Origin of the sequence: Nocardia sp. FBN12, from assembly GCF_050320175.1 — a bacterium.
In the GTDB taxonomy this organism is placed as follows: Bacteria; Actinomycetota; Actinomycetes; order Mycobacteriales; family Mycobacteriaceae; genus Nocardia.
In genome coordinates this window covers 112472-169940 of sequence record NZ_CP190048.1, presented here as the reverse complement: position 1 = coordinate 169940, position 57469 = coordinate 112472, and the positions used below count along the sequence as shown (strand labels likewise).

General features: G+C 64.9%; 54 protein-coding genes, 1 tRNA gene and 1 pseudogene (2 of these 56 cut by a window edge). 25 read left to right on the top strand and 31 right to left on the bottom strand.

What is annotated here, in order from left to right; all coding sequences use genetic code 11:
• From ACQHI0_RS00850 to ACQHI0_RS00820, 7 genes are all read left to right on the top strand, one after another.
• Positions 1 to 310: the 3' portion of a DUF6915 family protein gene (locus ACQHI0_RS00850; protein WP_427906024.1), read on the top strand. The gene continues 89 nt to the left of window position 1, outside the view; only the last 310 of its 399 coding nucleotides appear in the window; its start codon lies off the left edge, out of view; it ends in the stop codon at positions 308 to 310.
• Positions 307 to 846, top strand: coding sequence for a hypothetical protein (locus tag ACQHI0_RS00845; RefSeq protein WP_427906023.1), 540 nt, complete (start codon positions 307 to 309; stop codon positions 844 to 846). The genes ACQHI0_RS00850 and ACQHI0_RS00845 overlap by 4 nt, the downstream gene beginning before the upstream one ends.
• A 2-nt stretch (positions 847 to 848) precedes the next feature.
• Positions 849 to 1298, top strand: a complete 450-nt coding sequence (locus tag ACQHI0_RS00840; RefSeq protein WP_427906022.1) for a hypothetical protein — start codon at positions 849 to 851, stop codon at positions 1296 to 1298.
• A gap of 16 nt (positions 1299 to 1314) precedes the next feature.
• Positions 1315 to 2523 (top strand): RtcB family protein, encoded by a 1209-nt coding sequence (locus tag ACQHI0_RS00835; RefSeq protein WP_427906021.1) that lies wholly within the window; start codon positions 1315 to 1317, stop codon positions 2521 to 2523.
• 5 nt (positions 2524 to 2528) lie between these two features.
• Positions 2529 to 3224 carry a nucleotidyltransferase domain-containing protein gene (locus tag ACQHI0_RS00830; protein WP_427906020.1) on the top strand — a complete coding sequence of 232 codons (696 nt, stop codon included), beginning with the start codon at positions 2529 to 2531 and terminating at the stop codon, positions 3222 to 3224.
• Positions 3221 to 3811, top strand: a complete 591-nt coding sequence (locus tag ACQHI0_RS00825) for a metallophosphoesterase (RefSeq protein ID WP_427906019.1) — start codon at positions 3221 to 3223, stop codon at positions 3809 to 3811. Before ACQHI0_RS00830 ends, ACQHI0_RS00825 begins: the two co-directional genes overlap by 4 nt.
• 75 nt (positions 3812 to 3886) lie before the next feature.
• A complete protein-coding gene (locus tag ACQHI0_RS00820) occupies positions 3887 to 4393 on the top strand; it encodes a hypothetical protein (protein WP_427906018.1) in 507 nt (168 codons plus the stop codon).
• 127 nt (positions 4394 to 4520) lie between these two features.
• Here ACQHI0_RS00820 and ACQHI0_RS00815 read toward each other — a convergent pair whose 3' ends face one another.
• Together ACQHI0_RS00815 and ACQHI0_RS00810 are read right to left on the bottom strand one after the other, a co-directional pair.
• Positions 4521 to 4721, bottom strand: coding sequence for a hypothetical protein (locus ACQHI0_RS00815; RefSeq protein ID WP_427906017.1), 201 nt, complete (start codon positions 4719 to 4721; stop codon positions 4521 to 4523).
• Positions 4722 to 4767: 46 nt separating this feature from the next.
• On the bottom strand, positions 4768 to 4956 hold the full coding sequence (locus tag ACQHI0_RS00810; RefSeq protein ID WP_427906016.1) for a hypothetical protein: 189 nt from the start codon (positions 4954 to 4956) through the stop codon (positions 4768 to 4770).
• A 213-nt stretch (positions 4957 to 5169) separates the two neighbouring features.
• On the opposite strand from ACQHI0_RS00810, the gene ACQHI0_RS00805 reads away from it, so the two are divergent.
• A complete protein-coding gene (locus tag ACQHI0_RS00805; RefSeq protein WP_427906015.1) occupies positions 5170 to 5364 on the top strand; it encodes a hypothetical protein in 195 nt (64 codons plus the stop codon).
• 93 nt (positions 5365 to 5457) lie between these two features.
• Here the strand turns inward: ACQHI0_RS00805 and ACQHI0_RS00800 are convergent, their stop codons facing one another.
• The 3 genes from ACQHI0_RS00800 to ACQHI0_RS00790 all read right to left on the bottom strand — a co-directional run bounded on the left by ACQHI0_RS00800 (position 5458) and on the right by ACQHI0_RS00790 (position 8036).
• On the bottom strand, positions 5458 to 5697 hold the full coding sequence (locus tag ACQHI0_RS00800) for a hypothetical protein (protein ID WP_427906014.1): 240 nt from the start codon (positions 5695 to 5697) through the stop codon (positions 5458 to 5460).
• Positions 5698 to 6020: 323 nt separating this feature from the next.
• Positions 6021 to 6626, bottom strand: coding sequence for a DUF2637 domain-containing protein (locus ACQHI0_RS00795; RefSeq protein WP_427906013.1), 606 nt, complete (start codon positions 6624 to 6626; stop codon positions 6021 to 6023).
• A gap of 75 nt (positions 6627 to 6701) precedes the next feature.
• Positions 6702 to 8036 (bottom strand): site-specific integrase, encoded by a 1335-nt coding sequence (locus ACQHI0_RS00790; RefSeq protein WP_427906012.1) that lies wholly within the window; start codon positions 8034 to 8036, stop codon positions 6702 to 6704.
• 489 nt (positions 8037 to 8525) lie between these two features.
• On the opposite strand from ACQHI0_RS00790, the gene ACQHI0_RS00785 reads away from it, so the two are divergent.
• Together ACQHI0_RS00785 and ACQHI0_RS00780 are read left to right on the top strand one after the other, a co-directional pair.
• Entirely contained in the window at positions 8526 to 11096 is a 2571-nt protein-coding gene (locus ACQHI0_RS00785) for a hypothetical protein (RefSeq protein WP_427906011.1), read from the top strand.
• Positions 11093 to 11974 (top strand): hypothetical protein, encoded by an 882-nt coding sequence (locus ACQHI0_RS00780; RefSeq protein ID WP_427906010.1) that lies wholly within the window; start codon positions 11093 to 11095, stop codon positions 11972 to 11974. The genes ACQHI0_RS00785 and ACQHI0_RS00780 overlap by 4 nt, the downstream gene beginning before the upstream one ends.
• 51 nt (positions 11975 to 12025) lie before the next feature.
• On the opposite strand, the gene ACQHI0_RS00775 is transcribed toward ACQHI0_RS00780, so the two are convergent.
• Both ACQHI0_RS00775 and ACQHI0_RS00770 read right to left on the bottom strand, forming a co-directional pair.
• The gene (locus tag ACQHI0_RS00775; RefSeq protein ID WP_427906009.1) at positions 12026 to 12679 is read right to left on the bottom strand and encodes an NADPH-dependent F420 reductase; all 654 of its coding nucleotides are present in this window, start codon (positions 12677 to 12679) and stop codon (positions 12026 to 12028) included.
• Between the two features lie 22 nt (positions 12680 to 12701).
• Positions 12702 to 13262, bottom strand: a complete 561-nt coding sequence (locus tag ACQHI0_RS00770) for a TetR/AcrR family transcriptional regulator (RefSeq protein WP_427906008.1) — start codon at positions 13260 to 13262, stop codon at positions 12702 to 12704.
• Positions 13263 to 13404: 142 nt separating this feature from the next.
• Here ACQHI0_RS00770 and ACQHI0_RS00765 point away from each other — a divergent pair, with 142 nt between their 5' ends.
• The 4 genes from ACQHI0_RS00765 (at position 13405) to ACQHI0_RS00750 (ending at position 17383) form a co-directional block, all read left to right on the top strand.
• Positions 13405 to 14151, top strand: a complete 747-nt coding sequence (locus ACQHI0_RS00765; RefSeq protein WP_427906007.1) for an SDR family oxidoreductase — start codon at positions 13405 to 13407, stop codon at positions 14149 to 14151.
• Between the two features lie 221 nt (positions 14152 to 14372).
• Positions 14373 to 15659, top strand: a complete 1287-nt coding sequence (locus ACQHI0_RS00760) for a GNAT family N-acetyltransferase (RefSeq protein WP_427906006.1) — start codon at positions 14373 to 14375, stop codon at positions 15657 to 15659.
• A 645-nt stretch (positions 15660 to 16304) separates the two neighbouring features.
• Positions 16305 to 16931, top strand: a complete 627-nt coding sequence (locus tag ACQHI0_RS00755) for a transglycosylase SLT domain-containing protein (RefSeq protein WP_427906005.1) — start codon at positions 16305 to 16307, stop codon at positions 16929 to 16931.
• A 107-nt stretch (positions 16932 to 17038) separates the two neighbouring features.
• Positions 17039 to 17383: a hypothetical protein gene (locus ACQHI0_RS00750; RefSeq protein ID WP_427906004.1), complete on the top strand. Its 345-nt coding sequence runs from the start codon at positions 17039 to 17041 to the stop codon at positions 17381 to 17383.
• A 4-nt stretch (positions 17384 to 17387) separates the two neighbouring features.
• Here the strand turns inward: ACQHI0_RS00750 and ACQHI0_RS00745 are convergent, their stop codons facing one another.
• Positions 17388 to 18008, bottom strand: coding sequence for a LysE/ArgO family amino acid transporter (locus ACQHI0_RS00745; protein ID WP_427906003.1), 621 nt, complete (start codon positions 18006 to 18008; stop codon positions 17388 to 17390).
• Positions 18009 to 18079: 71 nt separating this feature from the next.
• Here ACQHI0_RS00745 and ACQHI0_RS00740 point away from each other — a divergent pair, with 71 nt between their 5' ends.
• Positions 18080 to 18973, top strand: coding sequence for a LysR family transcriptional regulator ArgP (locus ACQHI0_RS00740; protein ID WP_427906002.1), 894 nt, complete (start codon positions 18080 to 18082; stop codon positions 18971 to 18973).
• Positions 18974 to 18976: 3 nt separating this feature from the next.
• Here ACQHI0_RS00740 and ACQHI0_RS00735 read toward each other — a convergent pair whose 3' ends face one another.
• From ACQHI0_RS00735 to ACQHI0_RS00725, 3 genes are read right to left on the bottom strand one after another with little or no spacing between them, the layout of a single operon-like run.
• Positions 18977 to 19102, bottom strand: coding sequence for a hypothetical protein (locus tag ACQHI0_RS00735; RefSeq protein WP_427906001.1), 126 nt, complete (start codon positions 19100 to 19102; stop codon positions 18977 to 18979).
• 17 nt (positions 19103 to 19119) lie between these two features.
• The gene (locus ACQHI0_RS00730; RefSeq protein WP_427906000.1) at positions 19120 to 19926 is read right to left on the bottom strand and encodes an alpha/beta fold hydrolase; all 807 of its coding nucleotides are present in this window, start codon (positions 19924 to 19926) and stop codon (positions 19120 to 19122) included.
• Between the two features lie 46 nt (positions 19927 to 19972).
• Positions 19973 to 20437 carry a MarR family winged helix-turn-helix transcriptional regulator gene (locus tag ACQHI0_RS00725; protein ID WP_427905999.1) on the bottom strand — a complete coding sequence of 155 codons (465 nt, stop codon included), beginning with the start codon at positions 20435 to 20437 and terminating at the stop codon, positions 19973 to 19975.
• Between the two features lie 66 nt (positions 20438 to 20503).
• On the opposite strand from ACQHI0_RS00725, the gene ACQHI0_RS00720 reads away from it, so the two are divergent.
• Positions 20504 to 21481 (top strand): pirin family protein, encoded by a 978-nt coding sequence (locus ACQHI0_RS00720; protein ID WP_427905998.1) that lies wholly within the window; start codon positions 20504 to 20506, stop codon positions 21479 to 21481.
• Positions 21482 to 21615: 134 nt separating this feature from the next.
• Positions 21616 to 21912 (top strand): excalibur calcium-binding domain-containing protein, encoded by a 297-nt coding sequence (locus ACQHI0_RS00715; RefSeq protein ID WP_266298247.1) that lies wholly within the window; start codon positions 21616 to 21618, stop codon positions 21910 to 21912.
• 66 nt (positions 21913 to 21978) lie between these two features.
• On the opposite strand, the gene ACQHI0_RS00710 is transcribed toward ACQHI0_RS00715, so the two are convergent.
• A complete protein-coding gene (locus ACQHI0_RS00710; RefSeq protein ID WP_427905997.1) occupies positions 21979 to 22212 on the bottom strand; it encodes a DUF3618 domain-containing protein in 234 nt (77 codons plus the stop codon).
• Between the two features lie 75 nt (positions 22213 to 22287).
• On the opposite strand from ACQHI0_RS00710, the gene bcp reads away from it, so the two are divergent.
• Positions 22288 to 22761, top strand: coding sequence for a thioredoxin-dependent thiol peroxidase (gene bcp / locus ACQHI0_RS00705; RefSeq protein ID WP_427905996.1), 474 nt, complete (start codon positions 22288 to 22290; stop codon positions 22759 to 22761).
• Here the strand turns inward: bcp and ACQHI0_RS00700 are convergent.
• On the bottom strand, positions 22758 to 23480 hold the full coding sequence (locus ACQHI0_RS00700) for a TetR/AcrR family transcriptional regulator (protein ID WP_427905995.1): 723 nt from the start codon (positions 23478 to 23480) through the stop codon (positions 22758 to 22760). The two genes, bcp and ACQHI0_RS00700, sit on opposite strands and share 4 nt — an antisense overlap.
• 110 nt (positions 23481 to 23590) lie before the next feature.
• Between ACQHI0_RS00700 and ACQHI0_RS00695 the strand changes: the two genes are divergently transcribed.
• Entirely contained in the window at positions 23591 to 24553 is a 963-nt protein-coding gene (locus tag ACQHI0_RS00695; RefSeq protein WP_427905994.1) for an ATP-binding cassette domain-containing protein, read from the top strand.
• Positions 24550 to 25317: an ABC transporter permease gene (locus ACQHI0_RS00690; protein ID WP_427905993.1), complete on the top strand. Its 768-nt coding sequence runs from the start codon at positions 24550 to 24552 to the stop codon at positions 25315 to 25317. The genes ACQHI0_RS00695 and ACQHI0_RS00690 overlap by 4 nt, the downstream gene beginning before the upstream one ends.
• A gap of 48 nt (positions 25318 to 25365) precedes the next feature.
• On the opposite strand, the gene ACQHI0_RS00685 is transcribed toward ACQHI0_RS00690, so the two are convergent.
• Positions 25366 to 26586 carry a hypothetical protein gene (locus ACQHI0_RS00685; protein WP_427905992.1) on the bottom strand — a complete coding sequence of 407 codons (1221 nt, stop codon included), beginning with the start codon at positions 26584 to 26586 and terminating at the stop codon, positions 25366 to 25368.
• Between the two features lie 320 nt (positions 26587 to 26906).
• Between ACQHI0_RS00685 and ACQHI0_RS00680 the strand changes: the two genes are divergently transcribed.
• On the top strand, positions 26907 to 27527 hold the full coding sequence (locus tag ACQHI0_RS00680) for a TetR family transcriptional regulator (protein WP_427909044.1): 621 nt from the start codon (positions 26907 to 26909) through the stop codon (positions 27525 to 27527).
• 14 nt (positions 27528 to 27541) lie between these two features.
• Here ACQHI0_RS00680 and ACQHI0_RS00675 read toward each other — a convergent pair whose 3' ends face one another.
• On the bottom strand, positions 27542 to 27970 hold the full coding sequence (locus ACQHI0_RS00675; RefSeq protein WP_427905991.1) for a holo-ACP synthase: 429 nt from the start codon (positions 27968 to 27970) through the stop codon (positions 27542 to 27544).
• An 11-nt stretch (positions 27971 to 27981) separates the two neighbouring features.
• The gene (locus ACQHI0_RS00670; protein ID WP_427905990.1) at positions 27982 to 37308 is read right to left on the bottom strand and encodes a fatty acid synthase subunit beta domain-containing protein; all 9327 of its coding nucleotides are present in this window, start codon (positions 37306 to 37308) and stop codon (positions 27982 to 27984) included.
• Positions 37309 to 37681: 373 nt separating this feature from the next.
• Between ACQHI0_RS00670 and ACQHI0_RS00665 the strand changes: the two genes are divergently transcribed.
• Positions 37682 to 37763 (top strand) — tRNA-Leu (locus ACQHI0_RS00665).
• A gap of 368 nt (positions 37764 to 38131) precedes the next feature.
• Entirely contained in the window at positions 38132 to 39322 is a 1191-nt protein-coding gene (locus ACQHI0_RS00660; RefSeq protein ID WP_427905989.1) for a Fic family protein, read from the top strand.
• 306 nt (positions 39323 to 39628) lie between these two features.
• On the opposite strand, the gene ACQHI0_RS00655 is transcribed toward ACQHI0_RS00660, so the two are convergent.
• Positions 39629 to 40564: an NAD-dependent epimerase/dehydratase family protein gene (locus tag ACQHI0_RS00655; protein WP_427905988.1), complete on the bottom strand. Its 936-nt coding sequence runs from the start codon at positions 40562 to 40564 to the stop codon at positions 39629 to 39631.
• A 44-nt stretch (positions 40565 to 40608) separates the two neighbouring features.
• On the opposite strand from ACQHI0_RS00655, the gene ACQHI0_RS00650 reads away from it, so the two are divergent.
• Positions 40609 to 41247 (top strand): ScbR family autoregulator-binding transcription factor, encoded by a 639-nt coding sequence (locus tag ACQHI0_RS00650; RefSeq protein WP_427905987.1) that lies wholly within the window; start codon positions 40609 to 40611, stop codon positions 41245 to 41247.
• A gap of 17 nt (positions 41248 to 41264) precedes the next feature.
• Here ACQHI0_RS00650 and ACQHI0_RS00645 read toward each other — a convergent pair whose 3' ends face one another.
• From ACQHI0_RS00645 to ACQHI0_RS00590, 12 genes and pseudogenes are all read right to left on the bottom strand, one after another.
• Positions 41265 to 42185: a ScbA/BarX family gamma-butyrolactone biosynthesis protein gene (locus ACQHI0_RS00645; protein WP_427905986.1), complete on the bottom strand. Its 921-nt coding sequence runs from the start codon at positions 42183 to 42185 to the stop codon at positions 41265 to 41267.
• A gap of 219 nt (positions 42186 to 42404) precedes the next feature.
• Positions 42405 to 43352: a methylenetetrahydrofolate reductase [NAD(P)H] gene (gene metF, locus ACQHI0_RS00640; RefSeq protein ID WP_427905985.1), complete on the bottom strand. Its 948-nt coding sequence runs from the start codon at positions 43350 to 43352 to the stop codon at positions 42405 to 42407.
• 235 nt (positions 43353 to 43587) lie between these two features.
• Entirely contained in the window at positions 43588 to 45060 is a 1473-nt protein-coding gene (gene ahcY / locus ACQHI0_RS00635) for an adenosylhomocysteinase (protein WP_427905984.1), read from the bottom strand.
• Between the two features lie 23 nt (positions 45061 to 45083).
• Positions 45084 to 48671: a methionine synthase gene (gene metH, locus ACQHI0_RS00630; RefSeq protein ID WP_427905983.1), complete on the bottom strand. Its 3588-nt coding sequence runs from the start codon at positions 48669 to 48671 to the stop codon at positions 45084 to 45086.
• Positions 48668 to 49642: a carbohydrate kinase family protein gene (locus ACQHI0_RS00625; protein WP_427905982.1), complete on the bottom strand. Its 975-nt coding sequence runs from the start codon at positions 49640 to 49642 to the stop codon at positions 48668 to 48670. The genes metH and ACQHI0_RS00625 overlap by 4 nt, the downstream gene beginning before the upstream one ends.
• Positions 49639 to 50856, bottom strand: a complete 1218-nt coding sequence (gene metK / locus ACQHI0_RS00620) for a methionine adenosyltransferase (protein WP_427905981.1) — start codon at positions 50854 to 50856, stop codon at positions 49639 to 49641. Before metK ends, ACQHI0_RS00625 begins: the two co-directional genes overlap by 4 nt.
• Positions 50853 to 51311, bottom strand: a complete 459-nt coding sequence (locus tag ACQHI0_RS00615; protein WP_427905980.1) for a DUF5360 family protein — start codon at positions 51309 to 51311, stop codon at positions 50853 to 50855. The genes metK and ACQHI0_RS00615 overlap by 4 nt, the downstream gene beginning before the upstream one ends.
• A complete protein-coding gene (locus ACQHI0_RS00610) occupies positions 51308 to 52504 on the bottom strand; it encodes an aminotransferase class I/II-fold pyridoxal phosphate-dependent enzyme (RefSeq protein ID WP_427905979.1) in 1197 nt (398 codons plus the stop codon). The genes ACQHI0_RS00615 and ACQHI0_RS00610 overlap by 4 nt, the downstream gene beginning before the upstream one ends.
• Positions 52505 to 52549: 45 nt before the next feature.
• On the bottom strand, positions 52550 to 53704 hold the full coding sequence (locus tag ACQHI0_RS00605; RefSeq protein ID WP_427905978.1) for an acyltransferase family protein: 1155 nt from the start codon (positions 53702 to 53704) through the stop codon (positions 52550 to 52552).
• Between the two features lie 43 nt (positions 53705 to 53747).
• Positions 53748 to 54614 carry a class I SAM-dependent methyltransferase gene (locus tag ACQHI0_RS00600; RefSeq protein WP_427905977.1) on the bottom strand — a complete coding sequence of 289 codons (867 nt, stop codon included), beginning with the start codon at positions 54612 to 54614 and terminating at the stop codon, positions 53748 to 53750.
• A 19-nt stretch (positions 54615 to 54633) separates the two neighbouring features.
• Positions 54634 to 54969, bottom strand: coding sequence for a DMT family transporter (locus ACQHI0_RS00595; protein ID WP_427905976.1), 336 nt, complete (start codon positions 54967 to 54969; stop codon positions 54634 to 54636).
• Positions 54970 to 55443: 474 nt separating this feature from the next.
• Positions 55444 to 55663 (bottom strand): annotated as a pseudogene (locus tag ACQHI0_RS00590) (MbtH family NRPS accessory protein).
• A 220-nt stretch (positions 55664 to 55883) separates the two neighbouring features.
• Here ACQHI0_RS00590 and ACQHI0_RS00585 point away from each other — a divergent pair.
• Positions 55884 to 56423, top strand: a complete 540-nt coding sequence (locus tag ACQHI0_RS00585) for a TSUP family transporter (protein ID WP_427905975.1) — start codon at positions 55884 to 55886, stop codon at positions 56421 to 56423.
• Positions 56424 to 56525: 102 nt separating this feature from the next.
• On the opposite strand, the gene ACQHI0_RS00580 is transcribed toward ACQHI0_RS00585, so the two are convergent.
• Positions 56526 to 57239: a GAP family protein gene (locus tag ACQHI0_RS00580; protein ID WP_427905974.1), complete on the bottom strand. Its 714-nt coding sequence runs from the start codon at positions 57237 to 57239 to the stop codon at positions 56526 to 56528.
• A 51-nt stretch (positions 57240 to 57290) separates the two neighbouring features.
• Positions 57291 to 57469, bottom strand: the 3' end of a protein-coding gene (locus ACQHI0_RS00575; protein WP_427905973.1) for a DUF1254 domain-containing protein. The gene runs 1204 nt beyond the window's last position; only the last 179 of its 1383 coding nucleotides appear in the window; its start codon lies off the right edge, out of view; the stop codon is at positions 57291 to 57293.

The following is a 57469-nucleotide window of genomic DNA, read 5'->3' as shown; positions in this document are numbered from 1 at the left end:
CGCCTTCAAATCCATCGTTGGCGACGTCACCCACCGCCAGTACCGGCACAACAGCCACGGGCCCTGGATGGCGCAAGAAGTGTTCGGCCGCACGATCACCAACTCCGCGAACAAGCCCATCCTCGTCCGCGACATCGCCGAGAACCACATCCTCGAAGACCTCGGCTGGCTCCCCTCACCGGCCGATTGGTCAGCGTGCCTGACCTGCAAAACCTGGATGGGCGGCAAACGCAACAAGTTCATCGGCCGTGAGGAGCTGCTCGCTTCCTCTCTGCCACATCCCAATCGAGCACACGGAACGGAATCATGACCGCTACACCAACCGAGCTGGCCGGCCGCCCGATCACCGGCGACGTCACCCACTACGCCGATGCTCCCGTCGAGCAGCATCCGATCGCCGCACTGATCGAACTGCTCGACTCGCTGCTTGCCCTGCCCGGCACCGAGGCTGTGAGATGGGAGCAGTTCACGCCCTACTTCAACGACGGTGATGCCTGCACATTCTCTGTCGCCGAACCGTCGCTTCGCGTGAGTCCGCCTACATCTGACGACGCGGACCCCAAGACCAGCACCGCGCCCGACAACTCTGACGAGGACGAGGACGAGGGAGACTTCATCGACCTGTGGTCCCTGCAGTACTACAACGACCCCAACCGCCACGACGAGGAAGGTTGGACTCCCCGCTACCCCGAGGCCACCGCTGAAATCGTCGACGCGCTCGAGAAATTCAGCAACGCCCTCCAGTCGGGCGCCTACGACACCGACCTTCACACCCACTTCGGCGACCCGGCCCAGGTGACCGCCACCGTCGAGGGCTTCAACGTCGAGCACTACGACCACGACTGAACATGACGACTGAGATCCCCTCGCGGACCGTGGGTGGCTTCACGGTCCGCGGGGACGATTGCCCCCGTTGGACTCTCGGCCCGCTCGTTCAGCTGCCGATCGAGGAACTGTTCATCTTCCTGCGCGCCGTCCTGGAATGCGAGCAGATCGAATCCGTGCATTGGCGCGCCTTCACGCTGGAAACCCCCGAGCCCGACGGCAGCTACCGCTATCACATCGAGGACCCCGACTTCCGACTTGTCGGCTACGACGATCCCCTCACCTTCGGTGAGCTGCAACAGATGTGGGGCGACGAACCCAACAACACCACCTGGCAGCTGGTGAAGCTGTTCGCCAACGAACTCGTCGACGGCGAATACGCCGTGGCCATGCTCTCGGACCTCGGCGTCAACGTCGAAGTCAGCGCCACACCCGACGCACTGCTCGTCGAGCCAACCGAACCCGACTACTGAAAAGGACTGCACCACAATGTTTCCCGTTGCACTGGCCGGAGCCAAAGCCCCCACCCTGATGTGGGCCCACGAGCACGAGATCGAGCCCCAGGCCGCCGCCCAGCTGCGCAACATCGCCGCGCTTCCCTGGGTCCACGGTGTGCGGGTCATGCCCGATGTCCACCTGGGCAAAGGTGCCACCGTCGGCTCGGTCATCGCCATGCCCGACGCAGTCTCCCCTGCCGCTGTTGGCGTCGACATCGGCTGCGGCATGGAAGCAGTTCGCACCGACCTGACCGCTGCCGACCTGCCCGACGACCTGCGCTCGCTGCGCAGCCGGATCGAGGCCGCGGTGCCGGTCGGATTCCATAGCCACGAAGATGCCGTCGATGTGAAGCGCCTGCCTCTCGGTGCCCGGCGTCTCGCCTCGCCGGTCCTCTGGCAGCGTTTCTGGTCCAAGTTCTCCGACCTGCATCCCGGTGTGCAGCAGCTCGAATCCCGAGCACGCAAGCAGATCGGTTCCCTCGGCTCGGGGAATCACTTCATCGAAGTTTGCCTCGACCAGGACGATGCCGTGTGGGTGCTGCTGCACTCCGGGTCACGCAACATCGGCAAGGAGCTGGCCGAACGGCACACCAAGATTGCCCGGGACCTGCCGCACAACCAGGACCTGCCCGACCGCGACCTGGCTGTATTCCTCGCTGGCACACCGGAGATGGTGGCCTACCGCCACGATCTGACATGGGCCCAGGAGTACGCCGCCCGTAACCGCGCGGTCATGCTCGCCCTGGTCTGCGAGTCCATCCGCGCCGAATTCGGTGACCGCCCTGTCGGTTTCGATGCTCCGGTGTCCTGTCATCACAATTACGTCTCCGAAGAGGAGATCGACGGTGTGCCGATGCTGGTGACCCGCAAGGGCGCCGTGCGCGCAGGTGCTGGAGACCTGGCGTTGATCCCCGGGTCTATGGGCACCCGCTCCTACGTCGTGCGCGGCAAGGGCAATCCTGCCTCGTTCCAGTCCGCCTCCCACGGTGCCGGCCGCCGAATGTCCCGCTCGGCCGCCAAGCGCCAGTTCACCGTGGAAGACCTGATCGCCCAGACCGAAGGTGTCGAGTCCCGCAAGGACGCTGGCGTCGTCGACGAGATCCCCGCTGCCTACAAGGACATCGACCAGGTCATTGCCGCCCAGACCGACCTGATCGAGGTGCAGCACACGCTGCGCCAGGTCCTGTGCGTGAAGGGCTGACCGCGGTGAAACTTCTTCTGGAAGGTGTCGTCGGGTCGCAGGCCTTCGGGCTTGCCGGGCCTGACTCAGATACCGACTATGCCGGAATCTACGTCGCGCCGACCGTCCTGTTCCACGGCCTGTATCCACCTACTCGCGCCGAGCTGACGGTGAAAGGCCGCAACGGGGACGATGCGACCTACCACGAGGTCGGCAAAGCAATGGGCCTGCTGTTGTCCTGCAATCCGTCCGCGATGGATCTGTTGTGGCTCGACAACCACCTCGTACGGACCCCGTTCGGTGACGAGTTGATCGGACTACGGACGAATTTTCTTGGGGCCGAACGGATCCGGAATGCCTACCTCGGATACGCGACCAGCCAATGGGGCAAGCTCGTTCGCCGCGGCCAGGCACCCGAGAGCACATCCGACCGCCGCCGCGAGAAGCATGCCCGCCACATCGCCAGACTGCTCGAGCAGGGCTACGAGCTGTACCGGGACGGTCGCCTCACCGTCCAGGTCCGCGACTCGGACAGGCTGATGGAGTTCGGCACATCGGTGCGCAACGACCCCGAGGCGATGTCGCTCAAATACCTACTGGGCATGTTCGTTGACCTGTTCGACACCACCACCCCGGCCGTGCCGACCGAGGCCGACCCAGCACCGATCGTGGATCTACTACACCGGATTCGCCGCGCCAACCTCGACGGAGTCGCCGCGTGAAGACCTTCTACACCTCCGACCTTCACATCGGGCACGCCTGGGCCGCCGAGACCCGCGGCTACCCCAGCACCGAAAGCCAGGACGCTGACCTGGCTCGTCGCTGGGATCGCGCTGTCGGACCGAAAGATCAGGTGTGGGTCCTCGGTGATATCAGCATCGGCGGAAAGAAGAATGAACTGGCCGCGCTGAACTGGCTTTCGGCGCGTAACGGGACCAAGCACCTGATCACCGGCAACCACGACGGCTGCCACCCGATGCGAAGCAGGGCAGCTAAGTGGCAGGCCGAATACCTTCTACATGCCTTCGACTCGGTACAGCAGACCGCGGTCCACAAGATCGCAGGCAGCCGGGTTTGGCTGTCCCACTTCCCATTCCGGCACGACCCGGAGGGCGACCACACCGAGGAGAACCGGTTCGAAGAATGGCGAGTGCCCGACATCGGCCAATGGCTGCTACACGGCCACACCCACTCGGACGCCCGAGTCCGAGGCCGACAGTTACATGTTGGGGTCGACGCCCACCACTTCACACCGGTGCCGCAGACATGGGTGGCGCAGATGGTTTCGGCAGCATATGACGCGCCGTGACGCGACACTCCGAGGTCGGAACACTTCTACGGTGAAGTCGCGACGAGACAATCCCTGAACGGCTAGGGTCGCCGTGTGTCCACCTCAGACATTGCCGCTGTGGTTGGAGTACTCGTCGCGGTAATTGGGGTCACCGTCGCGGTTGCCGCTCTTCTGTATTCCCGCCGTCAGGCCTTTGCTGCTGAGCAGGCGCTGAACACGAGGCGAATCGACAATCCGGTTTGGAAGATCTACCGGACAAGGTCCGCAGAAGGCCAGACCTCATACACCCTGGTCAACATCGCTCGGGGCATCAGGCATAACGTCAAGGTCCGCGGAGAACGGACCAATCAGCTGCTCGGCACTTTGAAAGCTGAACAGCAACACCAAGTGTCGGTCGACAATGGGACCGACCCCGCGTACGTGTGGATGCAGTGGCGTGAAATGAATGTGGATGTCGGTACTACACGCTGGTATCCCGTCCACGTGACGTGGGATGAACCGCTGCCGCCAGCACCCGGACCACCGCCGATCAACCATTATCGGGTGAGTGAATGGCGAAGTGGCCAGGAAGCGGAGCGGGAATGGTGGGAACAGCGGTAGCGCTGTAGTCTCGCTATGCACTCGCACTGGGCGAGGATGTGCTGCGCCTCCGGCCGTATACCCAAGCGCATGCTGGTTCGGCCCATCCCCTTCGGGCCGGACCAGCGCCCGGGTCGGCCGCGCAACGCTACCGGCGATTGGCGACGATGTGCGCCAGCCCTCCGAAGGCCGTCATGATCACCCCGATCAGCGCAACCAGCAGGAGCCGGTCAGCTGGCCGGTCGACCGGGGCGGCCACGAGGACAACGGCTGCGACCGTCAGTCCAGCTACGGCGGGGAGAGCTGTAGCGACCAGTCGAATCCGCGCGGTGATATCCCGGTCGCTCATAACGGCAGTGTAGGCCGAATCGGCGGTACCGGCCGGATCGAGTCAGCTACTCCGGCAGGAACTCTCGCGGGAAACGATCAGCCAGCTCGGGCGATCGGCTCAGCAGCAGGGCGATCGAGAACCGGGTGAGGTGTTCTGCACACAACGCCGTCGGGCCGTCCGCGGTCGTATCGCCGGGCTGGATGAGCGCAACGTCGCCAGGTTCATCGCACACGTCGCAGGTCATAGTGGTCATGCTGTACATCCTTCACTGCCGATTTATGGCACGTCGAGGTGCCCGTCGACGCTGTTGCGTCGCGGGGGTAGATTCGCACATGTGTTCGAGAAATGGCCGGTCGACTCCTCACCCGCACCGTGGCGTGTCGTAGACCCGCCGCAGCGGGTACGGGTCGCCGCCAGCGTTGCGATTCCGACGCGGCCCAGGCACATCGGAGTCGAAAAGGTGCCGATGAGGGTTCGTCTGGGAGGCCTACGCCTGGCGAACGACGTTCCGGGGTGGCTCTACGCCTGGGTCCAGCTCAACGACGGCCGGTGGATAGCCCTGGTGGTGTTCACGCTCGTGACAGGCAACGGTCACGGGCAACTCCAGATGCAGCAATGGTGCCCAGCGCACGCCCTTACACCAGCCGACGAGAGCCGCTGATTATCCTCTAGTGGTTTTCCGGTCGGATTCTTCCGATGTGATTCCTTGTGCGATTAGTTCGACGTCTGCGCAGGCACGGGGCCATTTCGGGCCCTACTTGCTTGCCGCCTGATCGGCGAGATGCTCGAGAAGCGAGGGCGGGATAGGCACAGTTCGTCGGCTGGCCTCGGCGACTTTTCGCTCAAGGTCGCCATAGGTCATGTCGCGGCGGATGCCAGCGATCGCCAGGTCCACCACTCGCTCAGCGTGTGGAGCGCTTGAGCGCTTCGCCGCGGCGCGGAGTTGCTGCGTCTGATCTGGCGACATCGCCGTGTGCTCGTCTGCGTGGTTCATCGACACCTGCCTTGTGCAGTCGGATGCGGTACACCACGAATGGTGCACGGCGTGAACAGTATTGCGCGTCAAGGCTCCGGCGGAGGCACTCCCGACGACTCCCCGGCTTCATTGTTTCGAGTTCGGACAATCGGGTCAGTGCGCGGGGGCGACACTGACCGGAGATGGGTGCGTGGCCGGTCGGAACGAATGGGAACGTAACCGGCCGGTCCACCCATGGGCACGCCGAGGCCCGCCGGTACGCGACGCACAGGCACTCGAGGTGTCTGCGGTTGCGCGACCTGCGTTCGCGGGGTGGTGCTGGGTTGACCGGCCGGGCGCAGTCAAGCGGTCGCGAGGACTGCCTCGATCACCTCCGGTGCAACGTTGTCGGCCGCCACGATTGGTAGGTCACGCTTCACGAGCGATGGGCGAACCGTGCTCTGTTCAACTTCGGGCACGACGGTCGTTGCCGCTGCGGCGGCCTCGAACGTGAGCAGCTCGGTGTGCAACGCCGCGTGGGCGGTCCGCTTGGAGTCGTTGACGAGCAGGACGGTCAGATGGGTGGACAGCAGCAGCCACAGCGGTGGGATCGCAGCGATGACCATGGCTACGACGGAGTCGAGGTTGGTCACGCTGCCAGCGCCGAGGTAGGCGTGTACGACGTTGCCGGTGGCCGAGGTGAGCATCGACAGGATCATCAGCACCCAGGCGTAGGCCGCGCTTTTGCCCGAGAGGCTAACGGTACCTGCGGTGGCTGCGAGGACAAGGCCTTCGAGGACGATGGGCAGGAGCCATGCCTGGTAGTCGGGTACGCCGTGCGATCCGGCGAGGTCTGTCAATGCGACCACCGACATCGCGAATGCGCCCAGGTTGACGACGACAGTGGAGGCTGTTGAGACGTGCACCCATCGCGTTTTGGACAGGGTGCTGTGGATAGAATTGAACATGCCGGGGAGTACCTTTCCCTGGTGTGAGAGCCCCCGCAGAAGCTTTGACGGTGTCTGCGGGGGTTTCTATTTCGGTTACGCGCTCAGCTTGAGCACGGTCGGGCCGGGTAGCCCGAGGTTCATCATTTCGTCGAGCTTGTTGAGTGCGGCTGAGGCGATCTCGTGGTCGACGTGGGTGTAAATGTCGGTGGTGCCGAGGGTGGCGTGGCCACAGATTTTCTGGATGGTTTGCGGGTGGACGCCTGCTTCGGTGAGCAGGGTGACGGTGGTGTGGCGGGTTTCGTGGACGACGAGGTCGCGCGGCAGGCCGGCGGCGATGACGGCGTCCTTGAACATCTGCCATCCATAGCGGGGTGGAATCGGACGGGCTTCTTCGTATCGAGGATCGAAGAACACGAGGTTGTGGCGGTTGCCTGGGACGCCGCGAGTCTTGCGGGCTTGAACAGTGAGGAACGCGGCGAGCTGAGGAGTCAGGGGCAGCTTGCGGATCGAAGCCGAGGACTTGGGGCGTGAGAGGAACAGGGAGTCGACGAGGTGATGGACTTTGTAGTCGGGCCGGAAATCGAAGTATCCGTCCGGGCACCGGAAGCCGCGGATCTTGCGGCAGGGCCAGCCGTTGTCGGGGTGTTCATCGCCGCAGCCGTGCAGCTTGTGGAAGCTCTGGAGCTGCCAGGTGACGTCGACTGTGCCGTTGGTGCCTTCGGCGTTGGTGGGGAGGTCGACGCGGTCCCAGGTCAGTCCGAGGCTTTCACCCATGCGTACGCCCGTAAACAGCAGCACTGCCAGGACGACGGTGAAGTCGCTCTGGCTGTCGTAGGCGGTCCGTAGCAGGTTCATCGCCTGGGTCGCTGTCATGGCGCGTCGGTTGGACGGCAGCGCCTTCGGCGGTGTCGCAATCTCGGCGACGGAACGGTCGACACGTTCACGCTTGAGGGCATCGCGCAGGCTCGCGTGCATGATGCGGTGTGCCAGCCGCGAGGTGGAGATGCCGTCGTAGCGACCCGAGCTGCCTTCACGGACGCGGATCACGATCGCGTCATACATGTTGTCGAGGTCGTCGACGGTGAGGCGGCGCAGCTGGATGTCGCCGATCAGCTCGATGATGTGGTGGTTGATGACGGACTTGTAGGACGAGACGGTCTTGGGTGCAGACCTGCGGGCGACGATGTCGGTGAGCCAGGTGCGCATCCACTCCTCGACCGATCCGCGTTCGCCGGTCGGCGAGAGGCCCGACAGTGCGCGGTTGTACATCACGCGCAGCTTGTCGAGGGCCTGGCTGTAGTCGGTGGATGTGGCTTCGAGCCGGGGTCCGCCGGTCGGGTTCTTCTGTCGTGCCCGGTACACCTTCTTGGTCTTGTCGAAGGTGCAACTCGGTGCACCGTTGGGGACGCGGCGGATCAGCTTGGTCACTGGTTCTCTCTGGGGATGAATGGGTTTTCCGGATTAATTACCCGGATGAATTACTGGGCAGTTATTGGCAACTACCCATTTCCTACTACCCATAAATACTACCCACATCTATTCGCACGCAACTGCGATCTACACCCTGCAACTACACCCATGACCTGGCGTTTTGCTGCGGCGAATTTCTCTGAAATGCCTGGATAGCGCTATTCCGCATGACTCTTAATCAGCGGGTTCGGGGTTCAAGTCCCTGATGGCGCACAACAGGAAGCCCTTGACCAGGTCCAACGGTCAGGGGCTTCCTTCGTTTCCCTGTCGAACCGGGCCGCCGCCAAGAAATAGCCACCGGGATCGAGATCCACTGCAGCCGTATCGTTGTGGCGCGGTCCAGCACGCATCCAGCTATATTGCCTCTGTGCACGCCGGATCGATTCACGAGTCGCTGCCATTCGCCGTGAATCCCGCACTGACAGCGACAATCACGGCCGGCCGCTGGTGACCACGCCGGAGGACGACGAACCACGCCGTGACGGCGAGCTGGCGATGCTGGCCGAATTCTGCCGCGGCGACCAGCCATACCTGTGGGTTCAGGGCGCACCGTGGGCGGGCAAGACTGCGTTGCTGTCGACGTTCGTGCTGAACCCGCCACCGGATCTCACCGTGATCGGGTTCTTCGTCACCAATCGGCTCTCAGCCCAGCGTGACCACACCGCCTTCACCACCGCGGTCCTCGACCAGCTCGCCATCTTGCTACCCGACCGCCGGGATCAGATTCTCACCGCGGCGGTCCACCGCGACGGCCTGCGCGCCGAACTGCTCACCGTCGCCGCCGACCGCGAAGCCGCCGCCGGACGACAGCTGGTGCTGGTGGTCGATGGCCTCGACGAGGACCGCGGACACCCGCCGATCATCAGCCTGCTGCCCACACAGGTCTGCGGCAACCTCCGCGTCATCATCTCGAGTCGGCGCGGAGCACGCCTGCCCATCACCCACGACCACCCACTGGCCGCCGCTTCGCGCTACCAGCTCCCCGACTCCGCGTTCGCCGCCGACATCCGCGAACTGGCCGTCACCGAACTCGAAAGCCTGCTGAACGGGCCCGCCCGCCACCGCGCGCTGCTCGCACTGATCACCGCGGCCAACGGTCTCACCATCGGCGAACTCGAAGAACTCACCGACCTGGCACCGTCCGAGATCCACCCGCTGCTCGACGACATGACCGGGTGGGGTTTCCGGGCCGTCACCGCCACGGACGGCGACAACCCTGCCGATCCGGTGTACACACTCGCCCACGAGACCCTGGTCGAGATCGCCCAACGACGCCTCGGTACCCAGCTGATGGCCGCGAGCCGCGACCGACTGCACGAGTGGGCGCAGAGCTACCGCGACGAACACTGGCCACCATCCACACCGGAATTTCTGCTGCGTCGCTATTTCACCATGCTGCAAACGACCGACGATGTGGCCCGAATGGTCATGTGCGGTACCGATCTCGCACGCCGACAGCGCCTGCTCGAGCTGTCCGGCGGTGACGCCGCAGCGTTCACCGAGATCCTCACGAGCCAGGATTCCGTCGCTGCTCAGCAGGACCCCGAGCTGATCGCGATGGTGCGTCTGGCCATCCACCGCACTCATCTCCGCGACCAGAACAGCACGACTGCGCCCGGATTTCCCGTCGTATGGGCACTTTTGGGGCAGGTCGACCGGGCCGAGGCCATCGCCCGTTCCCAAACCGACCAGCAGACGAAGAATCAAGACCCCCGGTCGCTGGCGTCGGTAGCCGAAGCGACCGCCGAATACGGTGACCTCGACCGCGCCGAAACCATCGCCGACTCCATCACCGACCCCGAGTATCGGGCGTCGGCGCTGGCAGTGGTGGCCGGGGTCATAGCAGCCGCCGGCGGCATCGATCGCGCGTCCACCCTGATCGCGCGCGCCGAGACCATCGCCGACTCCATTACCCAGCCAAGGGAGCAGGCGTACGCGCTGACGTCGGTAGCTGAGGCCGCGGTCAAGGCCGGTGACCTCGACCGAGCGGCCGCCTCGATTGTGCGCGCCGAAACCATCGCCCGTTCCATCACTGACCGCTATGCACACGCGTCGACTCTGGTGTCGGTGGCCGTCGCCACCGCGAAAGCCGGTGATCCCGAGCAGGCTGAGGCCGTCGCCAACGCCATCACCGACCCCGAGCGCCGGGCACGGGCGCTGGTGTTGCTGGTCGAAGCCGCGGTTGAGGCAGGTGACGCTGACCGCGCCCAAACCATCGCCGACTCCATCGACTACGACTATTGGCAAGCGAAGGGACTGGCGTCGGCGGCCGGAGCAGTAGCCAGGGCAGGTGACCTCCGCCGGGCGGCGACATTGATCACACGCGCCGAGACCATCGCCGATTCCCTGACCAAGCTCGAACTGCGGGCGTGGGTGCTGGTGTCGGTAGCGGAAACCGCAGCGAAAGCCGGCGATTTCGATCGCGCGGCCGCCCTGATCACGCGCGCCCACATGATCGCCCACTCGATCCCCGCCGACTCCTGGCTGATGCTCGGCCAGCAGGCGCGGGTGCTGGTGTCGGTGGCTGACGGTGCTGCCAGGGTCGGCGACTTCGCCCGCGCCGAGTCGATCGCCAACTCCATCGGCGTGGTCAGACACAAGGTATGGGCATTGGCGTCGGTGGCTGAAACCGCCACGAGGGCCGGCGATTTCGATCGCGCAGCCGCACTGATCACGCGCGCCGAAGCCATCGCCCGCTCGATCCCCGACCCGTCCCGGCAGGAACGCACCGTACATACCTTGACTTCGGTGGCCGCCGCCGCGATCGATGCTGGTGATCGCGATGGAGCACGCGCGCTGATCGCCCGCGCCGATGCCATGAGCCGCACGATCACCAGCCATGACGAAAAGAAACAGGCCTTGTCTTGGGTGGCCATCGCCATCGCGAAGACCGGCGAATTCGACCGAGCTACGGCCGTCGCCGAGTCCATCGCCGATCTCTACACGCAGGCGACGGCACTGAAGTCGGTGGGTGAAATCGTTGGAAGGCCGGTGAATTCGACCGAGCGGAAGCGTTGATCGCGCGCGCTGCGGACATCGCCCGCACCCTTACGCTGTCCGCACAGCAAAACCGCTACCAACGGGCGAGGAGTCTGGAGTCATCTGTCCGGGTAGCAGCTAGGACCCTCGACTTCGACCGCGCCCGAACCGCCGCCGAGACCGGCGACCTCGACGGCGCCGGAACTCTCGCCGACTCCCTGTCCGACACCGAGCAGCAGGCGCGCGTTCTGGTGTCGATGGCTGACGCGGTAGCTACGGCCGGCGATGTCGATCGAGCAGACGCGTTGATCGCACGTGCCGAAACGATCGCCCACGCCGTTCACACCAGCAGCGCCATTCGCAACAACCTCGAGCAAGCGAGAGCTGTGCGCGTCCTGGGGTTGGTGGCTGATGCCGTAGCCAGCATCGGTGATGTCGACCGCGCACGCGACTTCATCGGACGGGCCGAGGTTGTCGCCAACGCCATTACCGACGCCCACCAGCAAGCGAGCGCGCTGGTGTCGGTGGCGGAGTCCCTCGCCATGACCGGTGATGCCGATCGAGTCAGCGCGTTGATCGGGCGAGCCGAGGCCCTCGCCCACTCCATCAGCAACCGCTACACACAGGCGCGGATTCTGGTGTCGGTGGCGGAAGCCGCAGCCAAGATCGGCGACGTCGACCGAGCAGAATCCATCGCCGAATCCATCGATATCCTCGCCACCCCTGACGAGCATGCCCAAGCTCTCCTCGCGGCAACGGCGACTCAGGATTCGCGTCGCCGCACGCATGCGGTGGCACGGGCCTTGCGGATCACCGACTGGCACGTTCCGATCAGGCACCTGATCGAGATAGCACCCGAGGCCACCGCGGCTGTCGTCGCCGAGCTCGACGCCGTAACAAGACTTGATGCCTCGTAGATCAGGCCCTCCGCACCACTTGCCGTCGGCGGCTTCTTGCCGAATCAGCCTTCAGGCCAAGATATTTCGTCGCGCGGCGGCGAGATTGGCAATCAGTTCCGCACGCGTCTGGGACTCGTGCGCGACCCACGCGGGCTGGCCAGGACCGCTACGCCAGGATTCGCCGAGCGGGCTGTTGTCGACGGTGTCGAAGCCGAATTGGTCGTACAGCCGTGTCACGAGATCCACCGCCTCGGGAAAGTCACTCGACGCCGACAACGCCAGCCGCCCCGGAGTCCCCGCAGGTCGACCCGCTGTGGTGATGCGCGGCGCCTGGATATGCGTGAAAGCCTTGACCACCTTGGACGTCGGCAGGTGATCCTGGCGCAGCTCGTGCACCGTCTTCGCGCCTGATTCGACCGCCGGGAACCGGCCGTCGCGCCACGCCATGTAGTTGTTCGTGTCGAGGACGATCTTTCCCGCGAGCTGGTCGACGGGCATGTTGTTGACCAGCTCGAGCGGGACAGCCACCACGACGAAGTCACCGGCCGCCGCGGCCTCGGCCGCACCCGCGGCGCGCGCCGACGGACCGAGTTCGGCGATCAGGTCACGGAGGGTCTCGGGTCCGCGGGAGTTGGCGATGACGATGTCGTAGCCGTTCGCGATGGCCGCACGGGCGATCTGGCTCCCGACCTCGCCTGCGCCGATGATGCCGATAGTTGTCACGGTGCCTTCCCCGGAAATGGTGTCAGCGCGCGAAGGCGCGGTCGATCATCTGCAGCACCGCGCTCTTCGCACGCTGTAGCTCGTCGTCACCGATGCCTGACTTGTGCAGGAATTCGATTCCCTGCATGACAGCGATCAGTGCGCGGGCAGTCTGCTCCGCATCGATGTCGGCATCGATTTCACCCGCCTCCTCAGCCAGACCGAGCTGCCGAACGAACAGTTCGAGCGTGCCGTTATAGGCCTGGCAGGCCATCGCCCTGACCTGCTCGTCTTGTGAGCTCAGCGCCGCGGCGCTGTTGGCCATCAGGCAGCCTTGCGGTGGTAGCTCCAGGCGGCCGCCGTCCTCGAAGGTGACCGCCGAGGCGACTGCGTGCCATGGGCTCGGGTCGGCAGCAAGAGCGCCCTCGAGTCCAGCGGACTGACGGGCGCAGTAGTCCTCCAGAATCCGGACGAACAAGTCGTGCTTGTTGCCGAACGCCCCGTACAGGCTCTGCGTCCCGACCCCGGTCGCGTCCGTCAGGTCCTGGACCGACGTGGCGGCGTAGCCATCGCGCCAGAACCTCGATCGCGCGGCAGTGAGCACAGTCTGCTCGTCGAACTTCCTCGGCCTGGCCATCTCTCGACCGTAGCAGTTATGGAGGGAGCATTCAATAATTGACAAAGTCCAGACGCGTCTGCAATTTTTGAGGGAACACTCCATAACTCGAAAATCAAGGATGACGCACATGGCGACAGGACCACTCGAAGGCAAGACCGCGCTGGTGACAGGCGGATCCAGGGGCGTCGGCGCGGGCATCGTCGCCCGATTGGCCGCCGACGGGGCACGGGTGGCATTCACCTACGCGAACGCCAAGGAGAGCGCGCACGACGTAGTCACCGCCGTGGCCGCGACAGGGGGCGTCGCCCACGCGATCCGCGCGGACAGCCTGGCCGAAGAGGATGTCGTGTCCGCGGTCGCGCACACGGTCGACCGGTTCGGCGGGCTCGACATCCTGGTCAACAACGCCGGCGTCGGAAGCTTCACCGAGATCACCGAGCTGACGATGACTCAGATCGACGCGATGCTGGCAGTCAACGTGCGGTCGGCGATCGTCGCGATCCGGGAATCGCTGGCACACTTGGGCGAAGGCGGGCGGATCATCAACATCGGCAGCATCAACGCCGACCGCATGCCGTTCCCCGGCGGGTCGATCTACGCCATGACCAAGGGCGCACTGTCGAGCCTGACCCGCGGACTCGCCCGCGAGCTCGCCCCGCGCGGAATCACCATCAACAACGTGCAGCCGGGCCCGGTCGACACCGACGCCAACCCGGCCGATGGGCCTGCCGCGTCGGCCATGCTCGGCGTGATGGCGGTCGACCGATTCGGGACCACGGCGGAGGTCGGCGCTTTCGTTTCCTTCCTCGCCGGGCCCGAGGCGGCCTACATCACGGGCGCCAGCTTGAACATCGACGGCGGATTCGGCGGCTGACGGTGCGGTGTTAAGATCATGCGTCCGAGTTCGACGTGGTGCGAGAGATTGGGAGGTGAGTTGATGTTCGCGGTGAAGACCGCTGCCCTGTGCAGCGCCCGGACCATCCTCACGTCCCGGGCCCCGGTCTGACGGACTTCCCTCGCCGATAGCGGCGCGAGCCAATCGGCTCGCAGCCGGTTCGGCGTTCAAGCCGGGGCCCCTTTCCCAAGGGTCTCACTATGTATTCATCTTCTCCGTCCTCATCCGATCTATCCGCTCTCGGTTGGGACGACTCGTTCGCCGCGCTGTTCGTAGCGCACGCGATTGCTGGTCTCGTTCCGGCTCGCGTGGTGCGGGTCGACCGCGGCCGCTGTGACACATTGACCGCGTCGGGTCCCGTCCGCGCGGCCAGCGCGGCCGTGGTCTCCCTCGACCCCGCCCATACTGTGTGCACAGGCGACTGGGCAGCGCTGCGGCTGGAGCCGGAGCCGGAACTGGTGGCGCTGCTGCCACGGCGCAGCGCGATCACCCGGGCCTCGTCGGATCGAACCTCCCACCAGCAGGTCTTGGCTGCCAACGTCGACACCGTCGCCATCGCTGCCTCGCTCGCGGCACCGCTGAACGCGGGCCGGGTCGAGCGGCTACTCGCGCTGGCCTGGGACAGCGGTGCGAAACCGGTCGTCGTACTCACCAAGGCCGACGTCGTCGACGATCTCGACGCGGCCGTGGCCGCGCTCACCTCGCTGGCACCCGGCGTGGACATCGTCACCACCAGCGCCACGACAGGTACAGGTCTAGACCTTCTGTCGACGGTGGTGACCGGGACCACGGTCTTGCTCGGCCCGTCGGGTGCGGGAAAGTCCACGCTCGCCAACGCCCTGCTCGGTCGAGAGCATATGGATACCAACGAAGTTCGGGCCGGCGACGGCAAAGGCCGGCACACCACCGTGCATCGCGAGTTGCTGCCGCTGCCCGGCGGCGGGTGCTCATCGACCCGAAACGGAGAAAACTGTTTTGAGCACTCAGAACAACTGGACCACCCGCGCCGAGACCGACGGCGACATCGCGCGATCCGCAAGATCAACCTCGCCGCGTTCGACACCGCCGAGGAGGCCGACCTCGTCGACGCTCTGCGCGCCGATCCGGCGTGGATAGGCAGCTTGTCGATCCTCAGTGCCGGACTCGACGGCGAGCCCGTCGGTTACGCATTGCTGACCCGCTGTCACGTCGACGACACCCCGGCGCTCTGCCTGGGACCGTGCGCCGTGCTGCCCGAATACCACAGGACCGGGGCGGGCTCCGCTGCCATCCGTGCCGCGCTCGAGGCCGCTGAGCAGGCGGGCGAGCACTTCGTGATCGTTCTCGGACATCCGACCTACTACCCGCGGTTCGGGTTCACCCGCGCCTCGGAGTACGGCATCCGGCTCAGTATCGATGTCCCCGACGAGGCATTGATGGCACTGAGCCTCGGCTCCGAACAGCTGCCCAGCGGCACCGTCCGCTACGCAGCCCCCTTCGGCATCTAACCGAGCAGCTCCCCTCCGCCCTATCCCGAACAGACCGCATCCCGGCAGTTACCACAACCGCCGGGATGCGGTCGTTGCGCTGCGGGCCGCCCGCCGGACAACAGTCACGATCTCGTTATCGGATTGCCACGGACAAGCCAGCGCTCGAACGCTCAGCACCCGATTCAGACTCCCCCGAGCTGCGCAAACCCTCGTAAAACCCGATTCGGGCAAACTTTTTTTGTGACGGCGACCACGCAGTTCGGAGTTCTAAACCTCCTGCGTACATAACGATTCTGCAACCGCCCGGCAAGAAAACAAGATCGGCAGCGTTTGCCGTTCAAGTTCCGTTTACCTTGCGTTAACCAGTCGTGACCATTCTGTCATCAGGTCACAAACGGACCTGCGGTTTGGTTAGCCCGGAAGTATCCAACCTCCGATAGCACCGAACAGCGCGTGGTCTCCCCGCAGCCAGCTGTGGAGCACCGTGCGACGCCAGCGATGAACAGCCATCGAGCGTTCGTCCCCCGACAGTGTCGCACCTTCCCCATACAGACAGAAACAACGCATCGCCTGACCGGCGTGTACTCCCGTGCGCGCTGCGCGATCCATCGCGCCCTTTGCAGGGCCTGCGTCGCCAGACAGAGATGAAGGAACAGAAAAGACATGCTCAACAAAGACAAGCTCAGCACCGTTATCGGCCGTCGCTCGCGCCGTGAGGCGTTCACCGTGGCGGTCGCCGCGGTCGGCCTGGTCGCCGTAGCCGCGTCCTCCGCCGTCTCGTTCGCCGACGACAGCGTCCCCGAGCGTGCCGCCATGGTCGTCGAGCAGGCGGAGAACATCCCCGCTGCCGCCGCACCCGCCATCCAGGCCATCCCGGCACCGGCCCCCGCGCCGGAAGCCGTCCCCGCGCCTGCTCCCGAGGCCGTTCCCGCCCCGATGCCGGAACCCGCCCCCGCGCCGAAGGTCTACGAGAACAACCTCGACGGCTGGATCCGTGAGGCGCTCGACATCATGGCCGCCAAGGGCATCCCCGGCAGCTACGAGGGCATCCACCGCAACATCATGCGCGAGTCGACCGGCAACCCCCAGGCGATCAACCTCTGGGACTCCAACGCCGCGATGGGCATCCCCTCCAAGGGCCTGCTCCAGGTGATCGACCCCACCTTCGCGTCCTTCCACGTCGAGGGCACCCCCTTCGACGTCTGGAACCCGGTGTCCAACATCGTCGCGGCCTGCAACTACGCGGCCAACCGCTACGGCTCGATGGACAACGTCAACTCCGCCTACTGAGCGGACAAGGCGCGAAAGCGCCTCATAAGACCACCTGACGGGCGAACGCCCGCGCCCCGGTTATCGTGTCGACCGGAAGCGCGGGCGTTCGTCGTAGAATCGCCCTCGTGCCAGACAGCGCCGATCAGGCACCCGATCACGCGCATTCCGACGCGGCTACCGCCAGCCGCGTCGCCAAGGCCCGCCGCATGGCCGCCTACGCGTGGTCACGTGACATTCGCAGCGCCGAACTCCTGGCCCTGCCCGCCGCGACCCTGCGCAAGCTGGCCCGCGCCGCCGACACCAACCCACCGAGCACTGGCGAGACCTGGCAGGTGGTCGCCGACCTCCTCGACCAGAAGGACGCCTGGGCGGCCCGCAACCCCGAGCACTCCGGCGCGGTGCGCACGCACGCCGACGAGAAGCTGCTGTGGGTGAAACCGCCGGTCAAGCCATGGGCAGCGGAGTCCTAGCGGCTCAGGCGAGCAACAGCCCGACGGCCAGGACGAGCATGATCACCGCGATCAGCGAATCCAGGACCCGCCAGGCGATCGGGCGCGCGAAAAGCGGACCGAGCCGGCGCGCACCGTAGCCGAGGGCGACGAACCAGAGCACGCTGGCGAGCATGGCACCCGCGGCCAGGAACCAGCGGTCAGGCGACGCGTAGGTGCTGGCGAAGGACCCGAGCAGGACCAGCGTGTCGAGATACACGTGCGGATTGAGCCAGGTCAGCGCGAGACAGGTGAGAACGGACGCGCCGACGGCCACCGAGGCACCCGCCGCTTCGGCGATCAAAGCCGACGAACCGAGTGCGCGGCGAGCCGCCAGCAGCGCGTAGCCGATCAGAAACGCCGCCCCCGCGTACCGGGCAATGGTCAGCACCGCCGGAAACGACTCGACAACCCTCCCGAACCCGGCCACTCCCGCGCCGATCAGCACGATGTCGGACACCGCGCACACCGCGATCACCGGCAACACATGCTGCCCGCGCACGCCCTGGCGCAGCACGAAGGCGTTCTGGGCGCCGATGGCCACGATGAGCGAGAGGCCGAAGCCCAATCCGGAGAGGGCGGCCAGCGCCGCCGATGATGCCGTCACAGTATCGACGCTAAGAGATCGTCAATTTTCAGTCCAGCTAATGATTCTTCACAACCATTAGAGTTGCTTAGGTGGACCTCCAACTGGACCAACTGCGTGCTCTCAATGCTGTCCTCACCGAGGGCACCTTCGACGCGGCCGCACGCCGCCTCAACCTCACCCCGTCGGCGGTCAGCCAGCGAATCAAGGCGCTGGAGGAATCAGCCGGACGCGTGTTGGTGCAACGCTCGAAACCGGTGCGCCCCACCGAATCCGGGCTCGCCGTGCTGCGCCTGGCCCGGCAGGTGGAGTTGCTCGCGGGCGACACCGCGCGCGAACTCGGCGATGCCGACCGGCCCGCCGACCGGCCGATCCGCATCCCGATCGCCGTCAACGCCGACTCGCTCGAATCCTGGGTGATGCCCGCGCTCGCGAGCGTGCCCGTGGGCATCACCTTCGACCTGCATCGCGAGGACGAGGAACACACCACCCGGTTGCTGCGCGACGGCACGGTGACGGCCGCGATCACCGCGACCGCGACACCGGTCCAGGGCTGCACCGTGACCCCGCTCGGCGCGATGCGCTACCGCCCCACTGCGACACCACAATTCGTCCGCACCTGGTTTCCGGACGGCCCGACCCCGGCCGCCTACACCCACGCCCCCATCGTGCACTTCGATCGCAAGGACGATCTCCAATTCCGTCAGCTACGCCGCCGCGCTCGTCGCCAGGTCGACCCACCCGGTCACTACGTGCCGTCGTCGAGCGCGTTCGTCGACGCGGTACGACTCGGCCTCGGCTGGGGCATGCTGCCCGACCTGCATATCGAGAAAGACCGCACCGCAGGCACTTTGGTGAACATCGACGGGGACGCTCACATCGACGTCCCGCTGTACTGGCAGCAGTGGAAGCTGCACTCCCCCGCCCTCACCGCCGTCGCCACCGCGATCGCCGCGGCCGCGGCGTCAACTCTGATTACCCGCTGACGGTTATTCGGGGTCCGGGACCACGGACAGACCCCACATGTTGGCGCAGCTGGTACACACCCACGTCCCGTTCATCTCCTTGTAGATGTGCTTGTCATCGCAAGCGGGACAGTTCAGCCAGTCACCCATGAGCAGATCCTTGTGAATTAGCGAGCAGCGGAAAGGAATTCGATCAGTACGCGATTGACCTCATCGGGTCGCTCTAGATACCCGTAGTGCCCACACCGTTCGATCTCGGCATAGGTGGCCGTCGGGATCGCCTCGGCGACCTCCTGACAGAACCGCGGCGGCACCATCTGATCATCGGCGAACCCGACCACCAAACTGGGCACCGAGATCGCCCGGTAGGCCGCGCGCCGATCCTGCGACCGATCCATCCCCGCCTGCGCCCGCGTCCCGGGAGTTCCCTTCCCCGCGGTGAATTCGAAGATATCGAGCCACTCCTGCGCCTTGGCCGGATCGGCCAGGGTGTGCGGCGACAGATTCTGCATCGCCTTCACCGCGGCCGCGTACTCCGGCGGCAACTGAATCCCCTTGTCGTACAACGCCTGCTCGCCCTTGCTGAGGGTGCTCGTCACGGGATTCGGCCGCGCGGTGGCGGCGAACATCACGGCCTTGCGCAGCAGTTCCGGCCGAGCGAGCGCGAGTTCGGCGACGATCCGCGACCCCATCGAGGTACCGACCACATGCGCCGGCGCCCCGAGGTGCTCGATCAGCGCGGCGGTGTCCCCGACCAGCTGCGCCATGGTGATCCCGGCCGCCGACTCCGACGACGGCGCGATCCCCCGATTGTCGACGGTGGCAACGGCGAACCCCGCCTTGACCAGGGCGGGCACCTGATAGGTGCGCCAGACCCGACCAGGACTCCCGCTACCCATCACGAGCAGGACAAGTGGTCCCGAACCGGTGACGTCGTAGTTGAGCTGGATGCCGTTGAGAGCAGCGAGAGGCATAGCTCAACTTACCGCGACGGCAACCACGCACCGACCGCGACCATCGTCAACTCGGCGCAGCGCTACGGCTCTCGCTCGCCACGATCACCTTCTCCGCGAGCGAACGCAGCGCCGCGCTCTCCGCGTCTGTCATCCGGTCGACGAACAGCTCCCGCACCAATTCGACATGCTCGGGCGCGGCCTCGCGCAGCACCTGGCGGCCGGCGTCGGTCAGCGAGACGACGATTCCGCGGGCATCATCCTCGGCGGGCACTCGATCGACGAGTCCACGCGCCGCCATCCGGGCCAGTTGTTTGGACAATCTGGACTTGTCCCAGCAGACCTCGGCGGCCAGCTCCTTGGCCCGCAGACATCCGCCGGGCGCCGCCGACAGCGGGACCAACAGCTCGTAGTCGGGCATCGACAGTCCGTGTTCGCCCAGCCCGGCGGCCAGCACGGCGTCGAGTCGCTGACGCATGAGAATGTAGGACTGCCAGGTCTGCTGCTCTTCTTCGGACAACCATCGGGGCACGGGAATGATTCTAGGCCGTAGTTGGTTGACATGGAAACCAAACGAACAGCTTCCAGGAGGCACCCCATGCCAGCTATCACCGTCGACGACATCATGGTGCTGCCCCGGCTGCCGCGCCCCGATGTCACCGAGACCCAGCGCCCGGTGCGCCAGATCGTCATCGCCGCGCGCCAGCAGGAGGGCGCCGGATTCGAGGTGACCCGGCCGTTCCCCAGCGTCGACCTGCGCTCGGCCGACCCGTTCATCCTGCTCGACCAGATGGGCCCGGTGGCCTACGAGCCGTACGAGGCCAAGGGCGCACCGTGGCATCCTCACCGCGGTTTCGAGACCGTGACGTACATGCTCGACGGCACCATGGTCCACCACGATTCCCAAGGTGGTGGCGGCACCATCGGCGAGGGCGATACACAGTGGATGACCGCGGGCTCGGGCATGCTGCACGACGAACTGCCCGAGGAGAAGCTGGTGATCTCCGGCGGCACGTTCCACGGAATCCAGCTGTGGGTCAACCTGCCGCGCTCGAACAAGTTCGCCACCCCGCGCTACCAGGATCTGCGTGCGAGCGAACTGACGCTGGTCAGCTCACACGATGGTGGTGCGCTCGTGCGCCTCATCGCCGGTGAGTTCGCCGGCTTCGCCGGCCCCGGTTCCACCTACACCCCGATCGCCTACGCCCACGCCTCGCTCGTACCCGGCGCCCAGCTGGCGACACCGTGGCCCAAGGACTTCACCGCGATGGCCTATGTGCTGTCGGGCAGCGGCACGGTCGGCGTCGATCGCAGGCCGATCAGCGCCGGGCAGCTGGTGGTCTTCGGCAAAGGCGATGCCATCACGCTGACCGCCGATCGCACCCAGCACAGCTCCACCGGCGACCTCGAGGTCCTCTTGCTCGGCGGAACTCCGTTGCGCGAACCGGTGATTCAATACGGGCCGTTCGTGATGAACACTCGCGAGGAAATCATCGAGGCGATGGAGGATTTCAACGCGGGCCGAATGGGCACCATCCCGGCCGAACACCTGACCGGACGCAGGCTGGGTGAATAACCGACCGCGACTCGCGTCGAATCCTCGGGTCGCGTGCGGTTGACAATCGGTCGCCCCGTCACAAAGGTGGACGGGGCTACCGGCCACATCGTGGCCGTGACCACACCCGAACCGCAGCAGACATAGAGGAATTCATGAACGTTCGTCGGCTCACCGTCAGCCTTGCCGCCGTAGGGCTCGCCCTGATCGCCGCTCCCGTCGCCAGCGCCAACCCGTTCGCGGGCTCGGCGGGCACCGGATCGTCGAGCTTCGACTCCATTCTCGGCGCGACCGGCTCGGCCAACCTGGTCCAGTCCGGTTCCGCCGGTGGCGCGTTCCGCAGCTGCGACGACGCGATGGCCGCCGGCCGCGCGCCGCTGTTCCGCGGTGAGGCGGGCTACTCGCCGCACCTGGACCCCGACGGCGACGGCCTGGCCTGCCCCACGCAGTAACGACACAAAAAACACCCGATGTGACTCGTTGGCACATCGGGTGTTTTTATTGTCCAGCCAGCTGATTCAGCGGCGGAAGATCTTGATCAGGACCAGGCCGGCCACGAGGGCGCCCGCTCCGATCAGCGTGTATTTGACCTTCGGCTCGTTGAACTTGGCGACCACCATCGTCTTGGTGTCGTCCGCGATCCGTTGCGGATCCGCGCGCACCGCCAGTTCGTCGAGCGTGGTCGCCAACCGGGTACGCGCGATCTCGATCTCGCGTTCGATCCGGTCGGTGTCGTCCTTGGCCACCGTCACCTCCAGGTAAATGTCTGCTGCTCGTCACCGAGTCTATCCATGCGCCGTGTCGGACCGGTCGGTTACCGTGCGGTGGTGACCGACAACCAGCGCCTCTCCCCCGGAGACACCGCCCCCGAATTCACGCTGCCCGACGCCGACGGCAACGACGTGTCGCTCTCGGACTACCGCGGCCGCAAGGTGATCGTCTATTTCTACCCCGCCGCCAGCACGCCCGGCTGCACCAAGCAGGCCTGCGATTTCCGCGACAATCTGGCCGAGCTGGGCGGCGCCGGCCTCGACGTCGTCGGCATCTCGCCCGACAAGCCCGCCAAGCTGGCCAAGTTCCGCGACAACGAGGGCCTGACCTTCCCGCTGCTCTCGGACCCCGAGCGCGAGGTGCTCAAAGAATGGGGCGCCTTCGGCGAGAAGATGATGTACGGCAAGACCGTGACCGGTGTGATCCGCTCGACGTTCGTGGTCGACGAAAAGGGCAAGATCGAGGTCGCCCAGTACAACGTCCGGGCCACCGGGCACGTCGCCAAGCTGCGCCGCGATCTGTCGGTCTAGTCGCCGAACGTGGCGATGAAGACCTCGTAACCGTCCAGCAATCGAGCCAGGCCGAATTCGAAATCGGCTATCTCCCAGTCGATATCGTCATCGTCGAACGCGGCGCTGGAGAGGGCGGCCGACACCGAGGGAAAGCGCTGCGGGTCGAGCACCCTGGCCATCACCGAGGCGAAGTCGCCGCCCTCTTCCTCCTGGAGGTCCCGGAGGAAGCGCCGCTTACCGACCACGAACATCGACACGTTCAGCACCAGCTGCAGCTTGACCGGATCCGGCGCGCTCGCCTGCGCGAGCACCTGCAGCGCGGTTTCGAGCCAGGCCATATTGTTCGGCCCCATCGGCGGCCTGCTCAGCGGGATGTCCAACCACCACGAATGACGGCCCAGACGCTCGAACTCGGCGCGCGCCCACTGCTCGAGGCCCGTCCGCCACGGTGTCCCGGCGACGATCTCGGGGGGCGGGCCGACCACGCGATCCATCAGCAGGTCGACCAGCGTGTTCTTGCTGTCGACGTACCGGTACAGCGACATGGCCGTGAAGCCGAGCTGCTTGGCGACCCGGTTCATCGACAGCGCCGCGAAACCCTCCGCATCGGCCACTTCGGTCGCGGCGTCGAGGATCTGATCCAGGGTGAGCGCCCGTTTCGGCCCCCGGCCGCCGGGCTGTTCGCGGCCCCACATCAGCTCGACCGCTTTCGGTAGTGCCCTGTCGCCGGACGTCATCTGCCTCCTCTGCTCACGTCGACTGTAACCCGCGGGCTCTTGCGCTCAAGAACTGTTTAGCCTATAAACTGTGTTTATTACATAAACAGTTTCTCGATCGGAGCGAACTCATGACACCCGACCAACCGCCCGCCCTCTCGATCCGTCGATTGCACAAAGCCTTCGGTGCGCACGTCGTCCTGGACGACCTCGACTTGGACGTTCGCGCGGGGACCGTCTTCGCCCTGCTCGGGCCCAATGGCGCGGGCAAGACCACCCTGGTCCGCATCCTGGCCACCCTCTCCAAGCCCGATCGCGGCGACGTAGAACTCTTCGAACACGACCTGGCGAAAGCCCCCGATACGATCCGGCGGCTGATCGGCGTCACCGGCCAGAACTCCTCCGTCGACGGCGTCCTCACCGGCACCGAGAACCTGCGCCTCACCGGCAGGCTGCTGCACCTCGGCAAGGATGAGACCCGGCGACGCGGCGACGAACTCCTCGCCCGTTTCGACCTCGTCGACGCCGCTGACAAGCCGGTCGCCTCCTACTCGGGCGGCATGCGGCGCAGGCTCGACCTCGCGATGAGCCTGATGGGCAAGCCGCGCATGGTCTTCCTCGACGAGCCGACCACCGGCCTGGACCCACGGAGCAGGCGCGATCTGTGGTCCGCCATCAGGGAATTGGCGGCCGAGGGGACCACGATCCTGCTCACCACGCAGTACCTGGAGGAGGCCGATCAGCTCGCCGACCGGATCGCCGTGCTCGACGGCGGCCGGATCGTCGCCGACGGCACCCCGGCCGAACTCAAACGCCTGGTGCCGGGCGGACACATCCAGTTCCGCTTCACCGACCGTGGACTGCTGACCGCCGCGACACGTGCGCTCGACACGGCCGCGGGCGCCCATCCCGACCCCGACCAACTGACCTTGCAGGTGCCGTCCGACGGCAGCGCCATCGAGATCAAGCGGCTACTCGACCGTTTCGCCGAGCTCGATATCGCGATCGAGCAGTTGACCGTCCATACTCCTGACCTCGACGACGTGTTCTTCGCGTTGACCGGTCAGCCTGGCCGAACCGAGGTCGCGGCATGAACGCCACTCGTACCCTGCAGGATTCGGCCACGATGCTGGACCGCAATATCCGCCACACCCTGCGCAGTCCCGACAGCATGATCATGACGGTGGTGCTGCCGGTAATGATCCTGCTGATGTTCGTGTTCGTCTTCGGCGGCGCCATGGACGTGGGTCCCGGCGCCTACATCGACTACGTGGTACCCGGAATCATCCTGCTGTGTGCGAGTTTCGGCTCGTCCACGACAGCGATCGCGCTGTCCATCGACGTGGCCGAGGGCATCATCGACCGGTTCCGCACCATGGCCATCGCCCGGTCCGCGGTGCTCACCGGGCATGTCGCCGAGAGCGTGCTCCGCAACCTGATCACCTCGGCGATCGTGATCGGGGTGGCGGTAGTGCTCGGTTTCCGGCCGACCACCGATCCGCTGCGCTGGCTCGGCGTATTCGGCGTGCTCGCGATGTTCGTGTTCGCGCTGTCCTGGTTGGCCGCCGCGCTTGGCTTGGTCGCACGGAGTCCGGAGGCGGCCAACGGTTTCACGTTCGTGTTCATGTTCCTGCCGTATGTGAGTTCGGCGTTCGTGCCGACTTCGTCGATGCCGACGTGGCTGCACTGGTACGCCGAGAATCAGCCGGTGACCCCGGTGATCGAAACGTTGCGTGGGTTGCTGATGGGCACGCCGATCGGGAACAGCTGGATACTCGCGGTGCTGTGGTGTGCGGGCATCGGGCTCGTCGGCTACATCGCGGCGGGGACGCTGTTCCGGCGGCAGTCCAGCGTCTGAGAACGACGAAGGGGCAGCGCGTACGCTGCCCCTTCGTTGTTCAGCCGATCAGTCGGCGGACGCCGTGTGCGGGCCGTCCGGCACGGGCGCCTGCGCGGGCTGCATCCCGAGCGGAATACCGGTGCCGGGCAGGGTCGGCGCGGCGGCCGGAATCTGCGGAACCGCGGGCACAGCGGGTTCGAGCGGGAGCGGATCCTCCTGTGGTGCGTCGCCGTACAGCTGGGTCGGGTAGTCGAGGGGGAACTCACCCGGGTTCACCAGTTGCGGATTCGGCGACATCGTCTCGTACGGCGCGAGGGTCGACTCCTCGGCCGGGCTCACCTGCAACCCGCTGCCCGAGCCGACACCGCCACTCGAGCCGGTCTCGACCGAGGCGGCTTCATGTGTCTGGGGGGCTTGCGGAATCATCGGCGCCGACGCGACACCGGGCTCCGACGACACGGCGGTGTTGTCGACCGCGGGCGGGCCACTGTTCATCACCGCATACGAACCACCCGCGACGAGCCCGCCGGCGAGGACACTCGCCGCCGCGGCGACCATCGCGGTCCCCCGCTTGGACCGGGTGCCGACCGAGATCGGCACCACGACCGTGTCGCCGAGCGCGACCAGCGCGGCACCGGCGGCGGGCGCGAACGGCGCCAACCGGCAGGGCAGCACGGGCACCCCGAATCCGGCGACCGCGTCGCGCACGGCGGGCGCGTCCGCCGACGAACCGATCAGCACCACCGCACCGGGCTTCACCGACGCCGCCTCGAACTGGTCCCACGCCGCCGACACCCCCGCGCGCAAGGCATCAGGTGTCGGCGCGCCGGTTTGCGAGTAGGCGGCGAGAACGCGGTGGCGACCCGGGTCGATCAGCGTCATCGCCTGGTGGCCGGGCACTGCCTCGTAGACCAGCAGATTGTCGAATTCGTCGAGCCAGGTCATCGCACCGGCCACGAACAGGTGTGCCGACTTCGCCGAAACCAGCGAGGCGGTACCCCATTCGGTCTCCGCCAGGCGGGTGACGATCGCGCGTCGCTCATTCGCGTCGCGGTAACTCACTGCCACCCCGGCGATCTCGTGCTCGTCGTCGAGTTCGGCGGCTATCGCGTCCAGCGCGGAGTGCACCGCGGCCGCCATTTCGGCCTTTCCGTCGCCACCGGCACGGACGGTGCGCCGCAGCAGCATCCGATCCGTGAGGGTGACGCCCGAGTCCGCGAACGCCACCGCGTGCACGGCTCCCCGCTCGGTGCTGACGCCGAGGGTTACCACAGATCCTGCTGCCACAAGTCTTGCCCTTCCCCTGTGCGAAACGGTGCGGGACGGGACCGCACAGGGTCCGTCTCTTCGCGGTAGGTCTGGTGCGGCGTGAGCTGTCCAGCCGCGAATAAGCATGCAGATAGACGCACACTTATCTGATGATTCGTCACCGGTCAGGGCGTGGATGGGTCGGGATATGAGCCAGTTGTTGACACGCTGTCGACAGAGTCGTATCGCGGATGTGTGTATACCGCTAGCCTGGATGGGTGGAAGTACACGCGCAGGCCCGGTCACCGCAGAGCCGTCCGGACCCTGCGCTGGAGTTGCAGGACGACCCGCAGGAGTTGATGCCGCGCAAGCGGCCGACCCAGGAGCGCAGCAAGCGCAAATTCGACGCGCTGCTGGCCTCCTCGCGTGAACTGCTGACCGAGGTGGGATTCGAATCGTTCACCTGTGAAGAGGTCGCGCAACGCGCCGAGGTGCCGATCGGCACGCTGTACCAGTTCTTCGCCAACAAGTACGTGATCGTCTGCGAGCTCAATCGGCAAGACCTTGTTGCGGTTTCCCGTGAGCTGGCCGACTTCCACGGTGAAGTGCCCTCGCTGGACTGGTTGCGGCATATGAACCAGTTCGTCGACCACATGGCGAACCTGTGGACCACCGACCCGTCGCGGCGCGAGGTGTGGTTGGCGATGCAGTCGACCCCCTCCACCCGGGCGACGGGCGCGCTGCACGAGAAGGAATTCGCCGCGGTGGTCTCGCAGATGCTGCGGCCGCTGACACCGCGCACGCCGCGTGCCCGGCGCACGATGATGGCCGAGGTGCTGGTGCACGTCGTGTACTCGATGCTGAACTTCTCGGTGCAGGAAGATCAATCGAACACCGACGCCGTCGCCGAACTCAAGCGGCTGATGGTGGCGTACTTGCTTGTCGCGGAAAAAGAATCGCGAACCGCCGAAGAGCAGTAGCGGTTCGCGATTCCTCAGTTCCGGCCGTCGATCAGATCGGCCAGTTCACCCGGGTCTTCCAGCACCACCATCGCCGCGGCGGTGTCACCGTCGTGGGTCAGCGACAGGTGTACTCGCGCCCGGGGCAGGAATTCCGCGGCGAGGCCGTGCAATTTGATGCTTGGCCTGCCCCAGGCGTCATTGACCACTTCGATCAGTGGATACGGGTTGTCGCCGATCTGGGGACTGCGGGCGAAGCGAGACGATGCCCAGGCTTTGAGCACCGCCTCCTTCGCGGCCCAGCGTGCGGCGAAGCTGCGGGCCGGGTCGGTTTGCTTGCTCTGGCAGTAGCGACGTTCACCAGCGGTGAATGTCTCCCTGAGCATGGTCGACCCGGGCCGTTGCAGCTGTTCGGAGAACTCGGAGATGGTCACCAAGTCCAAGCCGATACCGAGAATCGTCACAAAGCGGCAGCCTACGACGCTTCGGTCGGCTGCGGGGCGATTTGCCCGGTGCCGCAACCCCATCCGCTCGCGCTGTAGACACCGTCGCTGTCGAGACGAGCCTGCGGCGAGAGCAGCATGTCGGCCTCGAGCTGACGGATCTGCTTGGCCGGCGTGCCATCGGCGCCCAGTCGACGATCGGCCGGCTTCTCGTACAGTGCCGACCCGCCGCACATGGCCTCGGCGAACCGCTGCCTGCCCGCGAGCTGACGCGTCTGCGCCCGCTCCTGGTACTCCGCCCGCGCGGCCGGTTCGATCGCGGCGAGGAACGCCTGCGGGTGAACCACCGCGAGCAGCCCGGATACGTGACCGAAGCCGAGCGAGGTCACCAGACCCGCCTTCAGGGCGAACTTCTCGCCGAAGCGCAGCGGCTCACGCGCCCACACCAAGTGCGGGTAGCCCGCCATCTTCTCGTCGACACAATCCAGGCTCCGGTTCGGCGGCACCACACCGTTTTCCAGCACCTGGCACAGGCCGATCAGCTGGAACGCCGCCGCGCCACCCTTGGCGTGGCCGGTGAGGCTCTTCTGCGATACCACGAACAGCGGTGCGCCCTCGGTGCGACCCAGCGCGCCCGCCAGCCGCTCGTGCAGCTCCGACTCGTTGGGATCGTTGGCCGCGGTGGAGGTGTCGTGCTTGGAGATCACCGCGATGTCGTCGGGGGTCACGCCGAGCTTGCGCAGCTCGGCCGCCAGTCGTGACTCACTGCCGCCTCGCCCCGCACCCAGCGCACCGAGACCCGGCGCCGGGATGGAGGTGTGCACGCCGTCGGCGAAGGACTGGGCGAAGGCGACGACGCCGAGCACCGGCAGCCCCATCTCCACGGCCACGTCACCGCGGGCCAGCAGCACGGTGCCGCCACCCTGCGATTCGACGAACCCGCCGCGGCGACGATCGTTGGCGCGGGAGAAGTAGCGGTCGCTGATTCCCTTGGCGCGCATGCTCGCCGAGTCAGCGGTGGCCGACATGTCACCGAAGCCGACGATGCCCTCGATACCCAGGTCGTCGAAGCCACCGGCGACCACGACCTCGGCCTTGCCGAGCCGGATCTTGTCGACGCCCTCCTCGACGGATACCGCCGCCGTGGCGCAGGCCGCGACCGGGTGCACCATGGCGCCGTAGCTGCCGACGTAGGACTGCACCACGTGCGCCAGGGCGACGTTGGGCAGTGCTTCCTGCAGGATGTCGTTCGGGCGCGGTTCGCCGAGCAGGTTGTCGACGTAGAGCGAGCGCATCGAGGACATGCCGCCCATGCCGGTGCCCTGGGTGTTGGCCACCAGACTCGGGTGCACCCAGCTCATCAGCTCGTCGGGGCTGAAGCCCGCGCCGACGAACGCGTCGACGGTGCAGACGATGTTCCACAGCGCGACCCGGTCGATCGAGGCGGCCATGTCGGCCGAGACGCCCCAGATGGTGGGATCCCAGCCGGTCGGGATCTGGCCGCCGACCACCCGGGAAAGCTTCGCCTTGCGCGGCACCCGGATCTCGGTGCCCGCCTTGCGAGTCACGGTCCAGTCGCCGGAGCCCTCGACCGGGGTGATCACCGTGTGCTCGGGATCGGCGGTGGCGAAGGCGCGTGCCTCGGCCTCGTTGGCGACGGTGAACGACAGATCCTGATCGAGGAACACCGAGGTGAGCAGCGGAGCCGCGTTGTCGAGCATGGCGCCGTCGTCTTCGTAGCGACGCACACCGCAGCGTTCGACGACGGTGTCGTGGTAGCGCTCCGCGACATCGGCTTCCGGCACGAAGTCGCCGGATTCGGTGTCGTACCAGCCGGGCTTGGGTTCGTTCTCCCAGCGGATCAGGCCGGTGGTCCAGGCCAGTTCGAGCACGCCGGCGGCCGACAGTTTGTCTTCGACCTCCATCTCGAAGCGGGTGCGCGAGGAGCCGTACGGGCCGAGCTCACCCGCACCGACGATGACGACCATGTCGCTCAGTTCCGCGGTCACCGGAGCCCAATCCGGCACGGGCAGTGCCGAACTCAGTGTGGGCGGGGCGGGCAGCGCGGCGATCGTCGCGGCGGTGGCGGCTTCTTCGATCTTCTCGGCAGCGGCCTCCTGCGCCTGCTTGGCGAGCGCGGGCAGGTCGAGCTTGGCGCGCGCCAGACCGCCGGTGAGGTCGATCTGCTGCGGGCCGGTGATCGTCACCTGACGGGCACGCGAGGTGCACCACTTGAGCAGTTCGTCGGCCATCTCGGCGGTCGACCAGGTGTGCACGCCCGCCTTCTCGACGGCCTCGACCATGGGGTCGTTGTGGCCCATCAGCCCGGTGCCGCGCACCCAGCCGATCAGCGCGTGCACCAGGGTGACGCGTTCGGCCCAGGACTTCTCGGCCTTCCACTTCAACACCACCGCGTCGAGGGCGGCCTTGGATTCGCCGTAGGCGCCGTCGCCGCCGAAGAGGCCGCGGTTGGGCGAACCGGGCAGCACCACATGCAGTTTCGCGTCCACGTCGTGGTCGGCGCCGAGGGCGGACAGGCCGCCGATCAGCCGTTCCACCGACCACAGCAGCACGCGCATTTCCATTTCGGCGCGGGCGCCCGCGTCGGCGAGGTCACCGGCGACGCGCGGAGCCGCGAAGGGCAGCAGCATCGTCGGGGTCATCGCGTCCTTGACCTTGATCTTGGCGCCGCCCGCGTTGTCGACCTGTTCGGTGCCGACCCACTCGATCAGCGCGTCGAGGTCCTGGTAGGAGGCCATATTGGCCGGGACCACCCACAGCGCCGCCCCGTGGCGGGCGTTGTCGCGGTAGAGCGAGCGGTAGAACCTCAGCCGCTCGTCGTTGAGGCCCGAGGTGGTGACCACCACGGTCGCGCCGCCGGAGAGGAGCTTGCCGGTGACCGCTGCCGCGATGGAGCCCTTACTGGCACCGGTGATCACGGCGAGGTCATCGGACCACAGGCCCGGCTCGGTGGTGTCGAGCGCGGTCTTCGCGATCTGCGCGTACACCCCGGCCAGCACCGAACGGGCCTCGTGCATGGCCCGCTGCCGCCACCAGTTCGCCTGGGCGGCAACAGCTTCACCGGCACCGGCGAAACCGTCGATCGACTGCTGCGCGGTGGTGGCGTCGTCGCCGAGCCACATCTTCGCGAGGTCTTCACGGGCGGTGGCCCACCGGTCGTCGATGAGTACGGCCTTGCGAGCATCGAACGCGGGTGCCACCAAACGTGGCCAGTCCGAACCCAATTCGGCCGAGACGAGGTCCGCGAGAGTGTCCGGAGTCGCCTCGGGTGCGCTGATCTTGTCGCTGAGGCCGAGCTGTTCGAGCACGACCCGGGCCGCGGTGGCGAGCACACCGTCGCGTCCGGTGATCTGCTCGGTGAACTCGCCGAGGGCCGCCGCGTCGACGGTGCCGCCTGCCGCGCCACCCGCCGAGGGCATCGAGACCGCGACGCCGCGCCGCGCCGCCACGGCCTGCACGGCCGCGTCGATGGCGGCGTCGACCGAGGCCGCGTCGCTGAGCGCACCGCCGACGAGACCACCGAGGTCGCCGCCGCGCACACTGGCACCTTCGCGGGTGCCGAGCGAGACCTCCGCGGTGACGTGGCTGGCCCAGCCGTCGCCGAGTTCCCAGACCTTCTTGACCCGGTCGCCGATGGCGGCGGGGCGCTTGCCCGAGGGGCCGAAGACCTTGCGCAGGTGGTCGCCGATGGCATCGGTGAGCACGGTGCCGAAGGGCTTGTACGTGCGAGCCAGACGTTCGACGGTGGCGGCGAGTGCGCCCATGTCGGCGTCGGCCGCACCGTCGATGGCACCGAGGGAGAGTTCGGCGCCGAGGTCGACGAGCAGTTGGTTGCGTCGCGAGGAGACGCCGTCGCAGAGGCCCTCGATGGTGTCGACCGGGCCGATCTGGTCCATGCGCAGCTTGGTCCACAGCGCGATGAGCACGCGGGTGGCGTCGGCGGCGCTGAAGGCGATGTCGTCGGGGCGCGGGCCGCCGGTCGCAACCGGAGCGGCGGCGGCGACGGGGGCTGCCGTCGGGGCGGCCTGGGTCTCGACCGGGGTCTCGTCGATGTCGTCGTCGACGGGGGCCGGATCGGTGTCGGTGGAGTAGACGACCGCCGCGTCACGTTCGACGTTGACGACCTCTACGGTCGCCCCGCCGAACGCGGGCAGCTTCAGCGTCTGCGAGGCCAGGTTCGCCACGGTCGGGGTGGCACCGAGGCCGATCTCGACGAACCGCTCGACGCCGAGGCCGCCGTGCGCGGTGTCGGTGAACAGCAGGTCCTGGGTCTCGATCCAGCGCACCGGGCTGGCGAACTGCCAGGCCAGCAGCTCGATCAGCACCACGCGGCACAGTTCGGCATCGCGCTGCGCCCAGCTGTCGAAGTCGGCCAGTACGGCCACCAGGGGCTCCGACGGCACGAGTTCGGCGATCTCGGTGAGGAATTCGCGATCCAGCGAGAAGGGACGCGGCACCAGATTCGGGATGTAGCGTCCGACCAGGACTTCCGGGTGCACCTCGGCGGGCAGCAGCTGCTCGAGCTTGTGCCGGAACTCCGGCACACCGTCGCGCAGCACCGAGGAGTGGAACGGTACGTCGATGCCGGGCACCAGGATGAAGGCACGCTTGCCACCGAATTCGGCACGGCGGCGGTCGATTTCGGTCTCGAGTGCCTCGAGCCCGGCGACCGTGCCCGCGATGGCGTACTGGGAGCCGCGCAGGTTCAGGTTCACCACCTCGAGGAATTCGCCGGTGGCCGCACCGATGCCGTTGACGAAGTCGATCACCTCGGCGTCGGGCAGCCCGATCTGCGACGGGCGGATGGCGGCCATCCGGTAGTCGCTGCGGCCCTGCGCATCACGCGGCACCAGCTCGTGCATGGCCGAGCCACGCTGGAACACCACCTCGAGCACGGCCTCCAGGGGCAGCACACCGGCGACGGCGGCGAGCGCGTTGTACTCACCGACCGAGTGACCGGCCAGCATCGCGCCTTCGACGAACGCGCCCGCTTCCCGCAGCTCGGCGACCTGGGCGACACCGAGGGTGGCCATGGCGACCTGGGTGAACTGGGTCAGGTGCAGCACACCGTCCGGGTGCCGGTGTTCGACACCGCGCGCCTTGAGGTAGGTCGGGTTGTCGCGCACCACCGCCAGGATCGAGAAACCGAGGGCTTCGCGGGTGTGCGCGTCGGCACGCTCCCACACCCGCTTGGCCGCCTTCGAGCGGGTCAGCGCGTCCAGACCCATCCCCTTGCGCTGGATGCCCTGGCCCGGGAAGGCGTACACGGTCTTCGGGGCGGCGGTGCGCCCGGTCGCGGTCATGACCAGGTCACCGTCGACGCGGCAGGAGACCTCGACGATCTCGGCGCCCGCGTCCACCGCGATCCGCTCCACCCGCACGTCCACGGTCGCGCCGGGGCGCACCATGCCGAGGAACCGGGTGGTCCATGCCGTGAGAGTGCGTGCGGGAACGGAACTTTCGGGATCCACCGCGACCACCGCGTGCTGAGCGGCGGCGGAGAGCCACATGCCGTGCACGATCGGGCTGCCGAGGCCGGCCAGCTTGGCGGCGGCGTCGGAGGTGTGGATCGGGTTGTGGTCGCCGGAGACCGCGGCGAAGGCGTGCATGGCGCGCGGGGCGGCCATCCGCACGTCACGACGACGGCGGCGCGGGGTGTCGGTGGCGGTGTCGGACACCGCACCGGCCGCGCGCGGCGGATCGGTGAGCTCGCCCGCGCCGTTGCGGCCGCGGATGGCGAAGCGTTCGACGAGGCGGGCGAGCGGGGTCGCGTCGAGGCCCTGATCGAGGATCAGGCCGACGTGCACGACCACCTCGACCACCCGGCCCATGTCGGTGTCGACTACGGCACCACCCTCGGCACGGACAACGAGAATGCTTGTCTCGGAGGGCAGTTCGCTCAGCAGGTCGATCTGGTGATCGAGGTGGACCAGGTCGAGCATGCCCTCGATGACGGAACCGCCGACCGGGGTGCGGGCCGCGCCGAGTACCGCGAACACCGCGGGCCAGCAGGCGCCGACGAGCACGTCGGGTGCGGTGCGACCGAGGGTGCTGAGGGTGTCGGGCAGGCCCGAGCCGGTAACGCCGGCATGGTCGGCGATCAGATCCGGCATCCACGCCAGATTGAGGTGTGCCACACCGGCTTTCACCTCGGGCAGCGACTTCCCGGCGGCCACGCCGAGCAGCGCCGACATGGCGGTTTCGGCGTCGGCCTCGGTGATCACCGGCGCGCCACCGGAGTACACACTCGCGGGCACGGTGATGCGGATCCGCACGGAGTCGCGGGCCAGCGGCACCGTCAGCTCCACGTAGCTGAATTCGCTTTCGGGACCAGTGGTTTCGGTCAGGGTGGCGCCGGTGCCGTGATGCACCGCACTCCCCTGCTCGAAGGTCCACTCCGAGATGTCACCGAGGCGGTGCACGGGGTTGACGGTGGTGCGACCGGCCCACTGCACGTCGGGGGCGGCGAGCACGGTGTCGATCGGTCCCGCCACCACGCCTGCCACGCGACGCGAGTCGACTGCCTCGGGGACGACACCGGCCCGGACCAGGCTGTACGCGGTGTCCTGTTCGAAGCGGTCGAGCAGTTCGCCGACCGGCTCGTCCACGCGGGTGATGCCGGCGACGGCGACGGTGCCGGGAATGACGCACACCTGATCGGCCGAGTAGCGCGGGTCATGGGCCTGCCACAGCGAATCCGAACGCCACCAGCGCCGCACGTCGGCGTCGACGACGGGAACGAAGTTCACCGGCTTGCCCGGTGTCTTGCACAGGGAGACGAAGAACGGCACGTCGGCCGGGTGCAGCACGGTGTCGGCGACACTCGGGTACTGCTTCTTCAGCGCGCAGAGTGCCTGCACCGGGTGTTCGAAGGCGTCGTCGTCGGCGAAGAGGGTTTCGATCTCGCCGCTGTCGGCCGGGTTGAGCCGGGATTCGGTGCGGCGCATCATCTCCGCGAAGCGGTCACGCCAGGTGATGTCGAGCCAGTCCGAGCGGGTGGCGTCGCGGATCGCGTCACCGATGTCGCTGCCGCAATCGAACGAGATCGGGACATCGCTCGAAACGGCCAGGGACACATAGCGTTCCAGCCACTGCTGGTAGGTCATCGTGGCGACATCGCCGAAGTAGGGTTTGGCGGTGGCGTCGAGCGCCGCGATGATCTCGGCGCGACGGCTCGCCACGGCGTCGGCATCGCCGGCGACCTCGTCGAGCAGGCGGCCGGTGCGCGAGGCGGCATTGTCGATCTCGTGGATGTCTGCGCCCAATTGGCTGCGCCCGGAGGCCATTCCACCGCTCGCGGTGCCCGCACCGACCCAGTCGGGGGTGCCGGGTGTGTCGACGAGCAGCTGCTTCACTTCGGGGGCGGTGGTGGCCTCCAGGGTCGCCATGGCCGCGGTGCCGACGAGCACGCCGTCCAGCGGCATCAGCGGGTAGCCGTGGACCGTGGACCAGGTGCCGGTGAGGTAGTCGGTGGCGCGCTCGGGGGTGCCGATGCCGCCACCGACGCAGATCACCACGTTGGCGTGGCCGCGCAGCTGGGCGTAGGTGGCCAGCAGCAGGTCGTCGAGGTCTTCCCAGGAGTGGTGCCCGCCTGCCTTGCCGCCTTCGATGTGCATGATCACCGGGTAGTCCGGGACGGCGTCGGCGATGCGCAGGACGGCCTTGATCTGGGCGACAGTGCCCGGCTTGAACGCGACGTGGCTGATGCCCGCCTCGGACAGCTCATCGATCAGCGCCGCGGCGTCATCGAGTTCGGGGATGCCCGCGGTGACGATCACGCCGTCGATCGGCGCACCCGCCGCCCGCGCCTTCTGCACCAGGCGCTTGCCGCCGAGCTGCAGCTTCCACAGGTAGGGATCGAGGAACAGCGAGTTGAACTGCACCGCGCGACCCGGCTGCAGCAGCTGACGCAGCTCGGTCATCCGGTCGGCGAAGATCTGCTCGGTGACCTGTCCGCCACCGGCCAGCTCGGCCCAGTGGCCCGCATTGGCCGCGGCCGCGACGATCTTCGCGTCGACAGTGGTCGGGGTCATGCCCGCGAGGAGGATCGGCGAGCGGCCGGTGAGCTTGGTGAACGCGGTCTCGACGACGATGCGGCCGTTGGGCAGACGCACCGGCTTCGGCGCGAACGCCGACCACGGCGTCGACGGCTCGGGTGCGGCGCCGGGGGTGACCAGGCTGCGCTGACCGGCGCGGGTGGCGGCGGCGATCACGCCGACACCGGTGCCCTTGAGCGAGCCGCCGGTCACCCGCGAGAGCAGGTCGCCGGGGCCGAGATCGAGGATCCACTGCGCGCCCGCGTCGACCACGGCGTCGACGGTGGCGACCCAGTCGATCGGGTCGACGAGCACCTGCTGAGTCAGGGCGGCGGCGAGGTCGGCGTCGAGCTCGCACTGGCGGGCCCAGCCCGCGACCAGGTCGACGGTCTCGGCCAGCGCCGGGTGGTGGAAGGCGACGTCGACGGTGATGTCCTCGAACACGGGCGCGAACACCGCGCCACCGCGGGCCTTGCTCTCACGCTCACGGGTCTGCTCGTCGTGCAGCTGCGCGCAACGCGTGCGCACTCGATCGATCTGCGCGGGCGCACCCGAGAGGACGACGCGCCTGCGTCCGTTGCGAATCGACACCACCGCGGCGATCGCGGGATCGACTCCCTCGGCGACCTCGGTGACGATCGCCCGCAACTGCTCCGGATCCACGTTCGACACCGCGACCATCGGCGAGCGCTCGCCCACCGGCATCAGTCCACGCCTGCGCGCCACGAGCCCCGCAGCGGCGCCGACGAGCTGGGCGATGGCAAGCAGCTCCGCGTCACGCGTGCCGCCCGCTTCGACCGCCGCCGCGGCGAACAGACCCTGCGAATGTCCGATGATCGCGACGGGCGCGTGCTCGGCCGGGTCGAGACCCTGCAGCCGCAGCGCCCTCGTCGCGGCGAGCTGCGCCAACAGCACGCCGGGCATGGAGACTGCCACCGAGCGCAGCACCGAGTCCGCGGGCGCCGACGACGGCTCCTCCGGCTCGTCGAGCTCGCTCTCGAGCACCCAGCCCATCGGGTCGAAGCCACCGGGGCGCACCACCAGCAGCTGGGTCGCGACCGGCTCGATCAGCACGGCCGCCTCATTGACCAGCGCGGTCAGCTCGGGCTCGAGCGCGCTGTCGCGCCCGATCTCCTCGAGCTCACGCAGCCACTGCGCACCCTGTCCGCCGAACGCCAACGCGTATCCCGCCCCGGTTCGCAGCTGCTCCAGCAGCGCCGCCCGGGCACCCCTCGCCGAGCCACGACCGTTGGTCTTCGTGGTCGCTTCCGTGCCGATTGCGGTGCTCTCGTTGATCGTCAAGACGCTCGACTTCCTTCTCCTGGCGTGTCGCCCACCGACGGCACGCACACGTTTCCGGCAGCCCCTCGGGCCTGTTGAGAGCCACAATCGCACAAAATCATGAGGAAAGCCTCACGTTTCCAGCCCAGCCGAGCCCTACTCCCGAGTATTTCCGTACGTACGTACCAAAACCTTCTGAAACATGACCCGCCCTCATGTTTGAACCCGCAGGTCCAACCCGTTACCCCAAGTCTCAAACATGAGTGCCCCTCATATTGAGGTTTATCGAATCGTTATAATCCCAGGTAGTGTTACCCACGAGTACGCCACGCCGCCCCAACGCTTCGCACAGCCCGATTCGCCCGGTAGAGTTTGGACGGTCGTACACATCCAAGCGCGAGTGGCGAAATTGGCAGACGCGCCAGATTTAGGTTCTGGTGTCCACGGACGTGGGGGTTCAAGTCCCCCCTCGCGCACAGATTCCTGGCTTTCGGGCCAGATCGGGGCTCCGGCGCCGGCGTGGTGATCGTCGGCGATCGAGCCACTCGTCCCGCCCCAGACCTCAGTCGCATGCGCGCGTATGCCGTGTTTGCTTCCCTGCTCACGTGCCTGCGTCGTGGTCGCGGCCGCCACGGAGCCAGCGAACCAACTCCGTAGAACGAGAGTGAATCCCTCAACGGACCTGGCTGGAGGGGCGCCGGTCAAGGACACCCCGCGAGAGCTCCTATGGGACTGCAACGGCGGAGACCAGCGTCGATGCCCACTGAATCACTTGTCTCAAAGTGACATGATGAAAGCAACCATGTCACTGAATTGCCTATAGAGTGACATGGTGGACCTCAGTATGTTCCTAAGCAGCGAATCTGGATCACTCGTCGACATCTGGGGCACAGATCCGGTCTTCGGCGATTGGAAGCACAAAGCGTTCGTCGCGGCACCACTCCCCGATGTCATGCCTGAGCTGAGCGTTCCCACCATTCTCGCAACGACCGCAGCGCGAGCGGCTCTGGCGGCACTCGACAGCACAGCCGCCCAGCTACCGAACCCGCAACTTCTCCGGCTTCCGACACTGCGTCGCGAAGCGCAGAGTACCTCTGCGCTGGAGGGAACCTACGCGCCGCTGGCCGAGGTGCTGACCGCCGACGAAGAGGCTCCGGCGACTGCCGAACTAACGGAAATCCTCAACTACGTACGCATGGCCAACTACGCGTTCTCCTGGATCTCCGACGACCGCCCAGTGACCACATCCCTGCTCAGCAGCCTGCAAGGCATCCTGATGCGAGCAACTTCGCTGGAGTCGGAGTCCGGCCGGCTCCGCGACCGGCAGGTCGTGATCGGTCGCAGAGCCGACGCGACCCCCGGGATGGCACCAGTGCACGCCGCTCGGTTCATTCCACCACCGCCCGATGACACCTTGAGTATCGGTGTCCAGGACCTCGTCGACTGGATCCGCAGAGACCACTCCGCCACGATCGATCCGGTCGTCGCGGCAGCGATGTCGCACTACCAGTTCGAGGCACTCCATCCCTTTCGCGACGGCAACGGCCGACTCGGTCGGCTATTGATCGTCATGCACCTCCAGCTCACCCAGGTACTGACCGAGCCGACGCTCACTGTCTCACCATGGTTCGAGGCGAGGCGCGACGATTACTACAACCGACTCCTCGCGGTCAGCACTCGAGGCGACTGGGACAGCTACATCCGATTCTTCGCTCAAGGTCTGCGAGAGGCCGCGGAATCGACTCGGCGCCAGATGATCGCCCTCGTCAAGGTCCAGGGCGAGTTGAAAGAAGTCGTGCGAAGATCGGCATTGCGCGCCGATAGCGCGCACACGTTGATCGATCTCGCCATCGCGAACCCGTCATTCACCGTGCGCCAAGTCGAGACCGAGCTCAAAATCTCGTACGGCCGAGCGAACAAGCTCGTCGGCCAGCTCATCGACCTGGGGATACTCCGAGTCGCGAACCCGAACACCTACAAGCGCCGCATCTATGCACCCCGCGTCCTCCAGGTGCTTACGCAGACGATTCCTTGAGGTCGGCCCATTGGCTTTTGGTCGTGGAGTTTGGTGTCGGTTGGTCGCGAATCTCGGCATCACTTGGGCGGCCTGCAGCCAGATTCTGGTCGCGAAATTGAACACCGCTCCGCCAGCGAGTCGGCCGAGCGGTGTTGTTGGTGTCGCGGCGCCATGAGCGGTGTTGTCGGTGGCCCGCCGTGCCGTTCAAGCGTGAGCTAGTTCACCTAGCCTCCACGCCAAGAATCACGATGTAGACCGACATCCGCAGGAACCCTTGATGACTTAGTCTCCGTTCAGGATGTGCCACCGCGTCGGGACAGCATGTCAGGTGTCTTGCTTAGCTAACTGATCGAAATGCGTCGATGGGGACGAACGAGTTGCCGCCCAGATTCGGCTCGCATCGTAGTAGTGATCCAGTCCTACCAGGTCGATCTCACGTTCAGACAAGCCTACATTTACACAATTCCGTCGAGCTTCTTCGAACCCGATACTGGATCTGGGTAATTCAAACGGATACGTTCGATTCGCGACTTCTCCGACATTCCGCATAGTCACTGGGTCTAGCTCGCACGCATGGTACAGATCATCGACAGGCTCGATGATAGTTGCGAGATCACAGAGAATACCGGCGAGATCATCCATAGAAATGACAGATATCTGACTCCCGCCGTCGTCGATCCATGCACCCAGACGGGTCAATATCGATGCCACACCGGGCAGAAACCATCGGTCACCCTTGCCGTACACAAAGCCGGGACGTACGACAATCCCACCGGCCCTGCGGATAATATGTTCGGCGGCCAGGCGGCTCTTGCTAACATGAGTTACGGGATTCGGAACAACTTCATTCTCTACAACTCCTCGATGCGGTCCGATTCCGTATACGCCGACTGTGCTGACATAGATGATTCTCGATATACCATATTGTGCAGCTACAGCCGCAACGTTCTCGGCGCCAATTCGATTGACAGCATCGGACTCTGCTGGAGCCCGTCCAGTATAAGAGGCTGCGTGAATGATCACATCCGCTTCGGATAGCGCACCGCGCAGACTGTCCTGATCACATATGTCTGCTGTTTCATAAAACGTCATATTCTTCGATATCGGCCTATTGCGAGCGACACCATAGTGCCGCAAACCGCGCAAGGACAATGCGCGCATTGTCGCGGAACCCACCATTCCGGTTGCACCAAGAACGGCTATTACGGGCACTCTACCGACTGCGCCGCCCCGTGGACCGACCGGCACTGATACTGTCATATCGATTTCACCGCTGTTTTCTCACGAGCACGAAGGGAGGTCGCATGGTTCAGCAAGACCGCGCTCTCGCAACGCGCCAGCAGATCGTCCGTGGCGCGGCCTCGACCTTTGACACCGAAGGCTTCGCCGGTGCCAGTATGGGCATGATCGTTGAGCAATCCGGAACGACCAGAGGTGCACTGCACTTTCATTTCCGCACAAAAGAGGAACTTGCTAGAGCAGTTATAGAAGAGCAGCATTGTCGGTCTATCGCAGCCGTCGAAAACATCGATCGATGCAACTCTCCCGCGGTCGAGCAGATCGTGATGCTGTGCCACGAGATGGCACGCCAGATCGTCACTGACCCGATCGTCCGGGCCGGCATTCGCCTCACCCTCGAGTTGACATCCGCAAGAGGCCCGGTTGACCCCTACCGGAGCTGGATCGAGGCATGCGAGATGCTCGTCGAACGTGCCCGCAACCAGGGCGACATTCTCGACAGCGTCTCGTCGCAATCTCTCTCGCGCTTCGTGATCTCGGCATTCACCGGCGTTCAACTGGTTTCGCTGGTGCTGACCGGCCGCGAGGATCTCGAACTGCGTGTTGACGACATGTGGTCGCTGCTTTTGCCAGGCATCATGCCCGCGTCTCGGTGCACGAAGATCGACCGTATTCGCGCAGCCCGTTGGTACCCCCATCCGTGAACCACGCAGAGTCGTGGTCACGTCCGAGACTCAGCGAATGAGACGTAGCCGACTGCGACCTCAGCGCTCTCCTGCCGGAAGACGACACGCGCAGTTGACACCTTGCCACTACTGTCAGTGCAGGCTGCGACGGTCACTGGCCGGTCCAGCTCTGCGTACTTCCGGAATGTGGCTCCGAGACCGACGACGGTAGCCCGATTCTGCGTCAGAACCCGGCCTGCCTGGCATATCGCCTCCAGCAGCAGCGCACCAGGCACATGATCTGATGGATGATCGAACAACACCGGATGGGCATCGTCGACCCGCAGTTCCCATTCCGACGGCCCGATCCTGGGGCCGAGTACGACGTTACTCGGGAGCAATTCAGCAGTCGCCGGTACTGCACAAGGTTGTCCGCAGATCGGAGCGCCCACATCGTCGGGTCGCCGGTGTCGCCACCGGAGGCGCTTGTATACTTCGGGCGGCAGAATCTGCGCCGCACCATTGCCGAACCCGATTCTCGAGCCGCCGATGCGGAACTCTAGTTCGATCCGGAATCGTGCTAGTTGCCCATCGCGGTAATGCAGTCCAGACATTCTGACGTCTACAGAGACCTCGGCTGCGTGGTCGTCGACACGGACACCGAACGGTAACCCTTGGACATCGATCTCGCTCATTACGAAACAGTGATCGAGCGGTACATCGTAGCATCGGTGTGCCAGATAGATCGCGGCCTGCCTGAGCGTCTCCGCATAGAAAAGGATATTGTACGAACCGTCGGTCGGCCTATAGAGTTCGTGCGCTCGTGGCCATTGCGCACCGACAGCGAATTCATGCTCAGACAATCGCAGATGGTCTGTCAGGAATACCTCCGCTACCGACTGCCGATGCACGTATACTCGCGATACGGTCGAGTCGAACTTCAGCACTTTACGCTGAGCAGCTAAACCTGTTGTCATTTGAAGTTGCCCCCTGCAAAGACATTTGCAACATTTGTTCCGCCTTCAACGATAACAGATCGGAAACAGTACCGCATTCGCTAGGGAGATAGCAGGAAATTTGAGTTGTTCATCTTATCGCAATATATCCCGGGGCACAAGAAGGATGACCCTCCTGATTTGTACCGTCGCGCTGGTTCCGCACCCGCATTACCCTGCGCGAGCCGCGTTCGGGATCCGCTACCTCCGGCTTGCGAGATTCAGATTGTCAAGAATTTCACAGGTCGCCGTGGCTTGGTTGAGGGTGCAGAAGTGCAACGCTGGCACGCCCTCTCGAATGAGCCGTTCGCACAGCAGCGAGGCTATCTCGACGCCAACTGCACGCACGGCGTCGACGTCCTCGCTCGGTCCAGTGCCCGCAGCTCGTTGCAGGTCAGCGAGCATCGCGGCCGGGATAACAGCCCCAGACAACTCGGCCATCCGTGCAACACTTCGAACCGAGATGATTGGCATGATCCCCGGAATGATCGGTTTGGCGCCCTGCTCAGGATCGGCTGCTGAGACACGGTCCCGAAGCCGTAGGTAATCGTCGGCGATGAAGAACATCTGGGTGATCGAGTAGTCGGCGCCTGCGCGTAGTTTCCGTACGAGGTTTTCGGTGTCCTCGGCTAGCCCGCCTGCGCGGTGATGACCTTCAGGGAACGCTGCGACACCAACATGGAAGTCGCCGCACTCATCGACCAGGTGGACTAATTCTTCCGCGTACTCGAGGCCATCCGGGTGTTTATGCCAGTCCCCCAAAGGGTCTCCAGGCGGGTCACCACGCAGCGCAAGGATGTTGCGAACACCACCCTCGGCATGTGCGCCGATAACTGCCCTCAGGTCTGCGACACTATGGCCAACCGCAGTCAGGTGAGCGACAGGCAACAGTGTTGTCCCCTGCGCAATCTCGCCTGCGATTCGCGCCGTGTGCTCCCGTGTTGACCCGCCTGCTCCGTACGTGACGGACACAAACGCAGGGTCCAGGCGCTCGAAGGTGCGCACCGTCCGCCACAGGCGAGCCTCGGCCGCAGAGTCCCGCGGCGGCAGAAACTCGACCGAAAACGGCGTCTTACCAGTACTGCTCAGCCGAAGCCGCTGCGCCACAGTAGCTTCGGCATTGTCTATGGGCGGAATGAATGCGGTCATCTCGCGGCTCCGTGTCCGGTTCGATCAGCGGGCTGACATTCTGGGTCGCTCAACAGGTGTGCCTGATGGAGCGTCGGGTCCGTAATTGGTCGCTGCCGAAGCGATCGTGGCCGGGTGCGGTACACAGCCAAATGCTTCAACTGAACAGGTCAGCGATGGTCTCGACCGAGACCATCGCTTGCCTACGCTGCTTTCCGAGCCCCTGAAATCGGGCTCGGCTGACAACGGCGGGATCTCAGTAGCGGTAGTGGTCGGGCTTGTACGGGCCTTCCACGTCCACGTTGATGTACTCGGCCTGATCCTTGGTGAGCTTGGTCAGCGTGCCACCGAGGGCCTCGACGTGGATCTTGGCGACCTTCTCGTCGAGGTGCTTGGGCAGGCGGTAGACCTCGTTGTCGTACTCCTGCGGCTTGGTCCACAGCTCGACCTGCGCGATCACCTGGTTGGAGAAACTGTTCGACATCACGAACGACGGGTGGCCGGTCGCGTTGCCGAGGTTGAGCAGACGACCCTCCGACAGCAGGATGATCGCCTTGCCCGAATCGAAGGTCCACTCGTCGACCTGCGGCTTGATGTTGATCCGGGTCGCGCCCGAACGCTCCAGCGCCGCGATATCGATCTCGTTGTCGAAGTGGCCGATATTGCCCAGGATCGAGTGATCCTTCATCGCCTTCATGTGCTCGAGGGTGATGATGTCCTTGTTGCCGGTCGAGGTGATGACGATGTCGGCATCGCCGATCGCCTGCTCGACGGTGACCACGTCGTAGCCGTCCATCAGCGCCTGCAGCGCGTTGATCGGGTCGATCTCGGTGACCTGCACGCGCGCGCCCTGGCCCGCGAGCGACTCCGCGCAACCCTTACCGACGTCACCGTAACCGCAGATCAGCACCTTCTTGCCACCGATGAGCACATCGGTGCCACGGTTGATGCCGTCGATGAGCGAGTGGCGGGTGCCGTACTTGTTGTCGAACTTGGACTTGGTGACCGAGTCGTTGACGTTGATCGCCGGGAACACCAGCTCACCCGCGGCGGCGAACTGGTACAGGCGCAGCACGCCGGTGGTGGTCTCCTCGGTGACACCCTTGACCGACTCGGCGATGGTGCTCCACTTGGTCTTGTCGGCCTCGATGCTCTCGCGCAGCAGGTCGAGGAACACCGTGTACTCGGCGGAGTGGTCGGCGTCGGCGGGCGGAACCACACCGGCCTTCTCGAACTGCGCACCGCGCAGCACGAGCATGGTCGCGTCGCCGCCGTCGTCGAGGATCATGTTGGCCGGGGCGCCGGGCCAGGTCAGCATCTGCTCGGCGGCCCACCAGTACTCTTCGAGCGTCTCGCCCTTCCAGGCGAAGACCGGGATGCCTTTGGGCTCGTCGACGGTGCCGTTCGGGCCGACCACGATGGCGGCGGCGGCGTGGTCCTGGGTGGAGAAGATGTTGCAGGAGGCCCAGCGCACGTCGGCGCCCAGCGCTACGAGGGTTTCGATCAGGACGGCGGTCTGGACCGTCATGTGCAGCGATCCGGAGATTCGCGCGCCCTTCAGCGGCTGAACGTCGTGGTATTCACGACGCAGTGCCATCAGGCCCGGCATCTCGTGCTCGGCGAGGCGGATCTCCTTACGGCCGAATTCGGCCAGCGAGAGGTCTGCCACCTTGAAGTCGATGCCGTTGCGGACGTCAGGAGTGAGTGATGTGTCCAGTGCGATCGTCATTTGGTGTCTCCTCTGATCAGTGGTCAGGCGTTGAAATAATTGGCTTCGGGATGTAGCAGCACGAACGCGTCCGTGGACTGCTCCGGGTGCAGCTGCAGTTCCTCCGACAACGTCACCCCGACCCGGCCCGCGTCGAGCAGGTCGACCAACTTGGCGCGATCTTCCAGGTCCGGGCAGGCCCCGTAACCGAAGGAGTACCGCGCACCCCGGTAACCGAGCTTGAAGTAATCCTGCACATCAGCGGGATCCTCGGCGGCGACGGACTTGCCGTCGACGGTCAGTTCTTCACGCACCCGGCGATGCCAGTACTCGGCCAGCGCCTCGGTGAGCTGCACACCGATACCGTGCACCTCGAGGTAATCGCGATAGTTGTCGGCGGCGAACAACGCGTTCGCGAAGTCGGCGATCGGCTGTCCCATCGTCACCAACTGGAACGGCAACACATCGACCTGCCCGGTCTCGCGAGCCCGCTCACGCGAACGAATGAAGTCCGAGATGCACAGGAACCGATCACGCTGCTGACGCGGGAACGTGAACCGATACCGCTGCGGTGCATCAGGATTCGGCTCGGTCAACACGATGACCTCGTCACCTTCCGACACGGCGGGGAAGTACCCGTAGACCAGCGCCGCGTGCTGGAGCACACCCTCGGTGGCCAGGCGATCGAGCCAGGCCCGCAACCGCGGCCTGCCCTCGGTCTCCACCAGATCCTCATAGGTCGGGCCTTCACCCTTGCGCTGCCCGCGCAGACCCCACTGGCCGAGGAACAGCGCCCGCTCGTCGAGCAGCCCCGAGTACTCCGCCAAAGGCAGACCCTTGATCACCCGCGTGCCCCAGAACGGCGGCGTCGGCACCGGCAGATCCGCGGCGACATCGGAGCGCTCGGGCACCACGATCGGCGCCTCGGTGGCCTTGCGCTCGGCCGCGATCCGCTTGGACCGCTCATGGCGCGCCTTACGCTCGGCGGCCTTCTCCTTCGCCGCGATCGCCTCCGGGCTGTCCGGGTCGAGGCCACCGCCACGCTTGACGGTCATGATCTCGTCCATCAACCGCAGGCCCTCGAACGCGTCGCGGGCGTAATAGACCTCGCCGTCGTAGACCTCGGTCAGGTCGTTCTCCACGTAGGAACGAGTCAGCGCGGCGCCACCGAGCAGCACCGGGAACTGCTCGGCCACACCCTTGGTGTTGAGTTCGCCGAGGTTCTCCTTCATCACCACCGTCGACTTCACCAACAGCCCGGACATGCCGATCACGTCGGCCTTCTTGTCCTGCGCGGCGTCGAGGATGGTCGCGATCGGCTGCTTGATGCCGAGGTTGACCACCTCGTAGCCGTTGTTGGACAAGATGATGTCGACCAGGTTCTTGCCGATGTCGTGTACATCGCCCTTCACCGTGGCCAGCACGATCCGCCCCTTGCCCGCGTCGTCGGTGGCCTCCATGTGCGGTTCCAGGTGCGCGACAGCGGTTTTCATCACCTCGGCCGACTGCAACACGAACGGCAGCTGCATCTGCCCCGAACCGAACAGCTCACCGACGGTCTTCATGCCCGAGAGCAGGGTCTCGTTGATGATCTGCAGCGGCGGCACCGTCTGCATCGCCTCGTCGAGATCGTCGCCGAGACCGTTGCGCTCACCGTCGACGATGCGCCGTTCCAGGCGTTCGAACAACGGCAGCAGCGCCATTTCCTCCGCGCGTGAGGCCTTCGACGACGCCGTCGAGACACCCTCGAACAACGCCATCAGCTTCTGCAGCGGGTCGTAGTCCTCGGTGCGGCGGTCATAGATCAGATCGAGGGCGACCTGCTGGTGTTCGTCGGGGATCCGGCTCATCGGCAGGATCTTCGACGCGTGCACGATCGCCGAATCCAACCCCGCCTGGACACATTCGTGCATGAACACCGAGTTCAGCACCTGCCGGGCGGCCGGATTCAGACCGAAAGAGATATTCGACAACCCAAGAGTGGTCTGCACCTGCGGGCGGCGGCGCTTGAGCTCGCGGATGGCCTTGATCGTCTCCTCGCCGTCCTTGCGCGACTCCTCCTGCCCGGTGCCCAGGGTGAAGGTCAGGGTGTCGATGATGATGTCGGACTCCGCCAGGCCCCAGTTGCCGGTGATGTCGTCGATCAGGCGCTCGGCGATCGCGACCTTGTGATCGGCCGTGCGCGCCTGGCCTTCCTCGTCGATGGTCAACGCGACGACCGCGGCACCGTGCTCGGAGACCAGCCGCATGATCTGCTGGAACCGCGAATCCGGGCCCGCGCCGTCCTCGTAGTTCACCGAGTTCACCGCGCACCGGCCACCCAGATGCTGCAGACCTGCCTGCAACACCGGCACCTCGGTGGAGTCGAGCATGATCGGCAACGTCGAGGCGGTCGCCAGCCGCGAGGCCAGCTCGTTCATGTCCTCGGCACCGTCGCGGCCCACGTAGTCGACACACAGGTCGAGCATGTGCGCGCCGTCGCGGGTCTGGTCCTTGGCGATCTCGAGGCAGCGCTGCCAGTCCGCGGCCAGCATCGCGTCACGGAAAGCCTTGGAGCCGTTGGCATTCGTGCGCTCACCGATCATCATGATCGACGCGTCCTGCTCGAACGGGACAGCGGTGTACATGCTCGACACAGCAGGTTCGTGCTCGGGATGACGACGATCGGCGATCGCGGGCAGGGTCTTCTCGACCTCGCGCACCGCCTCGGCGACCTGCCGAATGTGCTCCGGGGTGGTGCCACAGCAGCCACCGACCAGCGAGAGCCCGAACTCGGAGACGAACCCGCTCATCGCGACAGCGAGCTCTTCGGGGGTGAGCGGGTACTCCGCGCCGTTGGCACCGAGCACCGGCAGACCCGCGTTCGGCATCACCGACACCGGGATGTTCGCGTGCCGCGACAGGTGCCGCAGGTGCTCGCTCATCTCCGCCGGACCGGTCGCGCAGTTCAGCCCGATCATGTCGATGCCGAGCGGTTCCAGCGCGGTCAGCGCCGCACCGATCTCACTGCCGACCAGCATCGTGCCGGTGGTCTCCACGGTCACGTGGGTGATGATCGGGATCCGGCGACCGGCGGCGATCATCGCCCGGCGGCTACCGGTGATCGCGGCCTTGACCTGCAGCAGGTCCTGGCAGGTCTCGATGAGAATGGCATCGGCACCACCGTCGAGCATGCCGAGCGCGGCTTCGGTGTAGGCATCACGCAGCGAGACGAACGGGGCGTGGCCCAGGGTCGGCAGCTTGGTTCCGGGGCCCATCGAGCCCAGCACATAGCGCGGGGTGCCGTCGGCCGAGGGGCCCATCTCGTCGGCGACATCGCGGGCGATGCGGGTGCCGCGCTCGGACAGATCGCGGATGCGGTCCTGGATGTCGTAGTCGGCGAGGTTGGGCAGGTTGCAGCCGAAGGTGTTGGTCTCCACCGCATCCGCGCCCGCGGCGAAGTAGGCGCGGTGGATCTCGGCCAGCACATCAGGGCGGGTGTCGTTGAGGATCTCGTTGCAACCCTCGAGGCCGCGGAAGTCGTCGAGCGACAGATCCGCGGCCTGCAACATCGTGCCCATCGCGCCGTCGCCGATGACGACACGCCGCCGGAGCGTGTCGAGGAGCGTGGTATCGAAAAGGCGACCGATCACCGAGGCCATAGTGTCGCAATCTCGTCTCCCGCTGACTGCCCGTATGCGTTTGTCAGGCGCTTCAACGCAACCTCGGTGTCCCACGTCCACTCCTGTGGACCGACGGATTCGAGCACGAGCACAGCCACGATAGAGCCCAGTTGGGCCGATCGCTCCAGTGTGAGACCGCCTGCTCGGCCGAAAAGGAACCCGGCCCGGAACCCATCCCCGACGCCGGTCGGATCCACCTTCGTGGTCTCCGGCACTGCAGCAACACGGAATGTGTCACCACCCGAATGAGCAATCTCGACGCCGTCCGCACCCAACGTCGTAACTCGAATGCCGATGCGCGCCAGCACTTCTGACTCGGTGAGCTTTGCCTTTCGCCGCAGAAGGCCCCATTCGTACTCGTTGGTCAGCAGGTATTCGGCGCCGCCGATGAGATCGCGAATCTCCCGGCCGCCCAGAAAAGCCAGTTGTTGCGATGGATCAGCGGCAAACGGGAGGCCGAGCTCCCGACACTGCTCGGTATGCGCGAGCATCGCCGCTGGGTCGTTGGCGCCGATCAGCACCAGATTGGGCCGGCCGAGACGGGCAACAACAGTTGGGAGCGAGACTTCCACAGCCTCGGACATGGCACCCGGATAGAAGCTTGCCAACTGCGCCATGTCACGATCCGTTGTGCACACGAACCGGGCGGTGTGCGCGCGCCGGGACACGCGCACACTGCTGACATCTACTCCGTGTGCGGTCAGCCAGGTCTCGTAGTCGCCGAAATCCGCTCCGACTGCACCGATCAGCACCGGCGCATCTCCCAGCGCACCAAGGCCGTAGCTGATGTTTCCCCCTACGCCACCTCGTCGGATCTCCAGGTCGTCGACAAGGAAACTCAGCGACACATGCTCGAGTTGGTCAGGCAGAAATTGCTCCGCGAACCTTCCTGGGAACGTCATCAGATGGTCGGTCGCGATGGACCCGGACACGAAGATCATCCGATCGCAGCCTTCAACTCGTCGACGCGGTCACATCGTTCCCACGGAAGATCCAGGTCGGTGCGACCGAAGTGCCCGTACGCGGCGGTCGGTCCGTATATAGGACGCAGAAGATCTAGATCGCGAATGATCGCGCCCGGGCGCAGATCGAAAACCTTCGAGATAGCCTCTTGGATCGCAGCTGGATCACACTGCTCCGAGCCGAAGGTCTCGACGAACAAACCAACAGGGGCGGCCTTGCCAATGGCGTACGCAACCTGCACTTCGATCCGTTCGGCGAGGCCCGCGGCGACCGCGTTCTTGGCCACCCACCGCATTGCGTACGCGGCACTACGGTCGACCTTGGACGGGTCCTTCCCGGAAAACGCGCCCCCACCGTGGCGCGCCATGCCACCGTAGGTGTCAACAATGATCTTGCGACCGGTAAGCCCCGCATCACCCATCGGGCCGCCGATGACGAAATTTCCGGTCGGGTTGATGAAAACCCGAGGCTTCTCTGCGTCGACTGTGCTCGGTAGCCCAGCGAACACAGGATCGATCACATGAGTGACCAAGTCCTCGGCCAACATCACCTCCAGGTCGATCCCCGGCGCATGTTGGCTCGAGATGACCACAGTGTCCACACGGATCGGAACGTCACCGTCGTACTCGACGGTGACCTGTGTCTTGCCATCCGGCCGGAGATAGGGCACTGACCCGTTCTTCCGCACTGCGGATAGGCGGCGAGAAAGCCTGTGCGCCAATGCAACCGGCAGCGGCATGAACTCCGGCGTTTCGGACGTTGCGTAGCCGAACATCAGGCCCTGGTCTCCCGCGCCCTGCTGCGCAACTGCATCTTCGGCACCGTCCACTCGCGCCTCATATGCACGATCTACGCCCTGAGCGATATCGGGTGATTGCGCCCCGATGGCCACATTGACGCCACAGGTCCGTCCATCGAAACCCTTTTGGGAGCTGTCGTACCCGATCTGCACGATCGTCTCGCGAACGATCGACGGGACATCCACATATGCCGTCGTTGTCACCTCGCCTACGACGTGCACCTGCCCGGTGGTCACCAAAGTTTCTACCGCGACACGGGCGCTAGGATCGGCGGCCAGCAATGCATCCAGCACAGCATCACTTATCGCGTCACATATCTTGTCGGGATGCCCCTCGGTGACCGATTCGCTGGTGAACAATCGATGCCCCGACAGATTGGATTCGGTAGTCATGCGTTTTCCTTGATCCCCGAGTCGACATTTCGGCCTCGCAGCTCGGAGGCGATCTCCTCACTTGCAGCACGGTCGAAAACTAGAATTGCAAACACAATTGCAGGCACAACCATCAATAGAGCGTTGGAAATCCACCAACTGACATTGAAGTCTCCATAGTATGCCCAGAAAGATATAGCCATGAACCCAGCACAGAAGGTCAGCGTCAATCCGATAGTCAGGATCAGCCAGCCGATTCGATGACGGATCCGAACCAAGTAGACACCAGCGAACCCAAAAATCGACGCAGCCAGATCGAGTGGGAAGAACGACCAATTCCAAGCCTGCATAATTGGATTGGTATAGTCCCGGAAGGCCGACTCCTTAGGAATCATGTTTATCGCTACGGCAACCCAATAGAGCATGAGCAGGGCATCGGTCACCAGCAGTAGGATCTTCCCGATCTTCAAGCTCACGAAGCACTCCGTTCCGACGAGAATTCGTCTGAGATGAAATTGATCAGTTCAGCAGATTCGAGCAGGTGAGCATCCGTATGCAGACGCGAGAGGAAGAACCGAACTCGCGTGGCAGACTTCGGGACAGCAGGATAAGAGATGGGGAAGACTCTTACCCCTGCCTGCTGACAGCGCAGAGCGAAGTCGTTTACCCAGTCGTGGCGGACGAGAAACGGAATAATCGGCGTCTGCTGCCCGGCCCCACCGTGAAGCTTAGTGCTGAACAGACGTGATTTGTGCTGAATATCAGTGACATAGTTGGGGTTCTCGGACAAAAGTTGCAGAGCCTTCAGCGCCGCGCCTGCGGCAGGGGCGGGAAGGCCGGTACTGAACATGAATCCGGGGCCCGAGACACGCAGGTAGTCCACCAGCTCCCGCGAGCCGGTGATGAACCCGCCGCAGCTACCCATACTCTTGCTCAGCGTCCCCATCAAGACATCGATCTCGCCGACGTCGATCCCGAAGTGCTCGGTCACTCCCCGCCCGGTGCGTCCTATAGTTCCGATCGAATGCGCTTCGTCGACGTACAGCACAAAATCGAATCTGCGCTTCAGTTCGATAATTTCGGGCAATGGTGGTAGATCTCCATCCATACTGTAGAGCCCTTCGATGCACACGACGACTCTTCGCCTCTGCCCCGCCTCTATCAAGATCTGCTCCAGATCCGCGACATCGTTGTGCCGAAATCGTCGAATCTCGCCGCCGGCGAGGTTGCAACCGACTTCGATGCTGTTATGCGCATACTGGTCGTGGATCAGCAAATCATGCGGTCCGAACAGATAGCCGATCGTCATCACGTTCGTAGCGTGCCCGCTGACGAAGGTCACCGCGTCTTCGGTACCGAGAAAGGCAGATAGCCGATCCTCGAGCTGACGGTGCAGGTCTAGCTCACCAGAAACCATCCGGCTCGCGCTGGTCGAAATTCCGTATCTGTTGATGCAGGATTTAGCGAATTCACGTACCTGATCGTTCTCACCGAGCCCCAAGTAGTCATAGGTCGAAAAATTGACCACATGGCCATCATGAGACAAATACCGGTGCACGTTCCCGTGCGGAAGGCTCTTCAGATAGGCCAACGAGCCGTCGGCTTCACGCAGCCCACTCTTGAACTCGAGAAAGGCATGGTACTCCTTCTCCATCCATTGAACAGTCACTGTATTACTCCTAGTTGGTCAGCGCCCCACCGGGCATACCGCGTGTCAGCGTGTGAAAGGGCGTTCGAAAATTCTGTAGAACACGTAGGAAACGATCAATGCCACAGGAATGGCTACCGCAAGCAACAATGGGAACATGACGGGCTTTGACAGTTCGTTCCCCCCCAGACACAGCCATGCTATCGCAACAATAGGGGCATGGATCAGGTACAAGCTGTAGGAGAACTTGCCCAGGTCCTCCAAGCGGCCGGACACCCATTCAGATAGTGCGTCAGGTGTCGTATTCGATGCGGATCGAACATCCGATGGAAGAAATCCAAGAATCAGCAAGCAGATGCCGATCGCGACTGCGAGATCGAAGACAGGCAGTATCAGCTCTACCACCTCGAATCCGAGCGCAACAGATAAAACGATTACAAACGCTAGAATCCCGCCTGAAGCTACGAGCAGTTGTCTCCTTCGGAATGCTTCGGTCCTGTAGGAGACTCCCGCTGCGACGTTTGCCGCCACCATTCCAAGGAAGAAATATAGGATCAAGCCGAAGAAATAGGCGGGAGCATCTGAAGTCAACATCACGCAGGCGATCAATCCAACCACCACCAATGTGACGATTCCGGTACCCCGCCGGTCGCCGACACGGCCGACAAGCCAAATGAAGAACGGGAACATCAAATACAGATGGAATTCGGCGGCGATCGACCAGTGTGCGTAGTTGATCTTTGTATAATCGAATAGATCCTGCAGGAGAAGCGCATGGGTCACTAACGAATTCCAGGTTACTGGAATACTGATGTCCCATTGACTCCCTGTAGCGGTTCGCGCCACCGTTAAGCCAACAAACGCTGAGAGAGCCATGGCGGCGTAGTAGGGAGGTAGAATTCTCCTACAACGGCGTTTGAGAAATCCAGCAGTTGTATATCGATCCCCGCGACCGATTCGCGCGATTTGCAGCGAGTAACCACTGACGACGATGAAGGCGATCACTGCGTAGTGTCCGTGATATAGCCATCCAGTCAGCCAATACAAGACACCATCGGGATGTATGCCATAGCCGAGGGGAGGTTCGGCAGCAGGCCACACTTGGAACCAAATGTGGCTGATAAGAACGTAGAAGGCGCAGATGCCGCGGAGCCCGGTTAGCTTGACCCACACAGATTTCGGCATATCGCGCTGATGCGAAGACGTTGCGGTCGTGGTCATGGTGGAACCTTGTTTTCTGTAATGCAAACGCCGAGCCCGAAACTCAACGGCGTGCAGTGACCACTGAATATCGGTGCACGATTGGTACATTCCGTGGCCCGGCGGTTTCTATACGCTCACGGAGCCCCTGGATCACCTGGTCGAAAAGATCAGGCTCTATGGCATCGAGATATCCCGCCGACACACCCGATTTAGTGACATACTCAACAATGCTGTCCACATTTGTGACGACACGAGAGGATTCCCCATCGAATCCCGTTTCAACACGGCTACCATCCGGTGCAATTCTGCGGGCGATGTACCGGTGATCGGTCGGAAGGTCGAGCTTAACGGCGCGGCGCAACAATTTGGCATCGGCCATGAGCACATCCAGAAGGACCGCCTCGAGCTCCTTCAAGGTGCCCTTGCGGTTTTCCATAATGCCGATGAATGCCCCCGATTTGAGCACGCGTCCGAGTTCTCGCCTCAGCTTCGCGTGCGACATATAGCAGACACCCCATGCGCAGATGAGAGCGTCAATCGAGTCAGTCGGCTGCGCGGCAAGATACTCCAGTGCATCACCGACGACAAATTCAACTTGTTGACCTTCAGCGCGTACTTTGGCTTGGTTTTCGGCCAGCATCCCCTCAGAGATATCTACCGCGGTTAGTACGCTATCCACGGAGACAGCATCAGCCAGACGCCGAGTTATGGCACCAGTTCCAGCAGCTAACTCTACAACACGAAGTGACGGCCGCTCCAACTCCTCCCAGGGCAGGAGGGTGGTGAATCGCTCGGCGGCAGCGGCGAGGTTGTGCGAGTAGTATTCGTCGTAGGTTGACGCAACCTTGTCGTAGTCATTGCGCACATCGGCATATCGTCCCTGCACCGACAGCGCGATATGCTTCGCGGCCGTCTGCGCTTTTCGCATTACCTTCATAGTGTCCCCCCTAATGGGAATTCGCACTTCCGAGATTTATCAGGACAACACCGCCGATTGTCAAAGCCATGCCGGCGATTGTCACAACGCTGAGGTGCTGTTTGTAAATGACAGCTGCGAGTAGAGTCAGGATTACGGTGCCGATGGCGGACCAAAGTGCGTAGGCAACTCCGACCGATACCTCACGCAAGGTAAGGCTCAACGCGAAGAAGGCCGCTCCGTACCCGATCACAACGACAGCAATCGGAGCCATGTTCTTGAACCCATCAGTGGCCTTGAGGGCCAACGTGGCGGCAACCTCGCATCCGATTGCGATCAGCAGATATATCAATGCCAGCCGAGACATGGTCCCCTTCTAACCCACTCATCGGAATGACGGCATTTTCGGATCGGTACAACCCGGTTGACCGCTCACCCCCTCAACGTTCACGACGCTATCACAAAACGGGTTGACCGTCCTGTTATCATTTGGCAAACAGGTTGATCATCCTGTTAACCGCGCTGTCGCTTGCTGGACACGGTCGGACGCGGTAGGCAGGGCGATCGCCGTGCCGTTCACAGACAGCGCCCGCTCACGCCGACAACGGCAGTCTCTCTACGTTCGGGGCACCTGTCCCACACCGATATCCAAGGACGACTACCTGCGGCCATCGGTATGTGGCAATGTTTGCCCAACGACCAGGGCGGTCGGGCGCTAGATACCGGGCAATACCGGTCACGGGGCGTGAACTCTCGCTGCTACGGGCTGTGACCAAAGTACGCCAAGATTCTGGGCCAGCTTCCTGTCGCTTGTCACGGACTCGCGACTCCTAGCAACACCTCACCGAAGGCACTGCGAGCAGCTCGCGCCCGCCATCACCCTGTGCGACCTCGCCGCGCCTGCCGAGTACGCACTGTTGCCCGGCGACTTCAGACGAATGTCCGTCCAGTTCTTCTCGACGCGCGCGGCGCCGCTGTCTTCACCGAAGACGATCTTCCAGCCGGCGGGAACCTCCGCAAAGGTCGGCCAACGAGTGCTGGTCCTCGCCGTTCACCAACACTTACGGTGCGCCGCAAGCCGGCCGAGATCGATCGATGGGCTCGCGCGCCACTGATGGCCTATGCCGGCCGCGGCCGCCACGCACCGGAGACCACCGGAGGCCGTAAGTCGGACCGGTGAATTCTGACGCCAGGTCCGATCGCGGATCCCGATATCAGCGAATCCTGACATCGCCCCGGCCGGAGCGGTGAGGCCGATCCGGGGCCGTACCGTCTCGGCATGTGAGCAAGACAGCCGAGGACCCGGCGACATCGGCTGCCGCGACGCGACGCGATGCGCTGCTACTGGTCTTCGCCACCGGCGCGGTGATCGGTGTGCTGGGTGGCCTGATCGGCCTCGGTGGCGCGGAGTTCCGGCTGCCCCTGCTGATCGGGCTGTTCGGGTTCGCGGCCCTGCACGCGGTGATCGTGAACAAAGCGATGAGTCTGATCGTGGTCCTCACCGCCCTGCCAGCCCGGCTGATCGCCCTGCCATATGCCGAGGTCACCCAGCACTGGACGATCGCGGCCAATCTCCTCACCGGCAGTCTCGCCGGTGCCTGGTTGGGCGATTCCGCCGGAAACCTTCGGTGTCCTGGCCATGACCGCGACCGCACTGGTCTGGGCGAATGTCGCCGCAGGCCGCGAGCCCGACATCACGGCGACTGTCGGCATCATGAGAACGGTCCTGTCCGCGCACCAGTGAGCCCGCCAGAAAGCGCGATCCCACCGAACGTGGATCGACGCCCGGATGCGGTCGCTGTCAGCGCTCAGCTTTCCTGATCGACGGGATCTCGTCTGTGCCGCTGAAGACATCCGGTCTGGGGCTGACCGGCGCATAGGCGGCCTGTTGAACGGATTGGCCCCGATCGCGATGTGTCCGTTTCAGAGACCCTGAATACCTTTGTTGAGCTGCATGACGGCGATGAGGACAAGCAAGCCGACATTGAGGAGCTTCGTGTTGGTAGCGATCCACTGCCGCAATGCCCGCAACGGCGCTGCTGCCCGATTCGGCATCATCACCAACAATCCGACCGGGCCCGCGACCGAGCTCGCGGAGATCACGACGAACACCACGGCGACACCGAGCTGGACAGACAAGGGCGTACCGCTCAACCGCAATGTCAGCGCCGCGACGATCGCACAGGAGACATCGATCGGGTTGAGCACGAATACAGCGAAGCCGAGCAGAAACGAGCGGGCCGCGGTGAAGTGTTCGACGGATTGCAGCATCTTCGGCAATTGTGGTGCGGCATCGACTATTTCGCCCGGTTCGCGGGCCAGTGCCATCGCGCGCAGACGCTTTCGTTCCCTGGTGTAGACGTACCACGCACCGATCAGCAGCTCCGCGGCGAGCGCCAGATGCAGGATCGACAACCACAGCGGCGGGTCTATCCGTTCCTGTACGTGCAGCGCGGCCAGAACCGCGTAGGCGGTGCCGGTGGCGAGCACGATTCCGGTGACCCACCCGGCCAGATAGGCCAGGCTGTTGGCGCGGGCGCGCTGTGAGAACAGCACGGCCACTACGGCGATCACGGCGAGCGGGCTCATGATGATGCCGAGCGCGACAGGTATCAGCGAAAGCACCAGCGAGGTCATGCCGCGCCTCTTTCGAGTAGTTCCGAGCGAACCCGATCGGAGGTCAGGTCGTCACCGCGCGATATCGCCGAGTTTCCAGCTGCGATCGAAGTACGGCTCCAACGGCCCGTAGAACCGGAAGTAGGAGAACCAGTGCTTGCCGGGGATCGTTTGGATCCAGTTGGTCGTTCCGCTCGTCGGCGGTGTCGGGCCGAAGAACACATCGACGGATCCGTCGTCGTTCACCACGA

What these genes read in the sequence shown, in the direction of transcription:
- ACQHI0_RS00625 (WP_427905982.1), bottom strand. Translation starts at nt 49,642, where the DNA reads ATGATCTTCGTGTCCGGGTCCATCGCGACCGACCATCTGATGACGTTC.
- ACQHI0_RS00840 (WP_427906022.1), top strand. Translation starts at nt 849, where the DNA reads ATGACGACTGAGATCCCCTCGCGGACCGTGGGTGGCTTCACGGTCCGC.
- metF (WP_427905985.1), bottom strand. Translation starts at nt 43,352, where the DNA reads ATGACCGCATTCATTCCGCCCATAGACAATGCCGAAGCTACTGTGGCG.
- ACQHI0_RS00755 (WP_427906005.1), top strand. Translation starts at nt 16,305, where the DNA reads ATGCTCAACAAAGACAAGCTCAGCACCGTTATCGGCCGTCGCTCGCGC.
- ACQHI0_RS00795 (WP_427906013.1), bottom strand. Translation starts at nt 6,626, where the DNA reads ATGTTCAATTCTATCCACAGCACCCTGTCCAAAACGCGATGGGTGCAC.
- ACQHI0_RS00765 (WP_427906007.1), top strand. Translation starts at nt 13,405, where the DNA reads ATGGCGACAGGACCACTCGAAGGCAAGACCGCGCTGGTGACAGGCGGA.
- ACQHI0_RS00690 (WP_427905993.1), top strand. Translation starts at nt 24,550, where the DNA reads ATGAACGCCACTCGTACCCTGCAGGATTCGGCCACGATGCTGGACCGC.
- ACQHI0_RS00655 (WP_427905988.1), bottom strand. Translation starts at nt 40,564, where the DNA reads ATGACAGTATCAGTGCCGGTCGGTCCACGGGGCGGCGCAGTCGGTAGA.
- ACQHI0_RS00815 (WP_427906017.1), bottom strand. Translation starts at nt 4,721, where the DNA reads ATGAGCGACCGGGATATCACCGCGCGGATTCGACTGGTCGCTACAGCT.
- ACQHI0_RS00845 (WP_427906023.1), top strand. Translation starts at nt 307, where the DNA reads ATGACCGCTACACCAACCGAGCTGGCCGGCCGCCCGATCACCGGCGAC.
- ACQHI0_RS00695 (WP_427905994.1), top strand. Translation starts at nt 23,591, where the DNA reads ATGACACCCGACCAACCGCCCGCCCTCTCGATCCGTCGATTGCACAAA.
- ACQHI0_RS00720 (WP_427905998.1), top strand. Translation starts at nt 20,504, where the DNA reads ATGCCAGCTATCACCGTCGACGACATCATGGTGCTGCCCCGGCTGCCG.
- ACQHI0_RS00800 (WP_427906014.1), bottom strand. Translation starts at nt 5,697, where the DNA reads ATGAACCACGCAGACGAGCACACGGCGATGTCGCCAGATCAGACGCAG.
- ACQHI0_RS00700 (WP_427905995.1), bottom strand. Translation starts at nt 23,480, where the DNA reads ATGACGTCCGGCGACAGGGCACTACCGAAAGCGGTCGAGCTGATGTGG.
- ACQHI0_RS00595 (WP_427905976.1), bottom strand. Translation starts at nt 54,969, where the DNA reads ATGTCTCGGCTGGCATTGATATATCTGCTGATCGCAATCGGATGCGAG.
- ACQHI0_RS00645 (WP_427905986.1), bottom strand. Translation starts at nt 42,185, where the DNA reads ATGACAACAGGTTTAGCTGCTCAGCGTAAAGTGCTGAAGTTCGACTCG.
- ACQHI0_RS00805 (WP_427906015.1), top strand. Translation starts at nt 5,170, where the DNA reads ATGAGGGTTCGTCTGGGAGGCCTACGCCTGGCGAACGACGTTCCGGGG.
- ACQHI0_RS00760 (WP_427906006.1), top strand. Translation starts at nt 14,373, where the DNA reads ATGTATTCATCTTCTCCGTCCTCATCCGATCTATCCGCTCTCGGTTGG.
- ACQHI0_RS00660 (WP_427905989.1), top strand. Translation starts at nt 38,132, where the DNA reads ATGTTCCTAAGCAGCGAATCTGGATCACTCGTCGACATCTGGGGCACA.
- ahcY (WP_427905984.1), bottom strand. Translation starts at nt 45,060, where the DNA reads ATGACGATCGCACTGGACACATCACTCACTCCTGACGTCCGCAACGGC.
- metK (WP_427905981.1), bottom strand. Translation starts at nt 50,856, where the DNA reads ATGACTACCGAATCCAATCTGTCGGGGCATCGATTGTTCACCAGCGAA.
- ACQHI0_RS00605 (WP_427905978.1), bottom strand. Translation starts at nt 53,704, where the DNA reads ATGACCACGACCGCAACGTCTTCGCATCAGCGCGATATGCCGAAATCT.
- ACQHI0_RS00580 (WP_427905974.1), bottom strand. Translation starts at nt 57,239, where the DNA reads ATGACCTCGCTGGTGCTTTCGCTGATACCTGTCGCGCTCGGCATCATC.
- ACQHI0_RS00835 (WP_427906021.1), top strand. Translation starts at nt 1,315, where the DNA reads ATGTTTCCCGTTGCACTGGCCGGAGCCAAAGCCCCCACCCTGATGTGG.
- ACQHI0_RS00600 (WP_427905977.1), bottom strand. Translation starts at nt 54,614, where the DNA reads ATGCGAAAAGCGCAGACGGCCGCGAAGCATATCGCGCTGTCGGTGCAG.
- ACQHI0_RS00715 (WP_266298247.1), top strand. Translation starts at nt 21,616, where the DNA reads ATGAACGTTCGTCGGCTCACCGTCAGCCTTGCCGCCGTAGGGCTCGCC.
- ACQHI0_RS00680 (WP_427909044.1), top strand. Translation starts at nt 26,907, where the DNA reads ATGCCGCGCAAGCGGCCGACCCAGGAGCGCAGCAAGCGCAAATTCGAC.
- ACQHI0_RS00730 (WP_427906000.1), bottom strand. Translation starts at nt 19,926, where the DNA reads ATGCCTCTCGCTGCTCTCAACGGCATCCAGCTCAACTACGACGTCACC.
- ACQHI0_RS00650 (WP_427905987.1), top strand. Translation starts at nt 40,609, where the DNA reads ATGGTTCAGCAAGACCGCGCTCTCGCAACGCGCCAGCAGATCGTCCGT.
- ACQHI0_RS00735 (WP_427906001.1), bottom strand. Translation starts at nt 19,102, where the DNA reads ATGGGTGACTGGCTGAACTGTCCCGCTTGCGATGACAAGCACATCTAC.
- ACQHI0_RS00810 (WP_427906016.1), bottom strand. Translation starts at nt 4,956, where the DNA reads ATGACCACTATGACCTGCGACGTGTGCGATGAACCTGGCGACGTTGCG.